This window comes from Orrella daihaiensis (genome assembly GCF_022811525.1).
In the GTDB taxonomy this organism is placed as follows: domain Bacteria; phylum Pseudomonadota; class Gammaproteobacteria; order Burkholderiales; family Burkholderiaceae_B; genus Algicoccus; species Algicoccus daihaiensis.
Map to the genome: position 1 here is coordinate 1,953,548 of NZ_CP063982.1, position 57,671 is coordinate 2,011,218.

Annotated in this window: 52 protein-coding genes (2 of these 52 running past the window's edge); 20 read left to right on the forward strand and 32 right to left on the reverse strand. The window is 52.3% G+C overall.

Features of this window, described 5'->3' with window-relative positions; genetic code table 11:
• Positions 1–838, reverse strand: the 5' portion of a protein-coding gene (locus tag DHf2319_RS09060) for an ATP-binding protein (protein WP_243477893.1). 329 nt of this gene lie to the left of the window's left edge; the window shows 838 of its 1,167 coding nt (coding positions 1–838); it begins with the start codon at positions 836–838; the stop codon falls past the left edge of the window.
• 117 nt (positions 839–955) lie between these two features.
• Positions 956–1,990, reverse strand: a complete 1,035-nt coding sequence (locus DHf2319_RS09065; RefSeq protein ID WP_243477894.1) for a YeiH family protein — start codon at positions 1,988–1,990, stop codon at positions 956–958.
• A gap of 140 nt (positions 1,991–2,130) precedes the next feature.
• Between DHf2319_RS09065 and DHf2319_RS09070 the strand changes: the two genes are divergently transcribed.
• The 4 genes from DHf2319_RS09070 (at position 2,131) to efp (ending at position 5,985) form a co-directional block, all read left to right on the forward strand.
• The gene (locus tag DHf2319_RS09070) at positions 2,131–3,006 is read left to right on the forward strand and encodes a LysR family transcriptional regulator (protein ID WP_243477895.1); all 876 of its coding nucleotides are present in this window, start codon (positions 2,131–2,133) and stop codon (positions 3,004–3,006) included.
• Between the two features lie 31 nt (positions 3,007–3,037).
• Entirely contained in the window at positions 3,038–4,222 is a 1,185-nt protein-coding gene (locus DHf2319_RS09075) for a DUF2863 family protein (RefSeq protein ID WP_243477896.1), read from the forward strand.
• A gap of 35 nt (positions 4,223–4,257) precedes the next feature.
• Entirely contained in the window at positions 4,258–5,358 is a 1,101-nt protein-coding gene (gene earP / locus DHf2319_RS09080) for an elongation factor P maturation arginine rhamnosyltransferase EarP (RefSeq protein WP_256462177.1), read from the forward strand.
• 66 nt (positions 5,359–5,424) lie between these two features.
• Positions 5,425–5,985, forward strand: a complete 561-nt coding sequence (gene efp, locus DHf2319_RS09085) for an elongation factor P (RefSeq protein WP_243477897.1) — start codon at positions 5,425–5,427, stop codon at positions 5,983–5,985.
• Positions 5,986–6,065: 80 nt separating this feature from the next.
• Here efp and DHf2319_RS09090 read toward each other — a convergent pair whose 3' ends face one another.
• The 6 genes from DHf2319_RS09090 to DHf2319_RS09115 form a co-directional block, all read right to left on the reverse strand.
• A complete protein-coding gene (locus tag DHf2319_RS09090; protein ID WP_243477898.1) occupies positions 6,066–6,554 on the reverse strand; it encodes a DUF1178 family protein in 489 nt (162 codons plus the stop codon).
• A 93-nt stretch (positions 6,555–6,647) separates the two neighbouring features.
• The gene (locus DHf2319_RS09095; RefSeq protein ID WP_243477899.1) at positions 6,648–8,327 is read right to left on the reverse strand and encodes an ABC transporter ATP-binding protein; all 1,680 of its coding nucleotides are present in this window, start codon (positions 8,325–8,327) and stop codon (positions 6,648–6,650) included.
• Positions 8,327–9,814, reverse strand: coding sequence for an ABC transporter permease (locus DHf2319_RS09100; RefSeq protein WP_243480077.1), 1,488 nt, complete (start codon positions 9,812–9,814; stop codon positions 8,327–8,329). The genes DHf2319_RS09095 and DHf2319_RS09100 overlap by 1 nt, the downstream gene beginning before the upstream one ends.
• On the reverse strand, positions 9,814–10,791 hold the full coding sequence (locus DHf2319_RS09105; RefSeq protein WP_243477900.1) for an ABC transporter permease: 978 nt from the start codon (positions 10,789–10,791) through the stop codon (positions 9,814–9,816). Before DHf2319_RS09105 ends, DHf2319_RS09100 begins: the two co-directional genes overlap by 1 nt.
• Entirely contained in the window at positions 10,788–13,028 is a 2,241-nt protein-coding gene (locus DHf2319_RS09110; RefSeq protein ID WP_243477901.1) for an ABC transporter substrate-binding protein, read from the reverse strand. The genes DHf2319_RS09105 and DHf2319_RS09110 overlap by 4 nt, the downstream gene beginning before the upstream one ends.
• Positions 13,025–13,597, reverse strand: a complete 573-nt coding sequence (locus tag DHf2319_RS09115) for a thermonuclease family protein (protein WP_243477902.1) — start codon at positions 13,595–13,597, stop codon at positions 13,025–13,027. Before DHf2319_RS09115 ends, DHf2319_RS09110 begins: the two co-directional genes overlap by 4 nt.
• 167 nt (positions 13,598–13,764) lie before the next feature.
• Here DHf2319_RS09115 and DHf2319_RS09120 point away from each other — a divergent pair, with 167 nt between their 5' ends.
• The gene (locus tag DHf2319_RS09120; RefSeq protein WP_243477903.1) at positions 13,765–14,835 is read left to right on the forward strand and encodes a D-2-hydroxyacid dehydrogenase; all 1,071 of its coding nucleotides are present in this window, start codon (positions 13,765–13,767) and stop codon (positions 14,833–14,835) included.
• Positions 14,836–14,968: 133 nt separating this feature from the next.
• Positions 14,969–15,532, forward strand: coding sequence for a TlpA disulfide reductase family protein (locus DHf2319_RS09125; RefSeq protein ID WP_243477904.1), 564 nt, complete (start codon positions 14,969–14,971; stop codon positions 15,530–15,532).
• A gap of 7 nt (positions 15,533–15,539) precedes the next feature.
• Here DHf2319_RS09125 and DHf2319_RS09130 read toward each other — a convergent pair whose 3' ends face one another.
• The 9 genes from DHf2319_RS09130 to soxC form a co-directional block, all read right to left on the reverse strand.
• The gene (locus DHf2319_RS09130; RefSeq protein WP_243477905.1) at positions 15,540–16,469 is read right to left on the reverse strand and encodes an MBL fold metallo-hydrolase; all 930 of its coding nucleotides are present in this window, start codon (positions 16,467–16,469) and stop codon (positions 15,540–15,542) included.
• A 93-nt stretch (positions 16,470–16,562) separates the two neighbouring features.
• On the reverse strand, positions 16,563–17,003 hold the full coding sequence (locus DHf2319_RS09135; protein WP_243477906.1) for a DsrE family protein: 441 nt from the start codon (positions 17,001–17,003) through the stop codon (positions 16,563–16,565).
• A 125-nt stretch (positions 17,004–17,128) separates the two neighbouring features.
• Complete coding sequence (soxB, locus tag DHf2319_RS09140; RefSeq protein ID WP_243477907.1) at positions 17,129–18,856, reverse strand: thiosulfohydrolase SoxB; 1,728 nt, start codon at positions 18,854–18,856, stop codon at positions 17,129–17,131.
• Between the two features lie 65 nt (positions 18,857–18,921).
• Positions 18,922–19,539: a sulfur oxidation c-type cytochrome SoxX gene (gene soxX / locus DHf2319_RS09145; protein ID WP_243477908.1), complete on the reverse strand. Its 618-nt coding sequence runs from the start codon at positions 19,537–19,539 to the stop codon at positions 18,922–18,924.
• A gap of 20 nt (positions 19,540–19,559) precedes the next feature.
• On the reverse strand, positions 19,560–20,369 hold the full coding sequence (gene soxA / locus DHf2319_RS09150; protein WP_243477909.1) for a sulfur oxidation c-type cytochrome SoxA: 810 nt from the start codon (positions 20,367–20,369) through the stop codon (positions 19,560–19,562).
• Between the two features lie 26 nt (positions 20,370–20,395).
• Entirely contained in the window at positions 20,396–20,710 is a 315-nt protein-coding gene (gene soxZ / locus DHf2319_RS09155; RefSeq protein ID WP_243477910.1) for a thiosulfate oxidation carrier complex protein SoxZ, read from the reverse strand.
• Positions 20,711–20,779: 69 nt separating this feature from the next.
• Positions 20,780–21,235, reverse strand: coding sequence for a thiosulfate oxidation carrier protein SoxY (soxY, locus tag DHf2319_RS09160; protein WP_243477911.1), 456 nt, complete (start codon positions 21,233–21,235; stop codon positions 20,780–20,782).
• A gap of 57 nt (positions 21,236–21,292) precedes the next feature.
• On the reverse strand, positions 21,293–22,372 hold the full coding sequence (locus DHf2319_RS09165) for a c-type cytochrome (RefSeq protein ID WP_243477912.1): 1,080 nt from the start codon (positions 22,370–22,372) through the stop codon (positions 21,293–21,295).
• Positions 22,356–23,723 carry a sulfite dehydrogenase gene (gene soxC / locus DHf2319_RS09170; protein ID WP_243477913.1) on the reverse strand — a complete coding sequence of 456 codons (1,368 nt, stop codon included), beginning with the start codon at positions 23,721–23,723 and terminating at the stop codon, positions 22,356–22,358. The genes DHf2319_RS09165 and soxC overlap by 17 nt, the downstream gene beginning before the upstream one ends.
• 204 nt (positions 23,724–23,927) lie before the next feature.
• On the opposite strand from soxC, the gene DHf2319_RS09175 reads away from it, so the two are divergent.
• The 3 genes from DHf2319_RS09175 to DHf2319_RS09185 all read left to right on the forward strand — a co-directional run bounded on the left by DHf2319_RS09175 (position 23,928) and on the right by DHf2319_RS09185 (position 26,685).
• Positions 23,928–24,869: a dienelactone hydrolase family protein gene (locus DHf2319_RS09175; protein ID WP_243477914.1), complete on the forward strand. Its 942-nt coding sequence runs from the start codon at positions 23,928–23,930 to the stop codon at positions 24,867–24,869.
• A gap of 186 nt (positions 24,870–25,055) precedes the next feature.
• Positions 25,056–25,388, forward strand: coding sequence for a c-type cytochrome (locus DHf2319_RS09180; protein ID WP_243477915.1), 333 nt, complete (start codon positions 25,056–25,058; stop codon positions 25,386–25,388).
• A gap of 19 nt (positions 25,389–25,407) precedes the next feature.
• Positions 25,408–26,685, forward strand: coding sequence for an NAD(P)/FAD-dependent oxidoreductase (locus tag DHf2319_RS09185; protein ID WP_243477916.1), 1,278 nt, complete (start codon positions 25,408–25,410; stop codon positions 26,683–26,685).
• Positions 26,686–26,894: 209 nt separating this feature from the next.
• Here DHf2319_RS09185 and DHf2319_RS09190 read toward each other — a convergent pair whose 3' ends face one another.
• Genes DHf2319_RS09190 through DHf2319_RS09200 form a run of 3 tightly spaced genes read right to left on the reverse strand, consistent with a single transcriptional unit; the run spans position 26,895 to position 29,386 of the window.
• The gene (locus tag DHf2319_RS09190; protein ID WP_243477917.1) at positions 26,895–27,461 is read right to left on the reverse strand and encodes a hypothetical protein; all 567 of its coding nucleotides are present in this window, start codon (positions 27,459–27,461) and stop codon (positions 26,895–26,897) included.
• Positions 27,462–27,474: 13 nt separating this feature from the next.
• A complete protein-coding gene (locus DHf2319_RS09195) occupies positions 27,475–27,831 on the reverse strand; it encodes a winged helix DNA-binding protein (RefSeq protein WP_243477918.1) in 357 nt (118 codons plus the stop codon).
• Positions 27,832–27,883: 52 nt separating this feature from the next.
• Positions 27,884–29,386, reverse strand: a complete 1,503-nt coding sequence (locus DHf2319_RS09200; RefSeq protein WP_243477919.1) for an ABC transporter ATP-binding protein — start codon at positions 29,384–29,386, stop codon at positions 27,884–27,886.
• Between the two features lie 142 nt (positions 29,387–29,528).
• Between DHf2319_RS09200 and DHf2319_RS09205 the strand changes: the two genes are divergently transcribed.
• The 6 genes from DHf2319_RS09205 to DHf2319_RS09230 all read left to right on the forward strand — a co-directional run bounded on the left by DHf2319_RS09205 (position 29,529) and on the right by DHf2319_RS09230 (position 39,744).
• On the forward strand, positions 29,529–31,067 hold the full coding sequence (locus tag DHf2319_RS09205; RefSeq protein ID WP_243477920.1) for a bifunctional aminoglycoside phosphotransferase/ATP-binding protein: 1,539 nt from the start codon (positions 29,529–29,531) through the stop codon (positions 31,065–31,067).
• 124 nt (positions 31,068–31,191) lie between these two features.
• Positions 31,192–32,598: a cytochrome ubiquinol oxidase subunit I gene (locus tag DHf2319_RS09210; RefSeq protein WP_243477921.1), complete on the forward strand. Its 1,407-nt coding sequence runs from the start codon at positions 31,192–31,194 to the stop codon at positions 32,596–32,598.
• 13 nt (positions 32,599–32,611) lie between these two features.
• Positions 32,612–33,613 (forward strand): cytochrome d ubiquinol oxidase subunit II, encoded by a 1,002-nt coding sequence (cydB, locus tag DHf2319_RS09215; protein ID WP_369810249.1) that lies wholly within the window; start codon positions 32,612–32,614, stop codon positions 33,611–33,613.
• Positions 33,594–35,330 (forward strand): thiol reductant ABC exporter subunit CydD, encoded by a 1,737-nt coding sequence (gene cydD, locus DHf2319_RS09220; RefSeq protein WP_243477923.1) that lies wholly within the window; start codon positions 33,594–33,596, stop codon positions 35,328–35,330. The genes cydB and cydD overlap by 20 nt, the downstream gene beginning before the upstream one ends.
• Entirely contained in the window at positions 35,327–36,964 is a 1,638-nt protein-coding gene (locus DHf2319_RS09225) for an amino acid ABC transporter ATP-binding/permease protein (RefSeq protein WP_243477924.1), read from the forward strand. Before cydD ends, DHf2319_RS09225 begins: the two co-directional genes overlap by 4 nt.
• 389 nt (positions 36,965–37,353) lie before the next feature.
• The gene (locus DHf2319_RS09230) at positions 37,354–39,744 is read left to right on the forward strand and encodes an adenosylcobalamin-dependent ribonucleoside-diphosphate reductase (RefSeq protein ID WP_243477925.1); all 2,391 of its coding nucleotides are present in this window, start codon (positions 37,354–37,356) and stop codon (positions 39,742–39,744) included.
• A 19-nt stretch (positions 39,745–39,763) separates the two neighbouring features.
• On the opposite strand, the gene DHf2319_RS09235 is transcribed toward DHf2319_RS09230, so the two are convergent.
• From DHf2319_RS09235 to DHf2319_RS09260, 6 genes are all read right to left on the reverse strand, one after another.
• On the reverse strand, positions 39,764–42,001 hold the full coding sequence (locus tag DHf2319_RS09235; protein WP_243477926.1) for a TRAP transporter permease: 2,238 nt from the start codon (positions 41,999–42,001) through the stop codon (positions 39,764–39,766).
• Positions 42,002–42,149: 148 nt separating this feature from the next.
• The gene (locus DHf2319_RS09240; RefSeq protein WP_243477927.1) at positions 42,150–43,142 is read right to left on the reverse strand and encodes a TAXI family TRAP transporter solute-binding subunit; all 993 of its coding nucleotides are present in this window, start codon (positions 43,140–43,142) and stop codon (positions 42,150–42,152) included.
• A 197-nt stretch (positions 43,143–43,339) separates the two neighbouring features.
• The gene (locus DHf2319_RS09245) at positions 43,340–44,263 is read right to left on the reverse strand and encodes an ornithine cyclodeaminase family protein (protein ID WP_243477928.1); all 924 of its coding nucleotides are present in this window, start codon (positions 44,261–44,263) and stop codon (positions 43,340–43,342) included.
• Positions 44,264–44,278: 15 nt separating this feature from the next.
• Positions 44,279–44,887, reverse strand: coding sequence for a PqiC family protein (locus tag DHf2319_RS09250; RefSeq protein WP_243477929.1), 609 nt, complete (start codon positions 44,885–44,887; stop codon positions 44,279–44,281).
• Positions 44,887–46,533 carry a PqiB family protein gene (locus tag DHf2319_RS09255; RefSeq protein WP_243477930.1) on the reverse strand — a complete coding sequence of 549 codons (1,647 nt, stop codon included), beginning with the start codon at positions 46,531–46,533 and terminating at the stop codon, positions 44,887–44,889. Before DHf2319_RS09255 ends, DHf2319_RS09250 begins: the two co-directional genes overlap by 1 nt.
• 49 nt (positions 46,534–46,582) lie before the next feature.
• Positions 46,583–47,758 (reverse strand): paraquat-inducible protein A, encoded by a 1,176-nt coding sequence (locus DHf2319_RS09260; RefSeq protein WP_243477931.1) that lies wholly within the window; start codon positions 47,756–47,758, stop codon positions 46,583–46,585.
• Positions 47,759–47,962: 204 nt separating this feature from the next.
• Between DHf2319_RS09260 and ppk2 the strand changes: the two genes are divergently transcribed.
• On the forward strand, positions 47,963–49,150 hold the full coding sequence (gene ppk2 / locus DHf2319_RS09265) for a polyphosphate kinase 2 (protein WP_243477932.1): 1,188 nt from the start codon (positions 47,963–47,965) through the stop codon (positions 49,148–49,150).
• A 55-nt stretch (positions 49,151–49,205) separates the two neighbouring features.
• On the opposite strand, the gene DHf2319_RS09270 is transcribed toward ppk2, so the two are convergent.
• From DHf2319_RS09270 to DHf2319_RS09295, 6 genes are all read right to left on the reverse strand, one after another.
• Positions 49,206–50,675, reverse strand: a complete 1,470-nt coding sequence (locus tag DHf2319_RS09270) for an inorganic phosphate transporter (protein WP_243477933.1) — start codon at positions 50,673–50,675, stop codon at positions 49,206–49,208.
• 224 nt (positions 50,676–50,899) lie between these two features.
• Positions 50,900–51,625 (reverse strand): LrgB family protein, encoded by a 726-nt coding sequence (locus DHf2319_RS09275; protein WP_243477934.1) that lies wholly within the window; start codon positions 51,623–51,625, stop codon positions 50,900–50,902.
• Positions 51,618–52,022 (reverse strand): CidA/LrgA family protein, encoded by a 405-nt coding sequence (locus DHf2319_RS09280; protein WP_243477935.1) that lies wholly within the window; start codon positions 52,020–52,022, stop codon positions 51,618–51,620. The genes DHf2319_RS09275 and DHf2319_RS09280 overlap by 8 nt, the downstream gene beginning before the upstream one ends.
• Positions 52,023–52,099: 77 nt before the next feature.
• Complete coding sequence (locus tag DHf2319_RS09285; protein ID WP_243477936.1) at positions 52,100–52,735, reverse strand: SOS response-associated peptidase; 636 nt, start codon at positions 52,733–52,735, stop codon at positions 52,100–52,102.
• A gap of 30 nt (positions 52,736–52,765) precedes the next feature.
• A complete protein-coding gene (locus DHf2319_RS09290) occupies positions 52,766–53,653 on the reverse strand; it encodes an NAD(P)-dependent oxidoreductase (protein ID WP_369810175.1) in 888 nt (295 codons plus the stop codon).
• An 86-nt stretch (positions 53,654–53,739) separates the two neighbouring features.
• Positions 53,740–54,345, reverse strand: coding sequence for a 2-hydroxychromene-2-carboxylate isomerase (locus DHf2319_RS09295; protein ID WP_243477938.1), 606 nt, complete (start codon positions 54,343–54,345; stop codon positions 53,740–53,742).
• Positions 54,346–54,629: 284 nt separating this feature from the next.
• Between DHf2319_RS09295 and DHf2319_RS09300 the strand changes: the two genes are divergently transcribed.
• The 4 genes from DHf2319_RS09300 to DHf2319_RS09315 all read left to right on the forward strand — a co-directional run.
• Entirely contained in the window at positions 54,630–55,415 is a 786-nt protein-coding gene (locus DHf2319_RS09300; protein ID WP_243477939.1) for an EF-hand domain-containing protein, read from the forward strand.
• 11 nt (positions 55,416–55,426) lie between these two features.
• Complete coding sequence (locus tag DHf2319_RS09305; protein WP_243477940.1) at positions 55,427–55,738, forward strand: hypothetical protein; 312 nt, start codon at positions 55,427–55,429, stop codon at positions 55,736–55,738.
• 103 nt (positions 55,739–55,841) lie between these two features.
• Positions 55,842–57,320: an aldehyde dehydrogenase gene (locus tag DHf2319_RS09310; RefSeq protein WP_243477941.1), complete on the forward strand. Its 1,479-nt coding sequence runs from the start codon at positions 55,842–55,844 to the stop codon at positions 57,318–57,320.
• 15 nt (positions 57,321–57,335) lie between these two features.
• Positions 57,336–57,671: the 5' portion of an ABCB family ABC transporter ATP-binding protein/permease gene (locus DHf2319_RS09315; RefSeq protein ID WP_243477942.1), read on the forward strand. 1,491 nt of this gene lie beyond the right edge of the window; the window shows 336 of its 1,827 coding nt (coding positions 1–336); its start codon is at positions 57,336–57,338; the stop codon falls past the right edge of the window.

Here is a 57,671-nt window from a genome sequence, read left to right on the forward strand (position 1 = left end):
CAGCATGGGTCATCAATGTTTGGGCATCCCGAATGCCTAATAGCCAACTGGCCAACCCAGCGTCCAGGAAATAGAGCTTGGGCGACTTGACCATGCGCTTGCCGAAGTTCTGGTGATGCGGCCGAAGCAGTGTGATGATGTAGCTAGCTTGTAGAACTGTTAGCCATTGCTTGGCTGCCGAGGCACTAATGCCACAGTCAGCGGCCAACGAGACAACGTTCAAAAGCTGACCCGTACGAGCCGCACACATTCTAACGAATGTCTGAAAACTGCCGAGGTCTCTTACTGCGATCAGCTGCCGAACATCACGTTCGACGTAAGTCGCGATGTAATTCGTAAACCAGTCTTCAGGTGAAATATCACGCACGTACAAAGCGGGATAGCCACCACGTAACAATAACTCACCAAGCGACGAGGGCAATTTATCTACCGCTCGAATTTCGCCCAAGCTTAACGGCAGCAACTCCACCCGGCCCACCCTACCTGCTAAAGACTGCGAAATCGATGCCACGAGTTCAAATTGCGCTGAGCCCGTAATCACGAAATCACCCATCAACTGTCGTTCATCGACCACACCCTGCAACCAGGACAATAGCTCCGGGCACCGCTGAATCTCATCGATCACAGCGCCTTGGACTCCAAACCGAGCCAAAAACCGTTTGGGATCTTGCGTTGCGAATTCCCGCTCATCGGGATTTTCAAGCGAGACATACGGTTTGTTTGAGAATACAGCGCGCGCTAATGTCGTCTTGCCGGACTGACGCGGGCCAGTCACCGCAACCACGGGAAACCCTCTGGCCAGACGCTCGACGGTGATTTGGGCTTGACGCGGAATCATTTATGAAAATCCACTTTTGAAAAACGAATTTGCACAAATTACCATAAATTCTTTAAAAATTAATAACTTGTGAGTGAAAATTCTTTCTAACAAACAACATATCAGTCGATGTAGGGCCTAACTCACCAACATCACCAAGCCACTGGTCAAACCAAACAGCACCACAAACAGCACCGCTGCCAATGCGAGAACACGAGGGCCTGCTGCCCTCATCTGAGCAAACCGGGTCTCAATGCCCAACGCTGTCATTGCCATGGTCAGCAAGAAAATATCAAATGCACGCAGCATTTCAAGAGTCGATTCAGGGATAACACCAAGGGAGTTAACGATCGCAAATATCAGAAACCAGATCGCAAACCACGGCACAGGCAGCTTTGCCTTGTTGCCTGTGAGGGAAGCATCGCGGCGTTGTAACCACAGGCCAATGACCAATAACAGTGGTACGAGTAGCGCTACGCGAGTCATTTTTACAATGGTGGCTACTTCGGTAGTGGCTGGATCGATGTTGCTGGCTGCCGCCACAACTTGCGCCACCTCATGAATGCTGCCACCTAGAAATATACCTAGCGCGGTGCCATCAAATGGTAACCAACCAACACCATAGAGCACGGGGTACAGGAACATAGAGATCGTGCCAAACAGTACCACTGTAGCCACCGCCACCGCGCTCTTGTGTGGCACTGAACGTAGCGTGGATTCAAATGCCAGCACCGCGGCGGCACCACAAATGGCGCTACCTGCCGCTGTCAGCATGGCTGTATCACGATCGAGTCGTAGCCAACGCGTGCCCAGCCAAGTCCCCAATCCCAGCACCCCAACGGCCACACCGATAGACACCACAACTCCCGGCGCTCCGACATCAATAATTTGCTGAATGCTGATGTTCAGGCCGTAGAGGGCAACAGCGATGCGCAACAGCCGTCTGGCCGCGAAATGAACACCAACCCCCCATTCAGCTGGCATGGTGCCACGCAGCAGATTGCCGTAAAGCATCCCGCAGACGATCCCAAGCACTAACGGGCTAATACTCAGCGCCTTAATCGGTGCAAGCTGCGCTAACTGAAACACGGCAAAAGCCATCAACCCGACAAACAGCAAACCATTTCCTCGGTCGCGCCAGATGGTCTCAGAAGTCGTTGCTACGGTGTTCACGTGAAGAGCCTTGAGTAAATAACTTTGAAACACGAAGTCTAATCAAGCGCATCACATCTGAAAATCTGTTAATTTCTATATAAAGTATCAGTTTTAATTATATTTATCTTTATTTTCAACAAACCAGCAGCCAGCCACTCATGACACCTGACCAACTGATTACATTTAGCGTGGTGGCTGAATACGGCAACATCAGCCGGGCAGCACGGGCGCTGCATCTATCTCAACCAGCGGTCTCCGGACAACTGCAAGCGCTGCAACAATCGTTTGGCGAGTCGCTTTATCGTCGCCATGGCCGCGGAATTGCCTTGACCTCAGCGGGTCAGCGATTGCTATTGCCAGCCAATCGCTTACGCGCAGCCATGGAAGAAGCCTTCGACGCTCGCAAAGCCAATCAGACACTGGCTGCCGGCACCTTGCGCATAGGTGCTAGCACTACCCCGGCAAGTTACCTTTTGCCGGAGATCGTCGCCCAGTTCAAACGTGCTTATCCTGGCATCAACGTTCAGATGATCACGGGTAATACAGGAGAAATCATCGCCAAGCTGACAGAACTCGATGTGGCAGTGCTCGAAGGTGAGTTAAGTCCGGATACGCTTAATCAATGCAACGTGCAACCATGGACCACCGACGAAGTGGTTGCAATCCTGCCACCGTCTCACCCACTGGCAAAACGCAAGTCATTAGATCTAAATGAATTGGCTACGCAATCACTGATCATGCGTGAGGACGGTTCAGGCGTGCGAAACCTGGTGATCAAAGCATTTGCCAGTCAGAATCTCGCCATCTCAGGCTATCTCGAACTTGCAGGTGTCGAAGGCATCAAACAAGCCGTCAGGGCTGGTCTCGGAGTAGGTTTTGTCTCCCAACTGTCGCTCGGACACGAAGACGGCACACTTGTAGGCATACCGGTCAATGAGGGACTCACACGTTCAATTCGGATTGTCTTGCCTATTAGGGGCAAACCGTCAAAAGTCACTCAAGCCTTTATGCTCGCCATGCAAAGACCAAGCTAAAATACTCGGCTAGTTATTTGAACTCTCGACCATGCCCAAAAAGTCCCCCAGATCGTCTCTGTCAATCGCCACTAGCCATTTGATCGCCACCGTACACGCTTCGATGTCGTCCACAAGTCGCTATGAGGATCGTTATTGGGAGTCCGAGATTGGTGCGCTAGTGCGCAAGCATCTAGCTGCCGCAGAGGATGACATCATTGAAACGGCCCTATATCAACTGACCAATAAAGATCCTGATGAGGCAGACGAGTTGTTCGAACATGTGCAAGCAGCATGCCAATACACAGAGTTCGATCTTGATGGGAAACCGTGGCAAGCTATTCTTCTGACGAGCGCATGCGCTATCTGGACGCGTTATCAACTACCTCAAGTCAAGATGACCGACGCCGTCCTGGCCCAATTTTTACAGGGCCTCAAGCTCACTGTGCTCACACCAGACGTAAAGATCGCCTCAGTACCGCAGTTATTGGGTATCGATGAAATGCCGCGCTCATTTAGCCAGACGTATGATTGGCTTAACAAACTTGCCAATCGAGCTGTGGGCAAACGCTCGGCATTACCGAAAACCATCACCGTTGAGCCTAACCCGGCCTTATTGGTCGATACCCGTCACCTGGTGCTCGCAGTGGCAGTTCCCAAAGGTCATGCGATATTTCGCTGGCAAGCTGATCCCACTATCAGCCATGAGGACTGCCTTTTAGCCTGGACCAAGCACATAACACCTGTCTTGACGAATTTGTTGCCAGGCTGTCAGTTTCATGCCCTACTGCCGCAGGCTTACCACAGCAGCATTGAGCTATCAGAGCAACACATGCGATTGATTGCCATCATTTCGGCAACCGAGTGGCTACAAAGTACGCTTAATCTCAAATCAGGAGAGCTGCGAGCAACGATAGCGGCAGTGGGGGAACATGGCGTGCAAGAATATCGCGTGGGCTATCATCGAGGCCGAGAGCGAGATGTTATTTACGGCACGATCTGGCCGCTGTTTGATAATCCCGAGTCGATAGAAAACGGGTCAATTGTTGACGCCGTGGATGAAATCGCCGCTATTCTCAAAGACTGTGGGGTTGATCATATCAAGCGCATTCCAGGTGTTTTACTGCCCGAGACATGCGAGGACTGTGGTGCCCCATTATTTCCGAATCCAGACGGAGAATTGGTGCATGTCGATCTGCCGCAGGAGGCATTTGACGCACCTCAGCGATTTCATTGAATACGGACAACCGTCAGCACAGCACACGACTCCCGATGGTATCGGCTGATTTGTTCTGCCGCGTTGTCGATAACCTTGGCGACATTGGCGTGATGTGGCGACTAGCGCGTCAATTAACCAAAGAAAAAAACTGGCACATACGATTATGGGTAGATCGGCTGGAGAGTTTTCAAGAAATCGAACCCGCCATAAACCCGAGCGTGCCCACTCAAATCTGCCAGGATATCCAAATATGTCTTTGGATGGACGACTGGCAACCAACGCCACCACGTCAGGTGGCAATCGCAGGATTTTCTTGTGAATTGCCAGATGATTACATCCGGCAATTAGCTACCACTGCCGAACCGATCTGGCTGCAACTAGAGTACCTAAGCGCGCAAGACTGGGTTAGCTCATTTCATGGGTTGCACTCCAAGCGCAACGATTCGCTTAGACCCGTATTTTTCTTTCCCGGATTTCATGACAACACCGGCGGCCTCATTCGCGAGCATGGGCTGATCGAGCAACGAAACCGGTGGGTCGCGACACAGGACAAACAAGCATGGCTGGCCAGCCTCGGGATTAGCATTCCAAACAACGCAAGGCTGATATCGTTTTTTGCGTACCCTCATGCCCCAATGCACAGTTTGATTGAGCAATTAAGACAGACTCGCCAACGATTTCATCTATTGGTGCCATCAAATCTACCCTCATTAAACAATTCATCACAAGGCAACTCACCTAACGAGCAGGTTTCCTGGCAAGCAATCAAGTTTATGCAACAAGAGAACTACGACAAACTGTTGTGGTCATGTGACTTGAATTTCGTGCGGGGCGAAGATTCGTTTGTACGTGCCATCTGGGCAGGCAAACCACTGTTCTGGCAGATCTACCCACAGAAAGACGGTGCGCATCATCCCAAGCTTGATGCGTGGTTAAAACTAGCAGGCCTCGCAGACCCGATTGGACAGGCCATGCACGAGTGGGCTGATGGCCTGCTCAAAACCGACCTGAGCGCCTCATTAGCTAACCAAGGTTGGCAAGACTGGGAGCATGCGAGCAAAAGATTAAGCGACAGTCTGGAAACACAAGCCGATTTAGCCACTCGACTCGATAACTGGGTGAGGACCCAAAGTGGCACAGCGAATCGGTTATGATCTAGGGTTTATCACTATCGTGCGCTGCAACATTCGAGCAGACGCGCGCAGATGGAGTCTCTAGTCATGAAAACAGCGCAGGAACTGCGTGTCGGCAACGTGGTCATCATCGATGGTCAAGCTCAGGTGGTGCAACGCGCCGAATACAACAAGTCGGGTCGTAACGCCGCAGTAGTCAAGCTCAAATTCAAGAACTTACTAACAGCATCCGGTAGTGAGGCCGTGTATAAGGCTGACGAGAAATTTGACGTCGTCGTTCTCGATCGTAAAGAGTGCACATATTCGTACTTTGCCGATCCCATGTATGTTTTTATGGACGAAGAGTACAACCAGTACGAAGTTGAAGCGGACAGCATGGGGGATGCTTTACATTACCTCGAGGAAGGTATGAGTGTCGAAGTAGTCTTCTACGAAGACCGCGCCATCTCGGTTGAAATGCCTACGTCTGTCGTGCGCGAAATCACCTACACCGAACCCGCTGTTCGTGGTGACACCTCGGGTAAGGTCATGAAACCCGCCAAAATCAACACGGGCTACGAACTGCCAGTGCCGCTTTTTTGCGATATCGGCGACAAGATTGAGATCGACACCCGCACCGGCGAGTATCGCAGCCGCGTGATGTCCTAAGGCCAATTGCCTTTCCAACAGAAAACGCCGCTTACAAGCGGCGTTTTCTGTTTCTATGAAGCCATTACCAATCTAAACGATCACTGCAACCGGTCATCAGACAAAAAATCTGGCAATGTCATGACTGCAATACCCTCTTCAGCGAGCTCCTGACGCTCCTCGGGTGTGGCGGTACCACGAATCGATCTGGCCTTCGATTCCCCCTCATGCATGGCCCTGGCCTCGCGGGCGAATGCCGCACCGACGTTTTCTGCGCTGTTGACAACCTCGCGCATCTTGGCAAGCACAGCAGCTTGTAACTTCGCAAGCTCAGCTGCGTGGGTTACGGGCATCGAGACCGATTCGGCGACAACACTCGAGTCCGGTGATTGAGCGTGCTCGCTAGACCCAAGCGTACGCGACGAGTTGATGCGTGGCGCAGAAGGCATCTTCTGGATCTGAGCGCTTTGACACATCGGACACGTGATTAACCCTCGCGCTTTTTGCGCGTCATAATCATCGTGAGAACCAAACCAGCCCTCAAACAAATGGCCGGTGTCACATTGCAGGTTAAAAACTTTTAAGGACATACTGATTAAGTGGGGCTAACACCCTTGATTTCAAGCTCTGCGGCTTCAGGGTTCCAGTATAACGGCCCGAACTTCCATCAAAGACCAAGTTCCCTACTTTCCAAATGAAAGGCGTGGCACAGCCTCTAGCAAGCGTTTGGTCACCGCATGCCGGGGACTATGCAAAACAGACTCAGCCGACCCTACCTCAACAAGTTTGCCCGCATCCATGATGGCAATGTCGTCAGCAAAATACTCCACCACCCCGAAGTTGTGCGTGATAAACAAATAGGCCATACCTGTTTCCCGCTGCAAATCGTTGAGCAAGTCCAAGATTTGGGCCTGAACCGACACATCAAGCGCCGAGGTTGGCTCATCCAATATCAATACCTTTGGCTCAACCGCTAAAGCGCGTGCTATCGCAATACGCTGGCGCTGACCGCCAGAGAACTCGTGCGGATAACGCGTCCAAGCGTCATTTGGCAGTCCGACGCGATCTAGCAATGAAATCACCCGGGCCTGTCTTTCGGTTTCAGAGACATCTGGCAGCAGCGCCGCCACCCCTTCCGCCAAAATCTCACCGACCCGCATACGGGGATCGAGTGATGCAAATGGATCCTGGAATACGATTTGTATCTGGGTGCGCAACCGTTTCAGGTCCGCACCACTGGCAGACAACAGGTTTTGACTGACGAGTCGAACATCACCGCTAAAAACTGCGGTGCCATCAAGAAGTCGCAACAAAGTTTTAGCCACCGTGGTCTTGCCGCAGCCAGAGCCTCCCAATAGCGCCAAAGTCTGACCCGAGCGCAATTCGAAGCTCACACCATCAACGATTTGAGCCATGCCAACAAGTCGGCGCAACCACCCTCGCCTGATCGGATATCCCACCTTTAAACCTTCAACCGACAGCACCACGGGTTGGTCCGACTCAACAGGCAGAGACTGACTACCTTGCCGCTGCTGACCAACTGCCGACAATGGTCGCCCGCGTTTTTCAAAGGTTGGAATTGCATCAAAGAGCTCACGCGCATAAGGGTGCTTAGGCGACTGAAAAAACTCAGTCGCTGGCGCGGTCTCCACAATCTTTCCGTGACGCATCAAGGCCACCGTATCAGCCACCTGATGCACGATTGCCAAATCGTGTGTAATCATGAGCACTGCCATGCCAAACTCTTTCTGAATGTCAGCTAATAACTCAAGGATCTGGGCTTGAACGGTGACATCAAGGGCTGTGGTCGGCTCATCAGCCACAAGCAGATCGGGCTCGGCTGCCAACGCCATGGCAATCATGATGCGCTGCTTTTGTCCGCCAGAAAACTGAAACGGGTAGTGATCAATCCTCGCCTCTGGTTCCGGGATGCCCACGCGGCTAAGCCAATGAATCGCCTTTTCACGAGCACGACTGCCACGAAGATCTGTGTGGACCTCAATCGTCTCAAGCAGTTGATCCCCAATTCTCATCACCGGGTTCAAGCTTGTACCGGGTTCCTGGAAAATCATGGCAATGCGACCGCCACGCACTTGCTGCATCGCCATCTCAGGCAAGGCATTGATATTCTGGCCATCTAGCAACACATCGCCCTGCACGACCTGCAGTGCCTCAGGTAAGAGTCGCATGAGTGCCAGCGCCGTCATGCTTTTGCCAGACCCTGACTCGCCCACCAGCGCAAAGGTTTCGCCACGATGCACGCTAATGGCCAGCTGCTCGACAGCAAACTTGAACTGCTCATCATGATCGATGGCAATCGACAAGTCTTTTACATCCAACACCAGATCTTTGCTTGCTGCCATCAGGTGCTCCCTTTGTTCAACATCGCCAACAGGCGGCTGCGGCGCGCCGGACGGAAACTCTGGCTGCGCGGATCAAAGGCATCACGAACCCCGTCAGCAAAGAGATTGGCAGACAACACCAACGCCAACATGAACACAAAAGCAGCCAAGAGATTCCACCAGATCATTGGATCGCGTGACATTTCCAAGCGAGAATTGTCAATCATGGTGCCAAACGAATTCATGGTGGGGTCCACACCAATGCCTAGGTATGAAAGCACCGCTTCGTATAGAACCAAAGAAGAGAACTCAAGCACCACGGTGATCAGCACGATATGCATCACATTGGGCAACAGATGACGCACCATCACGGCAAAGTGCGAGATGCCGAAAGCACGAGCTGCCTGCACGTATTCAAGCTCACGCAGCTTTAAGGCTTCGGCACGCAACAGGCGGCAAAGACCGGCCCAGCCAGTTAATCCCAGAATCATGCACAGCAAAAACAAGCGCAAGTCAGCACGCTCAGCCGAGGTTGGAAACAGATCCGGATGCGTGTCAATGTAGACCTGCATCATGAGCACGGCAGCGGCAATCAAAAGAACACCCGGAATCGCCGTTAGTGTGGTGTAGATGTACTGAATAACGTCATCCACCCAGCCTTTGAAGTAACCGGCTGCAATCCCGAAAAATAGCGCTGGTGGCAGCATTGCCACGGTCGTCAACGTACCAATGACCCAGGCTGTGCGAACGCTTTTTAGCGCCCGCCAAAGCACATCATTACCGGTTTGATCGGTACCCATGACGTGGTAGCCTGTGGCCAGCCCAAACACCACGCCTAGTACCAGACACATCGCCAAGGCAGTCATGAACATGGCTCGCCATGGAATATCAGTCTGACCACGACAGACATCCAGAGCGACCATCGACCACGAGGCGTGTATCTCACGTTTTCTGCGTGACCGGGCAATCAGTGCCACCACGACACTCATTAAAACCAGAGCCACACCCAAGCCGCCAGCAAGCCCAAGGCTTGCACGTTGGCTAACATCCGCCAACCATTGTGCTTCGGGGTCATCTAAATGCGCCCCGCCAAACCGTAACCGCGGGAAGTCACGGTAGGGCTCGCCGCCCTCTTGCAGCATGGTTTCCTTGGTGAACTGGCGGTAAGCCAAAGGAGATGAATAGGTCTTTTCTTGATGGGTTAGAGCCGTGTCATCCAGCAAAGTGTCCAATAAGGACACCACTTTCGGTGAATAAACCACTGGGGCATTGGGCGGCGCATCTGGCGCTGATGGCAAACGAGGCTGAAAATGTACCGAGTCAAGCAAACCCACCACCACAAAAAATAGCAACACCACGGCCGAGCTCATGGCTGGAGTACTACGAGCCACTCGCGCCCAAGTGGCGCGTGCAGTCTCTGATCGGCTCACACGCCACGCGTAAAAGATAACAGCGGCCACCATGGCAAACAGCGCAATATCAGTCCACAGAAACACGAAGTTCGGCATCATTCAAACCTCACGCGTGGATCAGCCAGGGTGTAAGAGATGTCGGCCAGAATCAGGCCGACAATGTAGAGCGACGCCCCCAGAAACACCATGGCTCTGACCACCGAGAAATCCTGTCCATTGATGGCGTCAATGGTGTAGCTCCCCAAACCTGGAATACCAAAGAACGATTCGGCAATCAGGCTGCCCATAAAAAGTAGTGGCAAAGCAGAAACCGTACCCGTCAAAATCGGCAACATGGCGTTTCGCAACACGTGTTTAAACAGAACTACCCGTTCACCGAGCCCTTTGGCACGTGCCGTGCGAACATAATCCTTGCTGATCTCTTCCAGAAACAGACTGCGATAAAAACGCGCTTCAGGCCCCAAGCGCGAAATGATCGCCACAAGCACCGGCAAGGCCAAAAACTTCACCATGTCTAGCCCACCGATGTAGCCCGAGTAAGGCACCAAGCGCAAAACCTTGGCAAACAGCCACTGCCCGGCGATGATGTAAAAAAGTCCCGAGATCGAGAGCATCAATACGCACAACACCACTCCCCAGAAATCGAGCGGCGTGGTTCTAAAAAACACCAACAAAAGCGCAAACGAGATGCTCGCCAATATCCCAAGCACAAAGCTCGGTATAGCTAACGCCAGACTTGGCCCCATGCGCTCACGAATTTCCCAGCCAATGTCACGACCACTGTCTGACAACCCAAAATCAAACGTCAAAAGCGGCACCGACCGCTCATAGAAAATCGTGTCAGTAAACTTCTCTGCGCCAGCGGCTTGAGCGTTAATCCAAAGCGGCTTGTCGTAGCCGCGTTCAGCTTTCCATTTCTCGATCGCATCAGCACTCACGCGCTGGCCACCGATAGCAAGCCTTGCCATATCGTCTGGCGTATTGACCGCAAAAAAGAGCACAAAAGTCAAAAGATTCACGCCAATCAGGATCATGACGCCATACATCAAGCGCCGCACGATATAGCCTGTCATCGCGAGCCTCCTTGGCCGTTGGCCTTCAGTGGCAAGGCGGTGCGCTGCTGCTGCAGCTTGACCATGCGCCAGGCCGGCCAGACCACGAGCACCAACACCACGGCCAAGACCACCAGTGGCCACCAAACTGGCCGATTCCATTGGGCGATCTTCTGAGTCCTTACTTCGCTGTCGATACGCAGGTATTGCAAACTGTTACGAACCATCTGTGAGGGCTTGGCGTTATGCACCCATTGCTGAAAAGCGCCAGCTGATTTAGGAAAAAACCCAAACATCCACGGTGCATCATGCTGCACGATCTTGATCATCTGATCGATAATGGCCGCCTTCTCGGGTCCGTCAGGCAGGTCTCGCATTTTTTCAAATAGGGCATCATATTCAGGATTGCTGTAGTTGGCCGCATTCTCGCCACCCTTGCCTGCCTTGACCTGTTTGCCATAGAGCAAGAACAGAAAGTTCTCGGCATCAGGATAGTCGGCGATCCAGCCCCACATGAACATCTGCGCCACGCCGCGCGACATTTTTTCCTGGAAGCGGTTGTAGTCGGTGGCGCGAATATCGAGCTGGATGCCTAGCTTGCCGACCTGCCGGCGCATCCAGTCAAGCGTGGGGCTTGATGCATTGGCACCAGCTGCTGAATCAAAATACAGCACCAGCGGCTGCCCGGTCACCTCATCTCGGCCGTTCGGATAGCCCGCTTGCGCCAGCAATTGCCGGGCGTAATCCAGTGACTTGCGCCGGGCCTTGCCATCGACGACGTCATAAATGCTTCGATTAATGCCCTCTGGTGCCTCCTGGTAGCCCAGAATGCCTGGTGGCACTGGCCCATAAGCTGGTTGTGCTTGACCTTGACGGAAGATAGCGATGAACTCTTCCCAGTTAAACGCAATGGTCAATGCCTGACGTAACTTGCGGTTTTTCTCCTGCTGTTCAGGCGTATCGCCTTTACCGACAACAGGATCAAGCCAATTAAAGCCCAGATAAAAGATAGAGGCTTCTACGGTGCTAGGCAGCTGTATGCCGCGCTCAGCGTAAAGCGCAGCTTTTTCAGAAGAGTCGCCAGCTGCCACCAGCATCGCAACGCCTATATCGCCCCGATTGGACTCGGGCAAATCGTAGTAGCCCTGCATGAACTTACCCTGCAACGGTATTGACTCTTTCTCGATACTAAAAACCATGCGATCCACAAACGGCGTCATCTTGCCACAGTCCTCAAGCAGTCCTGCCTCCCGATCGCCCGGCTCACCTTCGCAAGGGTAAGGTTCACCTCGGAAATTCGGATTGCGTGCGAGTACATGGCGCCGGTTTTGCAGGGACTCGACCATCATGAAAGGCCCGGTACCCACCGGCCAGGTATTGAGCGACAAGCTGTTGGTGGCCATGCCTGGCTGACTATAGAAGCGATCGGCCTCCCAAGGCACCGGGGCGGTAAAGGTCATCGACAGCCAATACTTGAACTGCGGGTAGCTACCTTTGACGCGAATACGCAAGGAGTGATCATCAACTGCTTGAACGCCATCAAACGCATATTCACGCAGGTCAAGCCATGGCAAATTGTTTCCATCGCCTGCCTCACGCAGTTTGGCATCCTCAGTCTTTAACTGCTCGCCATACTCGGCAAACCCCACCACATGCTGCGCCAGTGTTGAATAAATTGGCGAGGCCACACGCGGACTCGCCAAGCGTCTGAACGCATAGACATAATCGTGGGCAGTCAGCTCGCGGGTACCGGTTTGAGCAAAGTCGGTAATGGCATAACGATCTTCGAGCGCACCGGGAGCTAGCGGATAGTACGTGTACTGGCCATCAGGCTTTTTGGCGAATGCCGGATGCGGCTGAAACAAAATACCTGGACGCAACTTGATCTCATGAATACTCTCGTGCACCAAATCAGGCGCAACCGTATCAGGCAAGACATTGCCATTGGCGTCAAGCAATATTGGCTGGGCTACTTGCGCTGCCGCTCGTGCTATCAGCTCGTAAGGCCGTTTCAAATAGTGATAGCCATAGAGCGGCTCATAAATGTTGTAAGTGTAAGGCGTTTCATCACTGGAGTACGACTTGGCTGGGTCTAGGTAGCGTGGCGAGCGCTGGGTAAAGGCAGTGTATAGTGTGTTGTCTGCCTCAGCACCGGCCTGATAAGGACTGTTAATCGGATCAGTGACCAGATCGCAGCCAGCCAGCAGCAAGGCAAGCCCTGCCGCTAGCACGGATCGATACAAGCATCCCAACGTCATTTGCCGCACTGCCCTTGCCTCCAGCAGTCGTAGCGCCACACCCAGGGCGGCACAGGATTGGGCTCAACCCAAAGACCTCGCTTATTGGCTTTGGCATCGTCTTGCAACGTCAAAAGCCTGCGATCGCGCAGATATTTGTCTTTTCCTTGACGGTTGGCCCACGCAAGCCCCGCATAGACCAACAATTGATTCACTGTGATCTCGCCCATCAATACATCACAAATATGTCGACCATAACGGTCCTCTTCAAAACATTCCAGCTCCACTTGCTTACCGGCAACCTCGTTGGCTAGAAACCGCCGTGACGCTTCACCGTAGGGTTGGCCAGGCCGCTTGCTACCACTACCTGTTTCTGGTGCATCGATGCTCGCCAGGCGAATCCGATAGTTCTCTGAACCATCACGTACCGTGATCGTGTCACCGTCGGCGACTTTGACCACTTTGCCATTAATTTGGTAAGCCAATACCAGTTCAGGGGTGGCAAAAAACAACGCGGCCATGACAGACAACGCTAGCGTTCGCGCCACCCCATCAATTACCCCAATGACCTGACTGTGTTGAATTTTCATATGGTTCACAAACCCAACCAGCAGCTAGCAAACACCTTGCCGATTGGAGATGATTTTTGTTTGCTCCCAAGGTTACCGCAAACTGTCCGTCGTTGACCGTGATGCCACCGCACAGTACGGGAAAAGCCTAGGGAGCCTGTTTTTATCCCACACCATTTGAACAGCCTATGTCCACAAAGTTCACGCCAGAGATCGTGAATCGCACCCCAGACTGCCTTCACACATGCTTAAATCAGGGCTGTTTTATTCAAAACCGCGATCACAGACCCAACGCACCCGTCTCAACACCCATGAAACTCGTATTTCTTGACAGCGACACCCTGCCACACCCGATCAGCCGCCCAGACTGGATCACCGAGTGGATTAACTGCCCGGCAACCGAACAAACCACCGAGGCGGTGGTCAAAGCCTTGGGCGATGCCCAGATCTGCATCACCAACAAAATCCGCATCACCCCCGCCATTCTGGCGCGATGCCCCAAGCTTAAGTTTGTCTGCGTGGCAGCAACGGGCTATGACTGCGTGGACTTACAGGCCTGCCGCGAACATGGTGTAGTTGTCAGCAATGTGCCAGGCTACTCCAAGCAAAGCGTGGCCGAATGCGTCATCGCCAGTATCTTCGCATTAAGACGGAACTTGATGACCTACGCCCGCATCGGCCCCGAGTCCTGGCCGGATTCGGCGCACTTTTGTGTTCACGACAGACCGATTCTGGACATCGCCGGTGCCACGCTCGGCATCGTCGGTCAAGGTGCCATTGGCGGCGAAGTCGCCAGACTCGCCCAAGCACTTGGCATGCAGGTGCTTTTTGCCGAACATCGTGGCAAAACCGAAGTTCGCAGCGGGTACACCCGATTTGAAACGGTGATTGCCCAGTCTGATGTCATTACTTTGCACTGCCCGTTAACACCGGCTACGCAAGGGCTGATTGGCCAGGCTGAAATCGCCCACATGAAACCTGGCGCGCTGCTCGTGAATACCGCTCGTGGCCCCCTGGTCAACGAAGATGCAGTCATTGATGGCCTTGAAACTGGCCACTTAGGGGGTGCGGTACTTGATGTGCTCGTCAAAGAGCCACCAACCGGCAACGAGCCCTTGCTCAAACTCAAGCACCCCAACCTCATCATCACACCCCACATCGCCTGGGCAGCCACTGATGGCCAAAGCCGTCTGGTGCAGGGCCTAGAGCAAAATTTACAGGCATTTCATGCGGGCCAGCCAATCAACGTGGTGAATTGAAATCAGACTCGCGTCTACCCGAACAATCTGCGGAAAAACCGTCTTTGACGCAAAAAATTGTCGTATGCTTTGTGAATAAAATTTGACTTAACAGCAGCTGCAAATCAACAGGTCATCAGAGAGGATTCGGCGCATGCACACCATCAACATACAAGGATTGGCAGACTGGAAACAATCATTTGCTGGCCTTGGCGAGCGCTTGGCTTTAATTGGCAACGTCAGCAGAAAACTTCTGTCAGGCCTAACCCTAGGGTTCGCTTGCTTATCGGCCCACGCCATCGAAGTCGGCGACACACTCATCATCGACAACTTGAAAACCATAGACGGTCAAACCATCACGCGCGAGAGCCTGGCAGGCAAGCACGTCATCGTTCAAGTCTGGGCCACCTGGTGCCCGTTCTGTCACCGGCAAAACATCAATCTCATCGAACTCGCTAACAAAACCGAAGGCATGCCCATGCAGATCATTGCCTTGTCAATCGATCGCAAACCTGCCGATGTTCCACCTTACGTCGAAAAGCACGGGCTAAATTTCCCCGTGGCCATGATGACGCCAGAGCTTGATAAAGCAATCGGCAAGCGCCAAGGCATCCCCGAACTCTATGTCGTTGACCCTTCAGGCAAGGTCGTACAGAAAGACTATGGTGAGATGATCGACCTTGACGTCTGGGATCTGGCTGATTACGCCAAACGCTAGTAAATTTTTATTCAGATGTCTGAATAGACAGGAATACGTTGTAAGCGTTCATGCGGTTGGCAGCCCTAAAGAGCGGGTAGCCCTCATACGGTGACCAATCAGCATTTTTATACGCCTCATCAAAGTCATCCAGATTTAAAGCCGGCTCACGCATTTCGTCGCGCAAATACTGCAAGTAGTCGCGGGTGAACTTCAAGTCCTCTGCCGGATCAGTTGAATGTGGTCCATGGCCAGGCACCACCACTTTCGGGCTTAGCGTTAATAAGCGATCCAGTGACTTGATCCAGCCGGCACTGTCAGCATTGCCCACGAACGGAATGCGGCCCTGAAACATCAAGTCGCCGGCAAACAGCACGTTTTCTGCTGGCACATAGACTGACAAGTCATCTGGCGTATGTGCTGGCCCCACCTTGAGCAGATCAAACTGCCAGCCACTTAACATCAGTTGCTCATCGTTGATCACCCAGACATCAGCAGCCTCCAAGCGAGTGTTCTCATCGACCCAAGGCGCAAGCTCCTCGCGTGATACCTCCAACCGTAGCTTCGCAGTTTCTGAGGTCAGATAAAGCTTTCCCTTTTCCTGCGCAATGACCTTGGCACCGAGGTCTTTGAACACCTGCAGGCCGTAAACATGGTCAGCATGATAGTGAGTGATGATGACATATTGGATCGGCTTGTCAGTCACTTTACGGATTTCCACTACCAAACGCTCAGCCAGCGCCGGTGAACCCAAGGCATCAATGACCACCACTCCCTCAGGCGCAATTACCACGCCAGCATTGGAGATGAAGTTCTGGTTCAGCGGCGTGCCAAGCTCAAACAAACCCTCGACGTAATAGGCATGGTCACTCACTTGCTTAAGTTCAAGTTTGGGCGCTTCGCTCGCCACGACCCAAGGACTAAACATCAGAGCAACCATCGCCAACCACTTTCTCATCACCCAACTCCTCATTTCATTCGTTACCGCAAAAAACAAACCCCGAACCAAGCACGCTCAATCCGGGGCTGAACTGCCAAACCTCAGCTTACCTTACGGCTTGATGTAAGCCCGACCTTCTTTCAACTGAAGATCGGTCAGTGCCACAACCCCAGATGGCGTGAATTCGGTTTCAAGGATGAATTGATCTTTTTTCAGATTACGGCGCTGTAACGTGATTTCGCAAACTAGAAACTTCACGCCCTTGGAACGCAGGTCTGCAATCAATGGTCCGTAGGCGGTACCCGATTGACCATGGGTAGCGCCTTCGAACATCAGATCAACACCGCCTGAGTGCATCACCAACACGATATCGGTATCAGGGGCTGTGTTCAAGTGATTGCGCATGTTGCGCAAGGCTTTCAAACCATTACCAAAGGCATCATCGAGGTGATAAACCACCTTGGGCTTGGCATCCTGCGCCTGTGCATCAACCGGCATCAAGCCAACCAACCCAATCACCGCTGCCAATGCCAAAGCAAAAACTGTCTTCATTACTGTCTCCTTTTGTTAAAAACCTCTTCGGGTCATGCATTAAAAATTGTTGGTGTAAACACAAATGACACGGCGGGGACCCGCCCCGCCGTCGATGCCAACACTACCGGTGAGCGACCACCTTATCAACTAAGCGGTGCGTAACCCGGGTTATTTTCTGCTCCGATAATTTTGGGTTCGTTCAGCGCAACATCTTTGACGACTTTTTGATCACGCAAATAGTTGGCAACGACATCCCAAATTGGCTCACCACCAGCATCACGGGCTTCGGGTGATACAGGAGCCCAGCCTGCGACCTTGTAGGTTTTGCTGGCATCGATCGCCTGACCGTCAAGCATCATGTTGGAAATGCGGTTCCCAAAATCTGCTGTTGGGTCAATGGTGTACTCAAGACCACCGACACGCACCATATCACCACCTTGCTGATAGTACGGATCAGGATTAAAGAGATTGTCAGCGACGTCTTCCAGCACCACCTTGATCATTTCACCGGACATATTCGTGACCGTGGTCCAGGGATAAGTGATTGCCGTCTGGTCCAGAACGTGCTCCATCAAGATGTCTTGGCCAGGCAAGAGCGATGTGCCCCAACGGAAGCCTGGTGAGAAAGCAATCTGAGCATCCTTACCTTTCATCAGCGCGTCACAGATGACTTGGTCGAATGTACCGTTAAAGTTTCCTCGGCGGTACAACAAGCCTTCGGTGGTCGCGAGCACTTCATTCAACTTAGCCTCGTGGGGCTCACGAACGCGTTTGATCAATGCAGTCATCTCTGGGTCGGCAGGCAAAAGATCAGAGAACACCGGCATTAACTTATAGCGGAAATCAGAGACTTTGCCATCTTTAACATCAAAGTCCATCACGCCGAGGAACTTGCCATTCGAACCAGCATTGGTAACTAGCGTCACACCACCAGGATTTTTCACTTTGACTGGCTGTGGCACACCATCGTGCGTGTGACCACCAAATATTGCATCAATCCCGGTGACACGGCTTGCAAGCTTCAGGTCAACATCCATCCCGTTATGAGAAATGACAACCACAACCTGTGCACCTTGGGAACGCGCCTCATTGACGGTCTTCTGCATATTCTCTTCATCAATGCCAAATGACCAGTTCTCAACAAAATAACGCGGGTTGGCGATGGGCGTGTAGGGGAAGGCCTGGCCGATGACGGCGACTTTGACGCCGTTCATTTCGCGCATGGTGAATGCTTCGAATACAGGATCCTCAAAATCCGTGGTCTTGACGTTTTGTGCCAGGAATGCGACTTTGCCAGCGAAGTCTTTCTCCACGATTTCCATCACACGATCTTCACCGAGCGTCATTTCCCAGTGCGGCGTCATGATGTCAACGCCCAACTGCAGGCAAGCATCAACCATGTCTTGGCCGTTGGTCCACAAAGCCGTGCCAGACCCCTGCCAGGTATCGCCGCCATCGAGCAATAACGCTCCCGGGCGTGATGCCCTCATTTGCTTGACCAGCGTGGCCAAATGGGCGAAACCACCGACTTTGCCGTACTGTTGAGCAGCATCGGTAAAGTTCAGGTAAGTAAACGCATGCGCATCTGGGGTATTGGGTGCAATGCCGTAGTACTTCAACAGATACTCACCAACCAAATGAGGCGGACGATCGTACATCGTGCCAAAACCCAGATTCACATTAGGCTCGCGGAAATAGATCGGGTTTAACTGGGCATGACAGTCAGTGAAATGCAGAAAATGCACATTGCCAAACTTTGGCATGTCGTAAAACTTGTCAGCAGCCGCTTGTGCTTGGGCCATACCCGGCTTTAACACCATGCCCGCAGCTGAAGCCAGTGCCAACATCTGCATAAACTCACGACGATTCATACTCATAGTCAAACCCAACCTAGAAATAGAAAAAGGGTCCGAAGACCCTTTAGAAAAGGAACTGCTTATTGATTGACCGGTGAATTGGGGTCCAGCAACAAGGCCATCACGTCCTTGATCTGCTGTTCGGTCAAAATATTAAAGTGCGCAAAACGTGGCATGTTGCTGCACAGGTTGTACGCCTTGGAATTGTTGATACGGTTCCAGGTGTATTCGATGATTTCTTTGCTGTTACCACGCAGCTTGCCGTAACCCAGAAGTGATGGTCCGATCGTGCCATAAGAAATTTCTTCTTTTGTTACCTGGTGACAGTTGTAGCAGGAACCACCGTTTGGCTTGTCCAGACTATCACGCCAGGTCATGCCACGACCACTTTGAGCAACTTTCTCACCGGCTTTCCAGTCACCCAGATACTTACCATCTGATGGTGGCTTGATCGCTTTAAGCTGAGCCTCTTGCAAGGCGATTGCTTTCTTCTGCCCTTCAGGCGAGTTGAAATATGCCTGATCAGAGCAAAGCGCTTGCACCTCGTCCGGATAAATCCGATCTTTCTTGGCAATACCCTTTGCCTCGAAGCTTGAGTCAAGCATGGCCTTCAATGCCGGGTCCATCTGCTGGGCGGCAACCCCAAAACTGGAAGCCAACGCCAACGCACCCATGGCCAATGTCATTTTCTTAATCATCTCTGCTGTCTCCTAAACAATCAACGCTTCAAGCCCGGGGTGTTCATCTCACCAGCACCGCTTGCTTTGTTGGCCATGAACATGGACAACGCAATGGTGGCATCTGAGGCGAATATCGGGTGCGGAGCGCGCTGCTGGCGATAGCAGTCGTTCAAGCGGCGCTGCATGGTCCAGAAAGTGCCGTTGGAGACGCGGTACGCTGGCCAGTTGCCCCAACCCGCTGCTGCACCCTTGGGCTCTGTGAGGTTAGGCAGGTCCTGCATCCGGATACGTTGACCGTCGACCGCATGACAGGATGCGCAAGAGAAATCGAAAGGACCTCCTTCGAGGAAGAACAACTGCTCACCGAGTGCAACCATCTCTTTTTCTTTGGGGTGGTTGGCAGGCACATTGATGGGCACACCCTTGGACTGACCCACAACATAGGCAACGATCGCTTCCATCGGCTTACGTACGCCCTTGCCAAAGCCCTCTTTAATGACCTCGGCTGATGGGATCCCCTGGATAGTTTCCATGCAGGTCATCAAACGCGACTCGAGATCCTGGACCTTGTCGGTATCGGCAAAGTATTTGGGCAACTGGGCTGCGGCACCTTCGACAACCCCGGGTCCCAGCCCCAGATCACACGTTTCAAGTGTTGCGTTTTTGGGGCCCATGGGTTTGACCCAGAGCTCCTCGCCTTCCATTTCATAAAGCTCGGCGGGGTTACCATCTGCAAGCATCTGGCGATACTCGGCGAGTTGGTCTGAAGCCGTCTGCGCAAAAGCTGGCGCGCTAAACAAACCGGCAACTGCCACTGCGGCAGCGAACTTGCTTACCGTTGATTTCATGTGTCTCCTCCTTGAGATCAACCTATTTATTTCACCTGGGTGTCGTCGGTGCGTGACTCGCCCTTGTTGTCTTTCCAGGTAACGGCGATCGTGTCGCCTTTCTTGGCTGAACCCTTTAACTTGAAATTCAGGAACGGATCCTTCGATACGGCCGGGCCAAACAAAGCAGTGAATACAACTTTGTCACCCACTTTGGCTTCGACGGTCTCGATGTACCAAGCGGGAATTGCCTTGCCATCCGAACCTTTACGAAGGCCGGTTTCCATGGCGTGGCGCATCAAAACCTTGACGTCTACCACACCATCCTGTTCTGTTGCTCGAATACGCATTGGACTTGCCATTTTGTGCCTCTCTTTATCTCATGTTTCGCTTAGCGCGAATTCAAAACCGATTACGTTGACTGTCAGCGATTAACCGCCGCAACCACCCAAGGTGACTTTCACTTCCTTGGAAGCCATCAGCCACTTGCCGTCGGACTTCACCAATGCGTAAACATTGGAAGTTTGACCCATTTTCACGCGAGTGGTCGCAAACGACTCCGCGCCTTCAGGCAAAATAAACATGGCAGCCATGGCGTTGGGGTTTTTCTCAACCAGAATGGCCATCTCAGTTGCCTTCAGTGAGCTTTCCACGCCAACCGGCACCACAGCACCGTTTTCAGCGATGTCAGGTGCGCGCACCGACACTTTGTCAGACACTTGTGGCATACCTGAAGAACCTAGCACCTTGGCTACGTCTTCAACAGACTTGGCTTTAAAAGCAGCCTCGTTCCAGGCAGCGGCTTCAGCTTTAGTCATCAGGCCGGCGCTGGCCATCAAACCGACCAATGCGGTCATTTGCATCAGCGTACGTCGTTGTTGATTCATTTGTAGACTCCTCTCGAATATAAAAACTACTTCATTAAACCCGCTAGCACACCAGCCTTACTGGCCACCAGACACCATCCACTGAACCATCAAATTGATGTTCTCTTCAGACACCTGCGGATGCGGCGGCATCGGGATTTGCCCCCAAGTGCCCACAGCCCCATTTTTAACCTTGCCAGCCAACATTGCCAAGGTCTCAGGCTTGTCGTCGTACTTTTCTGCCACTTGCTTAATCGATGGGCCTACCATCTTCATGTCAGCAGCGTGACAAGCAGCGCAGTTGTTTGCCTTAAACAAAGCAGCGACATCAACGGTCTCACCACCCGAGCTCGCAGGAGCTGCTGTGGTCATGGCAACGGTCTGAAAGTTTGCGCCAGGCAACTCCGCAACAGGTGGCTTGGTCGTATCAGCACCTCTGAACGGTCCAAAAATACGGTTTTGCTCTGCGATGTTGTAGTGCGCATTACGGGCATAATCCGGCAATGTCGACGTGATTTCAACAGCCGTCACGCAGTTAGTCATGCAGTCACTACCGTTGACGTCAGGCTTGCCATCACGCTGCCACATACCATGCTCGAGCGTCATGCCGTTTCGATTGGGCATACGTTCTTGCACTTCTTTGATGGTCTGTTCGTTCAGCACAAACTCGTCATCAACGATCTCACCCAAATAAAGAATGTAAGCCAGCACGGCATAGGTGTCATCAACCGATAGCGTACGCGGGTTGGTCCAAGGCATTGCACGATGGATATAGTCCCAAAGGGTTGAGACGGTGGGAACCTTCATCAACGTGCTACGCTGAGGCTGGTTAGGGTCTGTGAGTGAAGCAACCCGACCTGTTTCCTGATCCTTGGCTGTGGTGCCACCAATAATCGGTGTAAACACCTCGTTGGACTCACCAAAAGTGCCATGACAGCTAGCGCATTGAGTGTCCCATATACCCATGCCATCTTCAACAGTACCCGAACCCTTGGGCAAGCCGACAAAGTCGGGACGCACATCAATATCCCAAGCTGCAACTTCGTTTGGGGTAGCCAAACGACCAATACCCTCATAGGTTTTTACATCCTGCGCAAATACCACACCAGCCATGCCAGCCAGCGCAACAGATCCGACAAGCTTAGCCAACTTGAACATTGCTAACCTCTCCATTGGTATCAACCTTCCAGGACTGGATGGCGTTGTTGTGATAGATCGAGCGAGTGCCACGCACCTCGCGCAAAGCATTGATCATGGGTTGTATATGACCGGTACTGTCCACCGCACGCGATTGCAAGATAGCTGGTTTGCCATCCCAGACCCAATCAATATTAAAGCGCGTCAAGCACTTATCCATGATGGGAGACTCCAGCCTGGCTTGGCTCCAATTCCTGCCGCCATCCACAGACACATCAACGCGCTGGATCTTGCCGCGACCGGACCAGGCCAAACCACTGATGTTGTAGAACCCGGTGGTCAACAACTGCTGACCACCCGATGGCGTGGTGATCACCGACTTAACTTCCTGCACCGTGGTGTACTGACGGTGCGTACCATCAGGCATGAGGTCAATATAGTGAACCGCTTCATCCTTGGTGCCATAAGGCTTGTCACCCACTTCGATACGGCGCAGCCACTTGACCCAGCTCACGCCCTGAACGCCTGGCACAACCAGACGCAATGGATAGCCATTTTCTGGGCGCAACATTTCGCCGTTCATGGCCCAAGCAACCATCACATCATCCAATGCGATTTCCATCGGAATAGTACGTGTCATGCCAGAGCCATCGTTGCCCTCGGCCAATACATACTTGCCTTTTTTCAGGTCAGCCCCCGCCATTTCCAGCAGCAACGACAAAGGCACGCCGGTGAATTCACAACAGGACAACATGCCGTGCGTGTACTGCACGGTTGGTACCGCTACGTTGCCCCATTCCATACCGGTGTTAGCGCCGCATTCGATGAAATGAAACTTCGAGGTACTCGGCAGACGCATGAGATCGTCCATCGTGAAGACCAATTCTTTCTTCACCATGCCATTGATCATCAGACGATGCTTATTCGGATCAATGTCGTACCAGCCTTGGTGGTGACGTTCAAAATGCAAGCCGTTGGGCGTGATGATCCCGAAGAAGCCCTGCAACGGCGCGAATGAGACCGAGGCAGCATCAACTGCTGTCAAACCTGGGGACTGCCGGCGCTGCAAGTATTTCTCGTAGATCGAGGGCTCACCATAGGGCTTAACTGCTACGGGTTGCCCCAACGTGGTTTGCCAGATCTGCTTTTCAATGATCGCTGGGTCGTCCGGACCAGCCTGAGCCATAGCCTTCGCACCCATCCCTGTGGCCAAGCCCGCTCCGAGGGCACCCAAAAAACTCTTACGCAGAAAACCTCTACGCTCCTCATTCATCCCGTTGGCCGACACGTCGGCAACGAAATCGGCGGGCAAGAAACTCTCGGGTGCTCGACGCACCTGCCCGGGTGTTTCAAAAAGCTTTGACTTGCTCAAGACTCTCTCCAAGGATTGACCCTAGCTGCGATACGGACTAATTGATGTGGTTATTTAATAATTCGATAAAGTAATAAAAAATTCACATTTAATCAAGATCAATAGAAACCCTAATATCGCGCTTTACGTGCTTGATGCACTGTTGTAAGGCTCACTAAAACCAACACCACACAAAACAATGCTTAGCCGTAGGAGATACACAAGATGACAGACAAAACTGACGAACTAAAGCAGCAAACCAACGGATCGGTTGACCTATACCTTGACGGGCAAGCGCTAGGTGGGCGCTCTGACACCTCGCGCAGGGCATTCTTACGCAATACCACCGCTGCTGGCCTTATCGGCGGATTTGCGGTGGCAGCTCGCCCGATACAGGCACAACAAGTGATCAGCACAGGCTTCGATGGTCTCGAGACGGATGAGGCTTTTATTGAAGAGAATGGCATCGAGCTCTACGCTTATTACGCCAAGCCCAAGGACGCCAAGGGCCCCCTACCAACCGTTATCGTGTGCAGCGAGATTTTTGGGGTGCACGAACACATCGCTGACATCGCTCGTCGCTTTGCAAAGCAAGGCTATTTGGCGATTGCGCCGGAATTTTTTACCCGGGCCGGTGATCCGGTTTCGTTAGGCACGATCGCAGAGATTTTGAAGGAAATCGTCGGCAAAACCCCAGACGCGCAAGTCATGGATGATATTCGGGCCAGTCTCGCATGGGCTGCCAAGAATGGTGGCGATCCCGAGCGCGTGGGCATTACAGGCTTTTGCTGGGGAGGCCGCATCACTTGGCTCGCCTGCGCCAACATCCCACAAATGAAAGCTGGTGTTGCCTGGTACGGACGTCTGGTTGGTGAAAAAAGCGAGAACTTCCCAGCGCACCCTGTCGATCTTGCGAAAGAACTCAAAGCGCCAGTGCTAGGCCTTTATGGCGAGAAAGATGACGGTATCCCTTTGTCTACCGTTGACCAAATGAAATCAGCTCTTGCAGCAGCAACTGGCAATGCAGCGGCTCAAGGATCGAAGTTCGAAATCTATCCGGATGCCCCTCATGCATTTCATGCTGACTACCGCGCGAGCTACCGGGAAGCTGCGGCCAAGGATGGCTGGGAAAAGTGTTTGGCCTGGTTTGCTCAGCACGGTGTGTGAGCTAAACGGTTATCCGGGAAATCTGGATTGCACTTGGCGAGGACAAGCTTTGTTTGCCCGGTGTTCACAGCTACGCAAGGCAGTTATAAGCAATTAAGCACAAAAAACTATCGCAAAACAGAATATATTGATATAAATCAACCATCGTTTAAAAGCCTATGTTGGCGATACAAAAGGAGACTGACGATGAAACTAGCTCGAACGGCTGTTGGGCTTGCGGTGACTAGCACTGGCCTGCTTCTAGGAGCAGCTGGCACAGCTTCAGCAAACGACCTCTCTGCTGAGCGTATCTATCACCTGAGCTTGGCTGCAACCTGTGCAAACTGCCACGGCACGGGCGGTGTCAGTGTTGCGGGCAACGACATGCCCAAGATTAACGAACTGACGCACAGCCAAATTGCAGAAATACTACGTCAGTACAAATCCGGTGAGAAAACCGGCACGATCATGCCGCAAATTGCCAAGGGCTACACCGAAGAGCAAATCGATATCATCGCCAAAGTACTTGGTCACGATTAAACGGAAACAGGAGACAACCATGAATCGTCGTTTATTCCTTGGCCAAAGTGCCGCACTGTTTGGCACCACCGTCGGCATCAATAAACTTGCGCTTGCGAGCGCACCGAGTAAAGCCCAAGTGGTGGTGGTCGGTGCTGGCTATGGTGGCGCAACCGCTGCCAAATACATCCGCATGTTGTCGAATAACTCGATTAGCGTCACGCTGATTGAACCAAATGACAACTTCATCTCTTGCCCGCTCTCAAACTTGGTCGTAGGTGGTGAAGAAAAAATCAGCGCGCTAACAACCTCGTACAAAGGACTGACAGACAAGCATGGCATCACCATGGTCAAAGACATGGTGACCAAGGTGGACCCCCAGAAAAAAACTGTCACCACCAAAGGCGGTAACACCATCGCTTACGACAAACTCGTACTAGCACCCGGCATCACCATGAACATGGCGAGCGTTGAGGGCTTGGCTCAAGCAAATGCGGCTGGAGTAACACTGCAAGCATGGAAGGCTGGTCCAGAGACCGTCGCTTTGCACAAGCAAATTGCTGACATGCCAGATGGTGGTGTGGTCGCGCTGACCATTCCATTGGCACCCTACCGCTGCCCTCCCGGACCATACGAGCGGACCTGCCAGATCGCAAACTACCTGAAGAACAACAAGCCGAAGTCAAAAATTGTTGTGTTTGACGCCAACCCTGATGTCACATCCAAGGGTAAGCTTTTTAAGGCAGCGTGGGCGAGCATGTACGATGGCTACATTGACTACCGTCCTGCTCACAAGGTCGTCGGGGTAGACGCCAAGACCAAAACTTTGAAATTTGAACTCGAAGACGATTTCAAGGCAGACGTACTGAACGTGATACCTGTCATGGGCGCTGGTTCTCTGGTCGTCGAAACCGGCCTTGCAAATATGAATAACCGCTGGGCAGAAGTCAATTTCTTGAACTTCGAGTCAACGCAGGCCAAGGACATTCACATTGTGGGTGACTCAATTCAGGTAGCCCCACGCATGCCTAAGTCGGGTCACATGGCAAACCAACAAGCTAAGGTTGCGGCTGCTGCGATTGTTTCGGAATTGAATAACTTCCCTGTTAATCCATCGCCTGTAGTTACCAACACATGTTACAGCTTTGTCAATGAGCGTGATGTCGTGCACGTGGCCAGCGTTCACCAATACGATGCAGCTGAAAAAACCTTCTTACCTGTTAAAGGTGCTGGTGGCTTGTCACCAGAGCCAAACCGAATGGAAGGCATTTATGCTTGGGGCTGGGCCAAGAACATCTGGGGCGACACGGTCGGTTAATCCGTTGTATTGACTTCAAGTTCTTGAGAACAAAACCGCCACTCGATTGAGTGGCGGTTTTGTTTAGGCGTTATAGGTACAACGTCTTTGGGTTCCACATTCTTGTACGTTGTGTTTTTAGTTTGATGATTACCTTGTGAACGTCGCTGCTTGCAGTAATAGCAGGTCGAGGCATACTTGTGCGGGTACCTCGAACAAAATAACCACCATCAGGCAACGGGAGACTTTCTCGTCAAAAGAATACCCATCAAATACTTGGCAGCGTACAACATCGCGAATGTACCGATCAGATCACCGACAAACATGGTCACAAATGTGTGCCCGAAAGCATGCGAGATACCAATTGCTGAAAAATGCAGGTTATGCAGAATCGATCCCACCAACGCAGCAGCCACGCTCAGGATCACAAGCTGCACCGCACTTAGGCCTTGCAGGTCAGTACGCAGACCAAACAGCCGCGCACAAGCCACATATGCCACCATAGGTGCCAACGCTGAGAGCCCGGCCAGCACGATCACCATCCCAGGGTCTGTGAAGTTGTGGGTATATAGGGCCGTAATGAAGCTACCAATAAATAGGCCCAGCACTCCGGTCCAGCCGCACAATAAAACCGCAAGCATACGTAATGCCGCAGGCAAAAACACCCACGAAGCGTATTGGGAGACCGCGACGTTATCAAATAGCCAATCGTTCAGGATATACAGAAAAACCCAACATCCAGCGATCACAGCCAGCTGTGCAAACACCGAGGGCGGTGTGCGCAAACTCGAATCCATATCGCAGGGGACCTTACGCTTGACCTGCTTCGTTCAGACAGCGACCTAATGTACTGAAGTAATCAGTAGCACGATCGGTAGGCACCACGTACTTGATGCGAGTATCTGCAGCGTCTGTCTCTAATGCTAATAAGCCCTTGGCACGCAGCGACTTGAGCCGACGGTGAAGTGTCGTGGGCGACACATCAACCGGCAACGCCATCGCTTCAAGTACCGTCACCTTGCCACCACCGTGCCAGATTGCGGCCAAAGCGTTTAGCAAACGCTCCTCGACCGGGTCGACATGAGGAAATGTCGGCAACTCCCGGATAGCCTGCATGAGGTTGAGGAAACGAAGATAGATATTGGAGTAGTTTGTTTTTTCGCTCATAGCCTGATATTAGAACAAATTTTGCAGGGCGCTATCTCAATTAAAAGAAGACTTAGGCAGCCTTTTGCCAAAGCCCACTCATCCATAGACCGATTTGCTCGCGGTTGGTTCTGCTAATCGGCTCGATGGGTGACAGTTTGCCATTAAACATGACGCCAATACGGTCAGAAACATCAAATAATTCATCAAGTTCTTCCGAAATCACCAAAACCGCACATCCCGAGCGCGCCAAGTCAATCAAAGACTGCCGGATCTGTGCGGCCGCACCAACATCGACACCCCAAGTCGGCTGCGCACAAATCAGCACTGTCGGGGATTGCTCTAGCTCGCGCGCCATGATGAATTTCTGGAGGTTGCCACCTGAAAGAGACCTCGCGGCAGCCCGCGCGCCCACGGTTTTAACCTGAAACGATTTGATGCAGCGATCTGCGAACGCACGAGCTTTTTCCAGCTTTAAAAAACCAGCGCTGACCAGGCCAGCCCGGTCAGCGGCAGTCAAAATCGAATTTTCAGTCAAACTCATGTCGGCCAGAGCCCCTGTACCCAACCGATCTTCGGGCACGTAGCAAAGTCCTCTCTGGCGTCGACGCGTCGAGCCTTCGCCAACCAATGATTGCCCGAACCAGTGAATGTCTCCAGCGTCAGGCATGACCTCACCGGCCAACAAAGAGCACAGTTCTCTCTGGCCATTACCCGAAATACCGGCGATGCCAACAATCTCACCCACCTTAAGGCTAAAGCTCAGTTCAGAAAGGCTCACGCCGTGCGCATCAACAGCCTTCAACGACAAATTGTTGACAGACAGCGCCACCTCACCAGCCGTCGGCTCGGGCTTAAAGGGATGCTCAAAATCATGCCCAATCATCATGCGTGCCAATGAAGCAGGCGTTTGATCCTCAGTCACGCACTCTCCGGTGACTCGACCATCTCGCAGTACAGTGACTCGATCGCATAAGGCCAATATCTCATCAAGCTTGTGGCTGATGTAGACAATGGCACAGCCCTCGGCACGTATTTGCCGTAATGTTTCAAACAAGCGGTCAACCGCTGCTGGCGTTAGCACCGATGTGGGTTCATCCATGATTAAAAGCTTGGGCTTTTGAATCAGGCAGCGGATAATCTCGACACGCTGACGCTCGCCAACAGACAAGTCGAAAACATGTCGATTGGGATCGATCGGCAAGCCGTAGTGCTCTGAAACTTCACGGATCTTGATAGACAAAGCATCAAGCGACTGTCCGGGTGGCAAGAATAGTGCCGTGTTTTCTGCCACCGTCAATGTTTCAAACAAAGAAAAGTGCTGGAACACCATGCCAATGCCCAATGCTCGTGCCTGCGCTGGGCTCGTGATATCGACTGGCTGGTCCTCCCAATAAATCGTTCCACTTGTGGGGGCCGTCACGCCATAAATCATTTTCATGAGTGTTGACTTACCCGCACCGTTCTCGCCGAGCACCGCGTGAATTTCTCCTGCGCCAACACTTAAATTGACCTGGTCATTGGCCAAAACAGAGGGATAGGCTTTCGTCAGAGATTGAACTCGCAAACGTGGCATGGCAGGCTATCAACAAAATTAACGGGGGTGTCAATGATCAAAAGTTTTGTAGCAAGCTTGCATTATCGGCTACTTTTGGCAGAAGCTGTTGCCCTAACCCTCATTGGATTGCAGACAGAAGAATTGACACCGAGATCACGCCATGACGCTTGACCCACTAGAGCACGATAAGCTTGTCAAAAACCTAGCCGCTCACTTGTGTAAAAAAACAGGTAAACCTGCTCGGATATATCGAACACATATCTCGAGTGTGATTACTTGTGGCAAGTATGCCTATAAGCTCAAGCGACCGGTCAAGCTGTCCTTTGTGGACTTTTCTACGCCTGCCCTGCGCCATGCAGACTGCCAGCGCGAACTACGTCTGAATCAACGCACAGCCCCTGCACTTTATCTGGACACCGTGCGAATAACTGGCACCATCCAAAAACCTCGAATTTCCGGCTCAGGTCCAATACTTGATTGGGCAGTGAAGATGCGACGCTTTAAACAGTCTGATCTTTTGAGCCATCTGATCCGCGCCGGTAACATCACAACCCAGATGGCTCAAGATTTAGGTGAGCATCTCGCCAAATTCACCAACGCATTGCCCAGCTTAAAACTCCAAACAGTTCAAGCGCATCGCCCAACGATTGATTGGCTGCTTCAAAGTCTTGAAGAAATATCCACGATCTTTCCCTCAGAACGCCGAGTCGCCGATGTAATCGCGAAGTGGGCAAAGGACCAAGCCCGAAACCACCAACGGCTGATCAAGCAACGACTGCAACAAGGCTTCTACCGCAACTGCCATGGCGACACGCATTTGGGCAATCTGGTGAAACTGGGTAAAGATGTGGTCGCGTTTGATGCGCTTGAGTTCAATCGGGAGCTCAGCCAGATCGATGTTATCAATGACATCGCGTTTGCTTTCATGGATATTATCGCCCATGACCGGGCCGATCTTGCCTGGTCTCTGGTGAATCAATGGTGTGAACATACGGGCGACTACGGCGGTTTGCCGTTGCTACGCTATTACACTGTTTACCGAGCAATTGTCAGAGCTAAGGTTGCTGCGCTCGCCTGTAGGCAGACCCACACCAAAACTTTCGATCGCTACTGGGGTCTGGCAAACCGCCTGGTTGCACCGGCCAATCCACCCCATCTGCTGCTGGTTGGCGGGTTAAGCGGTAGCGGCAAGTCCACAGTCTCCAAAGAACTCGTCAGCGTCCTATCTGGGATTCAGTTACGAGCCGATGTCATTCGCAAGCAACTGTTTGCCAGCCATCTCAATAATCCAAAAGTTCTCTATTCCCGACAAGCCAGTCAAAAAACCTATGCCAAACTGGCAAACATTACCGATACCTTGCTCTTGCAAAGCATGACTGTCATTATCGATGCCACGTTTTTGTCTCAACCACACATTGATCTTTTCAATAAACTGGCTGGCAAGCACCGAATCAAATTAGCCACAGTCTGGTGCGAAGCACCGGTAGCTGTTTTGAGGCGGCGCATTCAGAAACGCTCCAGACAAGGGTTTGACCCTTCTGATGCCACGATCAAAGTTCTTGCGCAACAGATAGAACGATTAAAAACCGAACCGCTTACCTGGCCTAATCAACCCTACCGACTTAGCACTGATGGGCCGCGCCGCTATGTGACGTGTCAAATTCACCGCATCTGGACCACCTTGATCAAAAAACAATGACCTTGATTTTGAAATTGACTTAAATCAATCTAATTGCCATCTTCGAGTACTATAAACGCAATGCAACATCTATCCTGGTGTTGCCGCACGAGGATGCCGCGCATCCGTCCATGTGGAGCTGACCATGGAACTCGACCCCCTCTTCATATCGCGACTCCAATTTGCTTTTGTTGTTTCCTTTCACGCCATCTTCCCGGTTTTCACCATTGGTTTGGCTAGCTATATCGCCGTACTGGAAACGTTAGCGCTACGCACCAAGAACCCGCATTGGGAAAAACTCGCCACTTTCTGGACCAAGATCTTTGCCGTGGTATTTGGCATGGGCGTTGTCTCAGGCTTGGTAATGGCCTTTCAGTTCGGCACCAACTGGAGCAACTTTTCTTATACCGCCTCAAACTTTCTGGGACCAATCCTGGCTTATGAAGTTGTCACAGCCTTCTTCCTGGAAGCAGCCTTTCTGGGCGTATTGCTGTTTGGGCGCACCAAAGTACCACCAGGCCTGCATCTGTTGTCGGCTTACATGGTGGCCATCGGCACATTCATCTCTTCTTTCTGGATCCTGTCGGCCAATTCCTGGATGCAAACGCCTGCTGGCGTCGAAATGCGCGATGGCATGATCCATGTCACAAGCTGGCTGCAAGCGATTTTTAACCCGTCATTCCCCTACCGCTTTGCCCACATGGCGCTGGCTTCTTTCTTGACTGGCGGATTTGTCGTGGCTGGGGTTTCGGCACTCTACATTCTTAGAGGCCACGCAGTTGAAACCGCGAGCAAGGCCTTAAAGATGACCGTTGCCTTGCTGGCCGTGATCGCACCGTTGCAACTCTTCGTAGGCGACGCCCACGGTTTGAACACGCTTGAACATCAGCCCGCCAAAGTCGCTGCCATGGAAGGCGCTTGGGATACAGAGTCTGGCTTGCCGCTACTGTTGTTTGCTATTCCTGACCAAGAGGCACAAGAAAACCACTTCGAGATTGGGATCCCGAAGCTTGCCAGTCTGATTCTGACACATGATCTTGACGGCACGGTTCAAGGCCTGAAGTCATTTCCAGTTGCCGAACAGCCTCCAGTATTCCCCGTGTTCTGGAGTTTTAGGGTGATGGTTGGCATTGGGATTCTCATGATTGTGGCCAGTCTCTGGGGTGCTTGGTTGACGTGGCGTGGCAAACTGCTGCAATCACGTGGGTACCTGCGCCTGTTGACCTTCATGATCCCAGCACCATTCATTGCGGTGCTGGCCGGTTGGTTTGTCACCGAGATTGGTCGCCAGCCCTATCTCATCTACGGCATGATGACTGCTAGCGAGGCTATCACCCCGAGCCTGCAAGGCTGGATGGCGCTGGTCACACTGATTGGCTATATCGCGGTGTATGCCGTGGTATTTACCGCTGGCATCCATTTTCTGCGCAAGCTGATCAACCATGGCATCACCGAGCAGATACAGGTTGTGTCGGATACCGGACGCCCCAAGCGTCCATTATCTGCCGCCGACCCTCAGCCCGGCAGCGCGCCCTCATTCTTTAACGCTTAACGTAAAGGAGACGATCATGTATGACTTTACGTACCTGTGGGTTGCCATCATTGGTTTTGGTGTGTTGATGTACGTGCTGGCTGACGGTTTTGATTTGGGTGTTGGCATGCTGTTTCCATTTGCCAAGGATGAGTCTGAACGCGACATCATGATGAATTCTGTTGCACCAGTTTGGGATGGCAATGAAACTTGGTTGATTCTCGGTGGTGCTGGGCTTTTGGCTGCCTTTCCACTGGTCTACACCGTGTTTTTACCCGCACTTTATATCGGGGTATTTCTGCTCTTGGCAGGCCTTATATTTCGGGGAGTTGCGTTTGAGTTTCGATTCAAAGCTTCGGCTAAAAACAAACACCTCTGGAATCTCTCGTTTAGCCTCGGCTCATTTGTCGCCTCGTTTGCGCAAGGTGCCGTGGTGGGCACTTACATCCAGGGCTTTGAAACCGAGAACTTCCGTTATGTAGGCGGCGCGTTTGACTGGCTCACACCCTTTACCGTCATGACTGGACTTGGTGTGGTCGTTGGTTATTCACTGCTTGGCGCCACTTGGCTAGTGCTTAAGACCGAGGGCCAACTGCAAGACCGAGTTCGTCAGTGGGCACGCAAGCTTCTGATTGCGATGATGGCGTTTTTTGCGATTGTTAGCCTGTGGACACCCATGATCGATAGCTACGTCAATGATCGCTGGTTTGGCAACATCACCTGGATCTGGATCTTGCCGGCACTTACCGCCTTTCTCGCACTGATGGTGTGGCGCTGGATCAACAAGCGATATGATGCCTTACCCTTTATCGGCACCATCGGTTTGTTCGCCCTGTTTTATGGTGGCCTGCTCTTTAGCAAGTGGCCCTATGTTGTGCCGCCAAACTACACTTTCCACGATGCGGCCTCAGCGCCAGAGAGCCAGTTATTCCTGCTTGTAGGGGTTCTATTTGTGGTGCCGTTTGTCTTGATGTATACAGCATGGACGTATTACGTCTTTAGAGGCAAAGTCACCAGTGCAAGCGGATACCACTGATTCCGACACATTGTCCGTTGACTCGAGGCCGGCGTCCAAATCAGCGTCGGCCTCTTTTCTGGGACATATCAAGAAAGAGGCTAAGCCCTCGTTAAGGCTTTTTAGCTTGGCTGCTGCCATGGCGACTATCGGCACGGTGGCCTTTAGTGCTGCGGTTGCGCTGATCGTCGATGCCGCCATGCACGAGCAAACGCCGCCTGCCTGGCTATGGCTGCTGGGGATAGCTGGCATCGGCACGCGTCTTTTAGCCAACCTCTGGCGCGACCGCATTGCCCAGACACTCTCGGTCGCCGTGCGCACTCGTCTCAGAGACGAGCTTACCGCTCAAACCACGCAAAGCGGTCCTCATCTGCTGGCCCGTCAAGGCAACACCGCTTGGTGGGCACACCAGTGTCTCGAGCAAATTGATGCGCTGCATGGGTATCTGGCGCGCTACTTGCCAGCCAAGCAGGCAACGGCCATCATTCCCGTGATCATCATCGCGGTGACACTGGCCACAGACTGGATAGCCGGCTTGTTGATTCTGTTGGCCACACCCATCATCCCGATTTTTATGATCTTGATTGGTTGGGGCACAGAGAGCGTTCATCGGGCGCAGCAAGATCAACAAGCATCACTGGCGGCCCACTTGATGGACCGTCTACAAGCATTGCCCTGGCTGCGACGCATGGGTGCGATTAAACAAACCGAGCTTGGCGTTGAACAAGCTGCGCAGGACTATCGCAAGATTTCCATGCGGGTGCTGCGCGTGGCCTTTCTATCTTCAGCCACACTCGAGTTCTTTAGCGCTGTCTCCATTGGTCTGATGGCCATCTACATCGGTTTTGCGCTCATTGGGTTAGTCAGTTTTGGACCGGCTGACCAGATCACGCTGGCCACTGGTCTATTTATGTTGATGTTGGCACCAGAGTGCTTCATGCCGCTCAGACAACTAGCGCAGGCTCACCACGACATGAATGCGGCCAAAGCCAGTGCTGAGGTGTTGCAGCCATTGTTCTCTGATCTAGCCGGTCAAACTGCGCATACCCAAAACATGCCCCAAACCACATCCGAATCCCATCTATGGGCTGATACAGGCCAACCCGTTGCCGCACGCGTGGATAAGGTCACCGTGACTTGGCCTGACGCTCATACGCCAGTACTCGCTGACATCGATTTGATTGTTCCTCAAGGGGAGATCCTTGGCATTGCAGGTGACAGCGGTCAAGGCAAATCCACACTTATCCAGTTGTTGACAGGCTTTATTACGCCGGTCTCTGGCAGAGTCACCCGTGACAGACACTGGGCTGGGCTCGCTCAGCGTCCACACTTGTTTCACGCAACTTTGAGAGACAACTTACTGCTTGGCAGTCAAACGACGTTAACGGATGTAGAGCTGGAATCTGCGCTTTGCAAGGTAGGGCTACCGATACCCAATCCGCTGCTGCCAAAAGGGCTAGACACACAGATCGGCGAAACCAACCTGGGTGTCTCTGGCGGCCAAGCGCAACGCATCGCCCTGTGCCGGGCCATGATCAGTGGTGCAAAGCTTTGGCTACTCGATGAGCCCACCGCAGCCTTGGATGCTGACACCCGCGATAACTTGCTTGATGCCATGCTGCTGCACGCCAAAACACATCAAATCACACTCATCATCGCCAGCCATGACAGCGAAGTGTTAGCGCGCTGCGATCGGGTAGTCACCATCGCACACGGCCGGCTTGAGGTGCGTACATGACGATCTGGCGCTACCTGTTAAAGCTATACCAGCCTCGTGCAGGCTGGTTACTCATTGCATTTCTCAGTCTTACCGTGACCTGGTTATCGGCAGCCGCACTGCTGGCTGTCTCTGGCTGGTTCATCACCGCTTGCGCCATGGCGGGTCTTGGACTTATTGTGAACCTGAATATATTCACACCATCAGCGGCCATTCGAGGTCTAGCCATCTTGCGCACCGCGGGTCGCTACGCCGAACGAGTCATCGGACACGAGGCTATTTTGCGAACGCTAGCCGATTTACGTATTCGGGCTTTTGTGGCGATGGCAGTACGTCCAGCAAAAGACATCGATGACCGTCGCTATGCCGATCTGGTCAATCGATTAACCGCTGATGTTGACACCTTGGATGGCGTGCCACTTCGAGTAATAGGCCCTCTGTTGGCGGCTTTTCTAACATGGATAGCAGTTGTTGTCATTGGCGCTATCTGGGGTGGCACTGTAATCGCTAGCGTGATTGGACTAGGCGGGCTCGTAACATTTGCCCTGTCGGCTTGGCTTGCGCGGACGGGTCACGCTAAGGGCCGCGCTGTGATTCAAGCACGTGTCGAGCAGCGGATAGCCATAAGCGATCACTTTGGCGGGTTGGGTGACCTTCTTGCCTATGGAAAAGCAGATGCCTCCCAGCAACGGTTGCAAATACTTGAGCAAGCCCAGAGCGCCAGACTCATGGATCAGGAGCGTTATGCAAGCTGGTCTGAACACGGCGTGCAGGCCTTGACAGCATTGATGACACTCGTTGTGTTGGCACTGGGTTGGCCTGCACTTGACCCGGCTGTGGTGACATTGCTGGCACTCATGACGCTGGGCATGAACGAAGCGCTTGGAACGTTACCAGGTGCTTTCTGGCGTGTGGGTGAATCAACCGAAGCCGGTCAAAGGCTGATGGATCTTGAATCCATCTCTACTGAAAGCAAGACCCCGCCAAACAACACCAGCACAATCGTCGGGAACCCTTCAGTTAGCGCCATCGACATCCAGCAACTGTCTTGTCAGCGCCAGCCCGACACCCGTCAGTTCCTGACAGCGCGGTTAGAGCCAGGCAAACCATTGATCATTCATGGCCAAAGCGGCACTGGCAAATCCAGTCTGTTGGCGACACTGGCTGGTGAGCTTGCGCCTGTAGCCGGAGGCGTCATGTTCGGCAACATCGACCTATTGGCACTGGAGGATGACCAGCGTTACGGCTTTGTCGGGTTCCTCAGTCAAAACGATCAATTACTGGACCTGACGATTCGGGAGTTTTTAAGCCTAGGTCTTGATGACGTCAGTGATGACAATCTGCGTCAAGTACTCTACGCCGTCGATCTACTGGCTACATTGGACAACACTCAAGATGGCTTTGACTACCGCCTCGGTGTTGGTGGCAGTCGGATTTCTGGCGGTCAAGGCAGACGACTGCAATTGGCTGCATTGCTCTTGCGAGATCCCGCATTAGTGCTGCTTGACGAGCCATTTCGCGGGCTGCAAAACGATCTGATTCAGACCATAATCGAGCGAATTAGACCTTGGCTATCTGGCCGTTGCTGTGTGATTGTTACTCACGACCCATCAGCCGTGCCCAAAAACTGGCCACGCATTCAATGGCCAGTGTAAACAAAACCTTACCAAGCCACGGCTACTAATTAAAGCCCTCTTAAACCACCGTTATCGCCCTAAATACCCAGTTAGACTTTCTTCGCATAGAAGAATAAACGGGGCTGAAACGCTTAAGCAAACAGATTGATCTGGCACAACCTCTTGTTGGTTTATAAGCCTAGACTCAACACATAATAGTTAACATAGTCCAGTAAGAATAATTTTTCACCTCGTTTTGTATTTCGTAGTGAGCAAGGGATCTTATTGGCAAATCTTTTTTCGCTTGTTAATACACCGATCAGAATATCAATGATAGGTTTGTAACCGACTCAACCGACCAAGAATAAAGTAAGACGACGATAACGGCAGGAGCGGCTTTCTTCTGCTGCCAACGGAGCAGTCATAATATGACCATCCTACAAAACATTACCAACATGCAACCCATCAGCCTCGACGTGTTGGCTGAGAAGTATTTAAAACCAGGCGAACACTCGGCCGACGACATCTATCGTCGGGTAGCCCGCGCATTGGCAAGCGTTGAGCCCAAAGACCGGGATCTATGGCAAGACAGGTTTCTAAAGAACTTAAAACGTGGCGCTATTGGGGCAGGTCGTATTATGAGTGCCGCCGGCACCGACATTGAGGCGACACTCATCAATTGCTTTGTTCAGCCTGTCGGTGACTGTATTCAAGGCAAAGACAAGGACGGCTATCCCGGCATCTATGAGGCGTTACGCGAAGCAGCCGAAACCATGCGGCGAGGCGGCGGCGTTGGCTACGACTTCTCGCGCATTCGCCCCAAGGGTGCGCGTGTCAAGGGTACAGCCTCGATTGCCTCTGGCCCCTGTAGCTATATCAATGTCTTTGATCAGTCATGCTCGACCGTTGAAAGTGCCGGTGCGCGCCGCGGCGCGCAAATGGGCGTATTGCGTATTGATCACCCTGATGTGCAGGAGTTCATCACGGCCAAACGCACTCCCGGACGCTGGAATAACTTCAATGTATCGATCGGGGTCACCGACGCATTCATGCGGGCTGTTGAACAAGATGCGCAATGGGAACTAACTCACACGGCTGAGCCAAGTGAGACGCTTAAGCAAGAAGGAGCCCACCTGCTTGCCGATGGCCGGTGGGTCTACCGCACGGTACGCGCCCGCGACCTGTGGAACACTGTCATGCAGTCAGCCTACGATTTTGCTGAGCCGGGAATTTTGTTTTTGGACAACATCAACCGGGACAATAACTTACGCTATTGCGAACGCATCGACGCAACCAATCCATGCGGCGAACAACCACTACCCTCCTATGGCTGCTGCGATTTAGGTCCCATTATCCTGACGCGATTTGTAAACCATCCATTTAGCCGTGACGGCGAAGCGTCATTTGACTTCGAGGGGTTTCGCGAAGTGGTCGCCGTGCAAGTCCGGGCATTGGATAACGTTCTGGATGCCACCTTTTGGCCATTGAAAGAACAGCATGAACAAGCCATGGCCAAACGCCGTATCGGCGTAGGTTTCACGGGCCTGGGTGACACACTGGTCATGCTTGGCTTACGATACGACCACCACGATGGTCGCGAGATGGCTACGCGCATCGCACGTACCATGCGTGATGTGGCCTACCGGGCTTCTGTTGAGCTGGCCAAAGAAAAAGGTGCCTTCCCCGAGTTTAATGCGGCGAAATATCTGGAAGCTGGCACGTTTGCTAGCCGCCTGCCTGAGGACATCAAAGCCGACATTGCCACACATGGCATCCGCAACAGCCACCTGATCTCGATTGCTCCGACCGGCACAGTGAGCCTGGCATTTGCCGACAATGCGTCAAACGGTATTGAGCCCGCATTCTCATGGCGCTACCAACGTAAAAAACGTGAAGCCGATGGCACGACTCAAGAGTATGCAGTCGAAGACCACGCTTGGCGCTTATATCGCGAGCTCGGTGGCAATGTAGACAACCTGCCAAACTATTTCATCTCTGCGCTTGAGCTATCAGCTGACGACCACATCGCCATGATGGAAGCAGTTCAACCCTATGTAGATACTGCCATTTCCAAGACCGTCAATATCCCGGCAGACTACCCCTATGAGGACTTCAAACAGCTTTATGTTCAAGCCTGGAAGGCCGATCTCAAAGGTCTTGCTACCTATCGGCCCAACAACATTTTGGGATCAGTGCTTTCAACTGCGCCAGAGCCTGCCAAGGCCGGGGTATCTGCCGTGGATCCAATGCGTACAGTCATCGAAAAGCGTCCCAAAGGTGGCTTGCCAGCGGTGGCAGAGAAGATCGAATACGTTACCCAGGAGGGACAAAAGACGCTCTATATCGTTGTGTCATTCATCCCGGTTTCCGACCCTGACACGGGACAGAGCATCGAGCGCGCAATTGAATTCTTTATGCCGGTAGGTCAAAGCGACCAGTCGCAACAATGGATTACCGCTAGTATGCGCCTGTTGTCACTCGCTGCTCGTGGCGGCTTTCTCGAACGTGCCTTAAGTGACATGCGTAAAGTCGTTTGGGACCGAGGTCCGGTTCGCTTGGGCACAGCCCTGAAATCTGACGGCACGCAGATACCACGTTGGCACGATTCAGAAGTGGCAGCGATCGCCTACGCTGTGCAACGGATCATTGACCAGCGCCGGGGTCTCGTCGCCGAAGGCTCTCAAGCAGATGAGCCCGACAGCGGCAAGCACCCAACCATGACCGGGCGCAAATGCCCCGAGTGCGGTGCATACGCCATGATCCGCAAAGACGGATGCGATTACTGCACGGCATGCGGCAGTATTGGCAGCTGCGGCTAAGCGGCTGCCTCCTTCAGTTTCAATCCATTCCGGTGGCGCGCAGCGTGGCACCGGGCTTAGGCTTGATGACTCGCTGAATAAACACCACAACGACAGCCACTCCAATGCCGATCAAGTCAGTGGTCCATCCACCCTCGATCATGGCAAGTGCCGCAAAGGCTAGCGCGATGCGCAGGAACCATACCGCTGCCCTGCCCATAAACCAGCCCTGCACCGCCGAGGACAAGAGAAATACGCCAACCACCGCGGTTGCGCCGGCGCGCAGGATTTCAAGCCATGTGCCTTCCATCAAAAGTGCCGAGTTATAGAAGAACATGAAGGGCACGATAAATGCTGCAATGCCGATTTTGAACGATGCCGTGGAAGTCTCCATCGGATTTGCACCCGAGATCCCGGCAGCTGCGTATGAGGCAAGAGCCACGGGCGGTGTAATCGCTGATACCACCGCAAAATAAAACACAAAGAAGTGCGCAGTTAGCAATGGGATACCTAGGCTTACCAAACCCGGTGCGACTACTGAGGCAGCCACTGCATAGGCTGCAGTGGTGGGCATCCCCATTCCCAATAAGATTGAGATACACATGGCAAAGAACATGGCTAGCAGCTGTGACTGATCTGCAATCTCAAGTAACAGATTAGAGAAGCGTGCACCGACACCAGTCAAAGAAATCACGCCCACGATGATACCGGCGCACGCACAGACAGCAATAATCTGGATCGACATCTGGCCGGCATTTTCAAATGACTTGAAGATGGACTTGATACCCATTGGGTAAGGCGTTAACCAGCTCACAACAGCCGCACAAGCGGTCGCTAGAGTGCCCGCACGAATCACCGAATAACCCATAAAAAGCGCCACAATCAGGATGATGATGGGCAGAAACAGAAACACGCGCTTTAGCATCTCTGCCACGCGAGGCAACTCATCATCACGCATGCCACGCATGGCACGCTTGGCAGCCTCAAGGTCAACCATAAAATAGATCGACACGAAGTAAAGAATGGCTGGAATGATTGCCGCAATCGCAATCTCGGCGTACGGTATCCCCGTGATCTCGGCCATGATGAAGGCACCCGCCCCCATAATCGGCGGCATGATCTGCCCACCTGTTGAAGCACCCGCCTCAATCGCACCAGCGGTTTTTTTGTCGTAGCCAACTTTTTTCATGAGCGGAATCGTCAGCGAACCCGTAGCCACCACGTTGCCAGCCGATGTGCCGTTGATCATGCCCATCAAGCCTGATGCAAAAATCGCAACCTTGGCTGGACCACCCCGAGCGCGGCCCGCCAATGCAAAGGCGAAGTTCACGAAGTAGTCACCCACTTTGGAGGACTGCAAAAATGCTGCAAAGATAATGAACAAAATAATGTACGTCGACGACACAGCCGTTGTCGGACCCAAGATACCCGTGTCGGTATAGACCTGGCTAAAGAAACGCTCCCAGGTGATTTGAGGTGAATTCAAAAATCCCGGCAACAAATGCCCCACGAACACATACCCCAGAAAGACCAGAGAAATAATCACTAACGCCAAGCCCGCCACGCGTCGGGTTAACTCCATGATCAACAGAGTGCCAGCGACTGCTGCAATCGAAATGCCGATTGGCGCAAACGGTGTACCTGTTGCGTTACGCATCAATGTGCCGTAGATCACAATCAAATAAACCGCGACCGACACACCACAGACCGCAAGCACGATATCAGGCATGGTCAAACTAGCGCGATCGCGCTTGTTAAACCAGGACAGCACAATGGAAGCTACTGTTGCGACCATCAGCGGAACCCCATAAAGCCATGTTTCCTTGAACTTGATCTCCTTGCTGATCCCGTTCCATTTCACCCCTGCCGCGATATCAACAGCAAACCAGATGGCCACGCCCAACGAGAATAAAGCCGCCAGCAATAGCACTGCTGAGACCACATCGATCCAACGTTGGCTACGCGACATATCGGTTGGATATCCGCAGCCGGCAAACCACAAAAATCCCAAGCCCAACGCACCTGCGACGTGCACAATCCGGAAGTTCCACGTCTCCATCGGAAAGTCTGGCAAGAAGGACAAATTGACCAAGCCACCCGTCATCGCGAAGATCGACAGACCATTTAATGCAGCCATATGAAAAAACGCATATATCCCTGCAGCGATAGCAATGAAGGCCAGCCGTCCACCAGTGAAGATACGTCGATTGTGTTCGACTGGCTCTTGGTCAACGCCTTCGGCAAGAATCGGTCCGGTCTCTGGATTGGCTTGGGTCATAAATCAATTCACTTTAAACAATGCCAACACCTGCGCTGGCGAATAATACTCAGACATAAAGGATGAGCGGATCATAAATCGACCCTACTCACAAAAACGGGCCACAGCCTACAAAGGCTTGCGGCCCGTCAATCAAACGGAATACAGATTACTTCTTAAAGATCATATCCTGACCAATTGAAGCACCGTTTTCATTGAACCACTTAGCCGCGCCCGGATGCCACTTGAGCACACCGTTCTTGTCCCAGTTAGCTGGCACAGTCGAACGGGCTGCCTTGTGGATTTTCATCATACGATCATGGTCACCCATCACAACCTTAACCGCCTCATACACAAAAGACTCTGGCAGTTCGCAATTGGCAATCGCGAAATTCCACATCGATACAGAGCGTGCTGGCGCAGTCAACGACGTATAGGCACCGGCAGGAATCTCATGCGCCGAGACAGGGAAAGTGTCGATTATTTTCTTTTGCTCTTCAGGCGTGAACTCAATAATATTGATTTTGGTCTGCACCTCGAGCTGGCTAACCGCGGGTACCGGCACACCAGCAGCAAAGGCGATCACATCCAGCAGTCCATCTTGCAACTGACCAGCCAAATCCGACCAACCGCCATTGCGCCGTTCAAACTTCACACCAAGTTCTTCAAGCATCTTGGGGAAATAAGTGTCAGAAGTGGAACCAGCAGGGCCAAAACCAATCTTGGCACCCGCCGGAATATCCTTGATGCTCTTGATGCCGGATGAGGTCAACACTGTCACTGAGAAGGGCGTGGTGTACATCGGGAACATGGCGCAAGCGTTGTCAAGCTTCACGCCCGGAGCGATTGGATTATTACCCTCAATCGACTCGCGCGCAGGACCCATGGTCGTCATGCCAAACTGGGCATCACCCATGCTGACCAGTGCCATATTTTGCATCGGTCCACCCGTTACCTCGGCACCTCCGGTCACACCAAGCTCTTTAGAAACCAAGTTCGCCCAGCCTGAACCGTAGGTAAAGTAGGTGCCGCCCTGCGATGCGGTACCGACCGTAAAGCTCTTTGGCCAGTCGCTGCGGTCTTGAGCAACTGCGGGCATGGCTGCTAACAATGATGTCGCTGAAGCAACCGCCACCGAGCCCAGAATGTGCTTGAACTTCATAAATATCCTCCAGTTGAAACGGGCAAGTGATTGGAGTGACCGTATTGGCACTCGAGCACCCAAACTAAGCGATAGACAGTAGTTTTCTTAGTTACTACCTATCGAAGATCGCAGGATATAGGCACCGGACCATTCAGTCATTAGGGTAAGTACTGATCTACCACGTAAGTCGTTGACCTACGGCAATTTGATACCGATTATTTTTCTTGAAGACGTTGATAGCAAGCCAAAATGTACCTAGCAGTCATCAGGTCAAGGTGGGCACCACCCCCATTTTTAAACACGGTAATCTCAGCCTCAGATTGGCGACCGAACTTTCCCGTATCCAAATCATAGAAATCAGCAATAACGTCCCCGATTTCAATCACGCCTGCATCGATAGGAATCTTCAACTCACCAATATGATGAATCGTCGTGTCTCGACTATCGACGAATAATCGACCTCGGTTTAACACCTCATCATCGGCCTCACGCATATCGGCGCGATATGCACCAATCAAATCGAGGTGTTGACCAGGCTTTAGCCACTGACCTTTAATCAGAGGCACTTTGGATAACGTGGCGCAGCTGATCAAATCAGCCTCACGAACAGCGGCTCCCAGATCGTCGGCGAGCCGAACGTTGGGCATACGTTCAGCCACAGCCAGTGCTGTTTCACGCCGGTGATTCCAAATCGTGAACACAGCATCAGGAAACAAAGTCTGATAGGCTGTTAAAGCGGTCAATGCGATACGCCCGACTCCCACAATCAATACTTGTTGGCAGTCAGACCGAGCAAGCCTGCGTGTAGCCAGGAAACTATCACCGACCGTCTTAAATCTGGTGACCAAATCAAAATCAACCATTGCTTGCAAGCCACCCGTCTGATCGTCATACAGACAGACACTGCCCTGAACCGATGGCAACTGGTGTCGCGTATTTTCCGGAAAAATGGTGGCAACCTTAACAGCCATACCAAGCCCATCGATCCAAGACGAGCGCAACAGTAATGTCTCATCACCGCGGGTCAAAAAGCTGTCGCTGATTTTTGCTCGGGGCAGCTGGTGACCCGCTTCAATTGCATGTGACAGTTCAACCCAACTCAGTTGCGACTCAACATCAAGCGCATGGACAACTTGCATCCGGTGAGACCTCGTTTACTGACATTGGGTGCCAGCATATGGCTGGCCAGTTTGCAAGCTCAGACTGATGGCTTTAGCCAGCTTTTGGATATTCATCTGCTGCGCTTGAACCAAGGGTGCGACGCCAGGTTCCACTGATTGGCGCACTACCGTGTAACAGATGAGATTGGGCGAGCCGGTTTTGATCGATCCGACAGAGACTTGCCAAACAGCAGCTAGCTCAGCAAATTGACCCGGAAGCAAATCAAACCTTTGCACATCAACTGAAATATTGGTCACCTTCGCATCTAGTGCTGCCTGTGTTGTGGAGATTGGCGGCATGCCTAATTCGTCGGTCAACGCCACTGCCAGCGCATTACCAAACTGCTTACCTAACGGTGCGGTCCAGCGATCATGCGCCAACTTCATCAAACGGTCGTCTGACTGTCGCACGATGATTAATGTGTCATCGACTGGTGCCGGGACAGAAACTGAAACAATCGAATACAGACCAGTTGGCACGACAGCGGTCGACTTGAGCTGCTGGTTGGCTGCTGGTGCCGTCAATGTGTAGTAAACACTAGGCTGACTCGCACAACCTACCAATGCAAGAATAAACACACTCGTCAGAGAAAATTTCATCATCACTTATCAGCCCCTAGCGTTTCGCGCGAATAAGACGTGCTTGGCTCACCAAACAGGAGTGAGTTGGGTCGTTCGCGTAACTCATCAACAAATTGACGAGCCGAACGCAGCACCTCATCCAGATCCCGGATTGACTGTTTCGCCTGCGCAGGCAGTTCTTCACCAGATTCAAGCAAGCGGTTCACGTCAGTCAGGGTACTTTGAAGCTTCTCGAGTGTTTGGCGTAACTCAGGTGTTAACGTCTGATTAACACTACGCCCAAATTCAGACAGTTGTTTCAAAGACGCATCCAATTCCTTACCAATTCGCTCAAATGGGATTTTGTCAATATGAGTGATGATATCGCTGATCTGCTTTTGCAAGTCATCGAGCGTTTGCGAGGCAACTGTGGGAATCGACACAGGTAACGTACCGTTAAATTTCTCGCCTGCCGGCGTACCGGCCCGATTGACCAATTCAATATAAAGCCCACCGGTTAAAAGACTAGCCTCCCGTAGCTGCGCTCGCATACCGAGATCGATCGCCTGCTGCACGAGCTTGGCAAGCGTTTGTGGATCACGCTCTTTAACTTCAATATGCTCATAAGCCGCACCAAGCATGGCTGGATACAAGGTGGCCTTCACCTCAGTAAAAAAACTCTTGTCACGCTGATCAAGATTGAGTTCAACTGATCTGACCACACCGATGTGCAAGCCATGGAAATCGATCGGCGCATTAACCGCTAGTCCACGTGTGGACTGATCAAAGCGCATCACAATTGGCACAGATGGGCCTTCGGGTAACGATTTAGCGGCCTGATGGTTATCGAACAATTTGAATATGAAACTATCTGGCACTGGTCGCTCAACCCCGAACGAGCCAAATGAAATGCCACTCGATAGTAAAGAGGCTAAGGATCCCACCTGTACATTTAATCCGTTAGGTCCCACACCTACCTGTACACCACTCTCATTCCAGAACCGGGTATTGATATTCACGTATTTGTCGTACGGTTCATCAATAAAAATATCAATGTCAACATGCTTGCCATCCTTGTCAAGCAAGTAGTCAGTCACCACGCCAACTGGAATTCTCAAGAAATAGATTGGGGTGCCGGGCTGGATAGAGCCTAAAGTTGAGGCTCGCAACCGAAACTTAGTACCGGGCTGATCGCTGGTAATCGGTGGTGGTGTCTCAAGACCAACAAATGAGAACTTATTAGGCTTGATATTACCTTCGGCTTTGGTATCTGCTTCAATATAAGCACCAGAGAAAAGTGTCGCCAGGCCTGATACACCCGTCACACCGATGGTTGGCTTGACCACCCAGAACTGGGACTGGTCGCTCGCAAGTGCCTCTGCGTCTTTATCAAGTTGAGCGGTGATGAGAACATTTTCTCGGTTTTTGCTTAGTTGAATGTCAGTTACTAACCCGACGACGACATCACGATATTTGATTTGGGTTTTACCCTCTTCAATACCAGATGCAGAAGTAAAAGAAATTTCAATAACAGGACCCCTGGTGGACCACTCGCGCCAGACAATCGATGCTGCGGTTAGAGCAGCAACTGCCGGAATCAACCATACCCAGGCCAGATTACGTTTGGAACGTTGTCCAACTTTCGGTTTCGGCGGAGTGACAGGCTCGTTTGACGTCGAATCATTCATTGGCGAAGTGTTTCACTTAAATAACAAAAGACCTTGCAACCCAAGAACCTCAAGTGACAGGTAATGCTGCTACATCGGGCTTAACAACTTGACGGCGATACCCTGCCCAACGCCACGCCAGTCGAGAATCAAAGGTCATGGCGCAAAGCATCGTTAACACAACAACAGCGCCAAAAGCCACGGCACCGGCCCCAGGTTCAATATCTAGCAATCGCCCAAACTGTCCAAGCGACACCAAGAGTATCACGACAAAAACATCAAGCATTGACCATTGCCCAATGGCCTCCACGAGTCGATACAGCCGCGTACGACGCTTCAATCCCCGAGCCGAGCGCTGTTGAGTGAGCCACAGCAGCGTTCCTAGAAGGAGGATCTTAAAAATGGGAACAAAGACGCTAGCAATAAACACCACTGCCGCAATATCCCAAGAACCCATCTGAGCAAGCTCAATCACTCCCCCCAAAATCGTGTGTCCCGAACTACCGCTGATCGCGGTGATCGTCATAACCGGCAGCGCATTAGCCGGGATGTACAAAATCGCAGCAGCCAAAAGCAAGGCCCATGCCTTGGGCAGACAAGATGGACTTGGTGCGGGTTCAGGCTGAGGAGACATAACTACCAGATCAGCATCCAAGACTAGATAACGGATTTTGGACGGCGTCAAACGTGATAAAGCCGTAAAAAAAACAGCGCTGGCAGCCGTTGCGTACAGCCCAAGGCCTACGGTCAACTGAGCCAAATCGACAAGCTTGACAATAGCAACCAATGAGCCAAGTAAAAATACCGGCACCATGCACCAGGGTCGAACCCATCCAAGTAGCCGCAAAACTATCTCAAAATAGAATGGCACTCGCTGGCAAGCGATTGGAATAAACAATAGAGCTAAAAGGACGAGCTTAAACAGCGGCAGTCCAAACCCCACCAGACCCGTCAAAAGCGCTACTTCCCAATACCCAGCATCTAGTGTGGCTTGCACTGCACCAAGAAAGGTAGTGGCTTGCCCCGAACCTTGAAATTCGAGCGTTGCAACCGGAAATACGTTAGCCACCCCAAACGTCACGATCGCAGCCAACACAACTGCAAGCCATGCTTGTGCATTAAACAGGCCGCCGTTCTCCAGGACCTCATCACAACGCACGCAACGCGCCCATTGCCCCGGCTCCAGCGCGGGCCGATCATACAATGCACCACAGTGGTGACAGCTAAGTATCAATGCGCTACGCATAACCGGTATCTAGTGATGAATCGCCCGAGTGTAAATGATGTATCGGTAATGAGGATGTGATTAACGATCTCGAGCGTCACAGTATGTCATGATTGTTGCGAATTTGACTTAAGTCAAATGGTTCAAAATAACAATCGGACTTCATCAAACCATCGGCGTGAAAATAAAGGTGTACATACACCAGTTCATTAGGAGATCAGGCGGATGGCAATTTCTGGCCCAAAAAAATCGACCCAGTCCGCAACGCCCGCTAAAGCTGCAGCGCGCAAGCGCAGCTCGACAATCAAGCCCAAGCGGGTTCAATCCGGTGATGTGATAGCAGGCAACAGTGCACGAACCGCGGCGCGCAACACCTCGGCTGAGGCAATTGCATCGGCTGTCACCTCACAAGAGGTGGCGGTGCGGGACATTATTCATGGACTGATGCCAGAAAAAACTCATGAGCTCGCCCAAGCGCTTGAGACGATCATGCAAGGTGCATCCCCAGATGATGCACTCGTCTTAAAGCGTGCCCTGCTCACCCCGATGAGTCGTAGCAATCGCGGGAGCAGCAAAAAAATACTCATTGCCGATGAGGAACTCTCTGCAAACTGGCGTGATGGCGGTTACCCCTACCGCAATTTAATGTCGCGCAAGTCATACGAGAAAGCCAAATATCAACTGCAAGTTGAACTGCTCAAGCTCCAAGCCTGGATTAAGGAAAGCGGTCAAAAAGTGGTCATCTTGTTCGAGGGCCGAGATGCCGCGGGCAAAGGCGGTGCCATCAAACGATTCATGGAGCATCTAAACCCACGCGGCTCACGCGTGGTGGCCTTGGAGAAACCGACTGATATTGAGAAGGGTCAGTGGTATTTCCAGCGTTACATTGAACACCTACCTACGAGCGGCGAAATCGTTATGTTTGATCGATCCTGGTACAACCGTGCTGGTGTAGAACGTGTCATGGGATTTTGCACCGATGCCGAATACGACGAATTCATGCGCCAGGCACCTGAATTTGAACGTAACCTGGTCAGAAGCGGTATACATCTGGTGAAGTTCTGGTTTTCTGTTAGCCGTGACGAACAGCGACGCCGATTTAGAGAGCGCCGAATCCATCCATTAAAGCAATGGAAGCTGTCGCCAATCGATTTGGCATCGCTAGACAAATGGGATGAATACACGGCCGCGAAAGAATCGATGTTCTATCACACCGACACTGCCGAAGCACCTTGGACCGTGATCAAGTCAGACTGCAAAAAACGAGCGCGCTTAAACGCCATGCGTTACGTATTGCATAAGCTCGCATACGACAACAAGGACATCAATAACATCGGCTCAGTTGACCCTCTTCTGGTCGGGCGAGCTCATGTCGTGTATGAACATGGCGAGCGTCCCATGGCTCTACTCTAGCTTTCAGCGTTCAGACCTGTCGTTCGATTTGTGGCTTGGATAAACCCGTTTACAGTTAGCGTGCCACAGAGACAATCGTCAGGTAAATCGTTGCCGCCATCAAAGCGGATGCTGGTACGGTCACAATCCAGGCTCCGATGATCTTAAATACGATTGAACGTTTTACAAGTTCTCCGCGATAAACCTTCTTGATTTTCTTGTATTCCTTTTTGGATAAAGACACTTGCGCGGCCTTCGCTTTGAGCTCCTGTAGCATGAGCTTTTTAGTTTTCATGGGCGCTTTGGTGAATCGGTCCAGATAGGCCTCAACAATCTCCTTGTCCTCACCTAAGTGATGCAGACGAATTTCCTCCACCATGGAAGAGAAATTTGACTTCAGACGCTCGCGTAGAAAACCAACCCCAAAAACGCCACCAATCGCAATGTGAGTTGAACTGACAGGTAGACCCAATTGCGATGCCACAATCACAGTCAATGCTGCTGCCATTGCAATACAGAATGCGCGCATCTGATCCAGGTCAGTGATCTCGCCTCCCACCGTACGAATCAATTTGGGCCCATACAAAGCCAAGCCGATTGCAATGCCGATGGCACCGACCAGTAGGACCCATACAGGCACAGCCGCCTTATCTGACACGCCACCGGACAACACCGCATCGACAATAGCAGCTAGCGGACCAATCGCATTGGCCACATCATTGGCACCATGTGCAAAGCTAAGCAAGGCTGCTGCCAAAATCAATGGGATCGTAAACAGACCATTGATCGTCTCTTTCGTATTACTCAACGTTTGAGCCCGCTTGGCAATCGCTGCCCGCAACCACAACCAAACCAGCGAGCCAATTATCAAACCAACCAGTACGGCCGTGCCGAACGAGACGGGAATCAACTTCTTTAATCCTTTGAGCATCAAATAGGTACCGAACGATGCTGCCATGATGCCAATCAGGATAGGCACGGTTCGTTTTGCTGCCTGCACCATGTCAGGTTGATAGGTGATCGCCCGCTTAATCCAAAACAGGAATCCAGCCGCAATTAATCCACCGAGTACTGGAGAAATCACCCAACTCGCTGCAATCCGTCCGACCACTGGCCAGTTAGCCGCGTCCATCCCACCTGCTGCGACGCCAGCTCCCAGTACTGCGCCAACGATTGAATGCGTGGTCGACACAGGTGCGCCAACTGCCGTAGCAAAATTCAACCACAAAGCGCCTGCTAGCAAAGCGGCTGTCATTAGCCAGATAAAGTGATCTGTGCTCGGGACGGAGGACATATCGACGATTCCGCCGCGAATCGTAGAGACCACATCGCCCCCAGCAATCAAAGCGCCGAGCATTTCAAAAATTGCTGCAATGACAATCGCACCCACCATCGTGATGGATTTGGAGCCAACGGCTGGTCCAACATTGTTGGCAACGTCATTGGCGCCGATGTTCATGGCCATGTAGCCACCGATCATGGATGCCACCACCAACATAATGCCCTGGGGACTTGACAGTCCAATGCTCAAAGTGGTGTAGATCATGATCGACACCACGAAGAACAAGCCAATACCAAATCGAAGAAACTCCCGCTGACTACGTTTTGTTACTTTTTTAAAATCAGAGAAATCTTCGAATTGCATGGGAATCAACTTTGTGGTGGTTAAGAGCGCATCGCTTTGGGCCGAACAGATTGCCGTTAAGCTAGGTCGCCGCATCAAATATGACAGTTATTTTACTTTTAATGAATCGTCATATTCAGAAAGGGTCACCACCAGCTTAGTAACAGAGGAATCCAGATAGAGGCCAAAACGACTTGGGCAGCCAATGCCAATCCGGCGTAGGCACCAGCCTGGTGGCTTACCTGGATGGCGCGGGCCGCGCCGATACCATGCGAGACGGTCCCCAAGGCGAAGCCTCGGCGCATCCACGCAACTTTGGAAACCCCTTCGCCCATGACACTAAACACCGATCGGGCTAACAAGGCGCCTATCAAACCACTTAACACCGCAAAGATTGCTGCCAACTCAGCGATGCCACCAATACTGTCTGCCAGACCCATCGCGACAGGCGCAGTCACCGACTTGGGAATCAAGGACAAGGCAACCTCCTGCGGCACATCTAGCCACCAAGCCAGTCCGAATGCGCTTAATGCACTTGCGATGCCACCGCCAAGCGCAGCGACTATCAAGGCCAATGCGTGACACTTGAGCTCGCTGCGACGTTGCCACAACGGCAACGCCAAGGAGACCACCGCCGGACCGAGTAAGAAATGAATGAACTGCGCACCAGCGAAATAACGCTGATAAGGGATCTCTAGCCACCAAAGTGCACTGCCCAAGGCGACAATGCTCCATAGCACGGGATTGAGCCAAGGCGTTTGATCATAGTGCTGATAAATCGCCAAACCAAGCACGTACACCAATAATGTCGCTGTTAAGCCAAACAATGGGGTAGCAGACAGATATGTCCAAAGCTCCACAAAATCAGCCACGACCGCTCTCCTGATCAAATGCTTTGGCATCTTCTTGCCCGGCAGCGGGCGCGTCGACAGATTCGCGTATCAAAACCCGTAGTAACACCACGGTCGTGATTAACCCGAGAATGGTTGATGCAAGCAGAGCCACAGCGATTTGCCACCAAATCGTCGATAGCAGCTCAAGGTGAAGAATGACACCCACCCCCACGGGAATAAACAGCAGTGACAGATTGGATAACAAAAAACCAGCGACCGCCGCCACTCGCTCGCGAATCCACTGAACCCACAGGGATGGCCATAAAAGCATCAGCCCAAGAACCGGTCCAGGCAAATCTAGACCGAACAATCGAGCGATGACTTCACCCGCCACCTGATAAAGCAACAACAAGGTAAAACCGACTAACGCTGCCATGAAACCATCCCGAGCAAATCGTTTAAGAAGTCTAGACTAAATTCGGCAGGCTGAAGATCGATACGCTTAGCGATAATCTAAGTAGCGTGAGCATCCGCAGCTGCTGTCAGGGGCGGCATCTTACCGAGCTGCAGATAGTCACTAGCTGTATCTGGCTCACAAGCCAACCATTGGTTAAACGACTCTGGCGCAAGCACTACCGGTGTACGCTTTTCATCTTCAGGCTTATGCATGCAACTCATCACTGCATGCTTATCGGCATTGATCGTGAGCATGGTGAAAGACGCTAGAACCTGCGAACTCACTGGGTCGCGCCAGCGCTGCCATAAGCCCGCGATCCCCATGGGCTCACCGTTAGCCCGTGCGATTCGCCAACGTACAGCCTTGCCAGTCTCATAACAGGGTTCATAAAAACAATCTGCCAGCACAATTGCCCAGTGAGCACGGCGCCAAGCATCGCGGAAACTTGGCTTATCAGCCACTGTCTCACACCTTGCGTTATAGGTATGGCGTGAGATTTTTGTGTCTTTGGCCCAAGGCGGCACCAATCCGAATTGAGCCATGCCGATAGCGACTCGGCCATCACGGTGGCTGCGCACCACGATCGGCCCTTGATGCCCGGGGTAGATCTGCGAAGCAGCAGGCGGCAAATCCAAGCCAAAAGTAGCTTTAACCCAGTCTTGGTGTGTGGTTGGGGTATAGACCGCGCACATCGCTAAACACACAACACCAAGGCGTTGTGATCAGCCCTTAACGCCATTCATGGCCCGATAGGTTTGGATAACCTGACTGTCGTCAGCCTTGCCATCGCCTCTACCTGAAGCCGCCAGATACATCTGGTGAGCAGCCGCAGCAATCGGCAAACCGGCTCGCATGTCATGGCCAGTTTGCAACACAATCGAAAGGTCCTTAACGAAGATATCCACTGCACTCTTGACCTCAGGGTCATCGTCGAGCATGCGTGGCCCACGATTCTGAAGCATCCAACTCGACGCTGCCGATCCACCCATGATTTCCAACAGCAACGCCAGATCCAGACCCGCCTTATCCGCAAGCGCGAAAGCCTCTGCCGCCACGGCGATGTGCACACCGCACAGCAATTGATTAATGGTCTTGACCATTGCACCTTGACCAGGGGTCTGACCCACATGGAACACCCGTTCACCGAGCACCTGCAAAAGCGGCGACACCATCTGGTAGGTTGGTGTTTCACAAGCGACCATCATTGTCAGCGTGCCGCTTTGGGCGCCCACCACACCACCGGAGACGGGCGCATCGACAAATCGGTGCCCCTTCTCAGCAACCCGCTGGGCCAGGTTTTGAACGGCAGCCTGCGCGCAAGTGGCCATAAGCACGACGACCGAACCAGGATTCAAAGCATCCAAAGCAGCATCGGTAAACAACACTTGCTCAGCCTGAGCAGCGTTGACCACCATCAACATCAGCACTTGGGCACCTGTCGCAGCCTGCTTGGCTGAGGCAGCTGTTGCGCCCCCGGACTTCTCGAGTTCAGCCAACGCCTCACGATTCAAATCAAAACCTCGAACTTCATGGCCAGCTTTCACCAGGTTTTGTGCCATTGGTAATCCCATGGCGCCAAGTCCTACAAATGCGATGGTTGTCACTGTCATTTCCCTTAAAACTAAAAAAATCTGACAGACATGATACCGTCAGGAAACACCAAATACCTCAAACTGAGCCATCGAGTTGAAAAAAATTACGCCCGTTTAAGCAAAGCCTGCTCTAAAAACATTAACCGGTCCTGCCCCCAGAACAATTCGCCATCGAGCACATAAGTTGGCGCACCAAACACACCAAGTTCAATGGCGGAATCGGTATATGCGTCGTAAGCTGCCTGCACATCGACCGACTCCGTCTGCGTCAGGTATTTTGCGGGCAAACTAGACTCGGCAAGAATTTGCGTCAAAGTCTGCGGATTCGCGATATCACGCTCCTGTGCCCAGACCGCAGCCATCAATGCACCCGCAAGCTTTAATGCGATCGCGTCACCTTCAGACAACTGCACTGCAGTGATCAGCCTGGAAGCCAAAGTGGGCACTACTGGAAAGTATTGGGGCTGCAGATTTAGTGGTAGTCCCAAATAATCCCTAAACCTCGCGAGCTCGACCAACCGGTAAGCCTGACGCTGTTTAGGCCGGTCCTTCAGTTGTACACCGCCCGACACAGGGAACACGCGTCCCAAATCTATCGGTCGAACGCGAATACTGGCGCCGGCTGCCTTTGCCATATTGGTCAAACGCTCATGCCCTAAATAAGTCCAAGGACTCTGGGGCGCAAAGTAGTAATCAATTGTGGTGGTCATGACACAAGTCCAAATGTTTAAACAATCCGATCAAATTAAACGATAGGTTCACTTTTGTGTATCGGGTTTGTACCGTTCGGGCGACTGCCACCGCGTGGCGCGACAGGACTGACCCAGGCAAACCAGCCTTGCCTAAGGGAGATTGAGATCGTGGCTCGCTTTAGCCTTGGTCGCTGATTGACCACCCTGCCCGCTCAAACTAGACTAAAGATGTCCAATTCGCCGAGACCGCCGTGAAACACTGCCTCGCTATCTGCTTACTTTGTCTGACCCCTGCGGTGTCTATGTCTGCTGACGTTCCCGAGACACTGACTGGTGTTTGGGCGACACCTAATTGCGCCTCCGCGCAAGATACGCTGGTGATCTATAAAAGCTTTTATCTCTGGTTAGGTGAGGAAGAAACGTCGTTGACTGGTCTGACCCTATCGGCTACCCAACCGAACGGGTGGACGCGACTTGAAGAGTCAGACGGATATCCCAATTTTTTTACTGTACTTGCTGACGGTAGGCTACGAGAGGCTTTTTTACCCGATAATGCCGAGCTCGGGTCGGTACCGAGTGAGGACTGGCAAACAACCGATTACGAGAGCTGCGGCAATTCGCTGCCCCGCAGTCAGGTTCTGTTACACGGGGAATCCGTCGCCCTGCTGCAAGTGGTCAGTGATACCCAAAAAATATGCCAGACTGATCGTAACGCTTGCGCTAATGCTCTCTTTGCAGGCGTTGATGTTTCTGGTGATGGCAACCTGAGCACTGCCGAGATCGCACGCCTTGTTAGAGTCGCTGGCTATCTAGCGGCAGTCAGTGAAGAGACCCCCGCAAACAATGATGATCTGGCTGGTGTATTGGCTGCCGGACTGCCCTTGGGCCCTCTAATGGCATCGGCAATCATCAACTCATTCGACTATGATGACAGCGGCGGGGTCTCTTTAGCTGAACTCAGCCAGGATCGAGACACTTTGATTGATCAACTCAAACCCGAGGCCGGTGGTGAACTCAATTCACGCCTTAACCAAATGAAAGAGGCCCTCAAGCCCTTGGGACGCATGCTGGAGAATTTTGGGCAGTAGGTGGATTTGTCATGGCATTGAATTGTCGCGTCGGAGACTTGGCTATTACAGTCAAATGCGAAATCCCGGAAAACCTCGGGCGTATTGTGCGCGTTGTTGCCTCTAACGGTATTGAACACTGGTCTGACTATGGACCGATGCATACCTGGGAAGTGGAAACGCTGTCTCAGTCAGACACCCTGACATACGTCATCAAAGGCAAACTGTGCTTTAAAAGCAAAGGCCCCGTGCCAGATGCTTTCCTGCGTCCATTACGGCCGCCCGCAGACGAACCAGTCGAACTGCAAGCAGAGCCTGCACCAACCGAACCAAGCCTAGCCTAACCGCGCCATACAGGCACGCCGAACCCACGCAAAATGGGTGTCTTCTCTCCCCCAAGGACTTCTTGGCAGTATCATGCTGGCAGCATTGATTTAGGGGGAACGCATGAAACAGTACCAAGCATATATCGATGGGCAATGGGTAGATCCAGCCAGTGGTCAGTGGTTTGAAACCGAAAATCCCTTTACGGGACAGCCCTGGGCAAAAATACCGCGCTGCAATACAGAAGACGCTGAACGTGCGATCAAAGCCGCATGGCAAGCATTTGACAAAGGCCCCTGGTCTAAATTCACGGCTAGCCAACGAGGTGCCATGCTGCGAAAGCTCGGTGACCTGATTGCAGAAAAAGCCGAACACTTAGCCGATATTGAGGTGCGAGATAACGGCAAGCTGAAAGCTGAGATGTACGCTCAAACCCAATACATGCCTCAGTGGTTTTATTACTTCGGTGGTCTGGCTGACAAAATCGAAGGTGCAGTCATACCTGTTGATAAGCCTGGCTTTTTTAATTTCACCCGCCATGAACCCTACGGCGTGGTAACCATCATTACCCCTTGGAACTCACCCCTGCTGCTGGTCGCCTGGAAGCTTGCACCGGCGTTAGCAGCAGGCAATACCGTGATTATCAAACCATCTGAATTCACCTCGGCATCAGCGTTAGAGATGATGGACTTGGTTGAACAAGCCGGATTTCCCAAGGGTGTTGTTAATGTAGTCACTGGGTTTGGTCATGAAGTCGGCAGCGCTTTGGTCGAACATCCCAAAGTCGCACGGGTAGCCTTTACTGGTGGCGAAATAGGTGGCATCAAGGTGGCTGAGGCCGCTGCTCGAGGACTCAAACCTGTATCGCTTGAGCTTGGCGGCAAATCACCAAACATCATTTTTGAGGATGCCAACATCGACAATGCCGTCAGAGGTGCCGTCTCTGGAATTTTTGCAGCGACTGGCCAAACCTGCTTGGCTGGGTCACGTCTTTTGGTGCATGAAAGCGTGCACGATGAAGTAGTCGAGAAGTTGCTTGCTCTGGCCAAGACCGCCCAGATGGGTGATCCAATGCAAGCCACCACACAGGTGGGTCCGGTTACAACCAGACCTCAATACGAGAAAATCCTGTCCTACATCGATGTAGCCAAAGGTGAGGGTGCCAACTGTGTCTTGGGCGGGTCTGCAGCCTCACGTCCGGAATGTGGTGAGGGCTGGTTTGTAGAGCCCACAATCTTCACCGGTGTCACCAACCAGATGCGCATCGCTCAGGAAGAAGTGTTTGGCCCCGTCCTATCCATCATCAAGTTCAAAGACGACGATGAGGCAGTCGAATTAGCCAATGACGTGCTATATGGTCTGGCAGCTGGTGTTTGGACTCAGAGCATCAATCGTGCCATTGACATTTCAGCACGTATCCGTGCAGGCACAGTATGGGTCAATGCCTACCGTGTGGTCAGTTACATGTCGCCATTTGGTGGCTACAAGCGCTCTGGCCTAGGTCGGGAGAATGGGCAGGCCATGATTTATGAATACCTGCAAACCAAAAGTGTCTGGATCAACACCAATAAGGAGATAGCCAATCCGTTTGTGATGGGCTAGACAGTAGGCAACGACTTGAGACAGTTTGGAACTGACAGCCACGAGGCACCAAACAAGAATCACCGCGCCGACTGGCAAGTGATTCGGGATTTGTTGCCTTACCTACTCGCATACAAGTGGCGTGTCGCATTTGCGCTAGCGTGCATGGTGTTAGCTAAATTCGCCAACCTCGGTGTGCCGATCGTGCTTAAAGACCTGGTCAATGCGCTCGACGTCAATACCGTAGCTGGCACTTTGCTGGTGGTACCAATCAGCCTCATATTAGGCTATGGCCTGCTTAGGCTCTCAACCTCTCTCTTCACTGAACTCAGAGAGGCACTGTTTGCGCGAGTTACTCAGCATGCAGTTCGC

Bases quoted from the DNA above. Each gene is read 5' to 3' on its own strand.
- DHf2319_RS09090 (WP_243477898.1), bottom strand. From the start codon at position 6,554: ATGTCCTTAAAAGTTTTTAACCTGCAATGTGACACCGGCCATTTGTTT.
- DHf2319_RS09260 (WP_243477931.1), bottom strand. From the start codon at position 47,758: ATGCGTAGCGCATTGATACTTAGCTGTCACCACTGTGGTGCATTGTAT.
- DHf2319_RS09205 (WP_243477920.1), top strand. From the start codon at position 29,529: ATGACGCTTGACCCACTAGAGCACGATAAGCTTGTCAAAAACCTAGCC.
- DHf2319_RS09255 (WP_243477930.1), bottom strand. From the start codon at position 46,533: ATGAATGATTCGACGTCAAACGAGCCTGTCACTCCGCCGAAACCGAAA.
- DHf2319_RS09095 (WP_243477899.1), bottom strand. From the start codon at position 8,327: ATGGCAGCAAGCAAAGATCTGGTGTTGGATGTAAAAGACTTGTCGATT.
- soxX (WP_243477908.1), bottom strand. From the start codon at position 19,539: ATGATTAAGAAAATGACATTGGCCATGGGTGCGTTGGCGTTGGCTTCC.
- DHf2319_RS09070 (WP_243477895.1), top strand. From the start codon at position 2,131: ATGACACCTGACCAACTGATTACATTTAGCGTGGTGGCTGAATACGGC.
- DHf2319_RS09295 (WP_243477938.1), bottom strand. From the start codon at position 54,345: ATGACCACCACAATTGATTACTACTTTGCGCCCCAGAGTCCTTGGACT.
- DHf2319_RS09180 (WP_243477915.1), top strand. From the start codon at position 25,056: ATGAAACTAGCTCGAACGGCTGTTGGGCTTGCGGTGACTAGCACTGGC.
- DHf2319_RS09240 (WP_243477927.1), bottom strand. From the start codon at position 43,142: ATGAAGTTCAAGCACATTCTGGGCTCGGTGGCGGTTGCTTCAGCGACA.
- DHf2319_RS09270 (WP_243477933.1), bottom strand. From the start codon at position 50,675: ATGATCTACACCACTTTGAGCATTGGACTGTCAAGTCCCCAGGGCATT.
- earP (WP_256462177.1), top strand. From the start codon at position 4,258: ATGGTATCGGCTGATTTGTTCTGCCGCGTTGTCGATAACCTTGGCGAC.
- DHf2319_RS09225 (WP_243477924.1), top strand. From the start codon at position 35,327: ATGACGATCTGGCGCTACCTGTTAAAGCTATACCAGCCTCGTGCAGGC.
- DHf2319_RS09175 (WP_243477914.1), top strand. From the start codon at position 23,928: ATGACAGACAAAACTGACGAACTAAAGCAGCAAACCAACGGATCGGTT.
- DHf2319_RS09285 (WP_243477936.1), bottom strand. From the start codon at position 52,735: ATGTGCGCGGTCTATACCCCAACCACACACCAAGACTGGGTTAAAGCT.
- DHf2319_RS09075 (WP_243477896.1), top strand. From the start codon at position 3,038: ATGCCCAAAAAGTCCCCCAGATCGTCTCTGTCAATCGCCACTAGCCAT.
- DHf2319_RS09165 (WP_243477912.1), bottom strand. From the start codon at position 22,372: ATGTTCAAGTTGGCTAAGCTTGTCGGATCTGTTGCGCTGGCTGGCATG.
- DHf2319_RS09280 (WP_243477935.1), bottom strand. From the start codon at position 52,022: ATGGCAGCGTTAGTCGGTTTTACCTTGTTGTTGCTTTATCAGGTGGCG.
- DHf2319_RS09235 (WP_243477926.1), bottom strand. From the start codon at position 42,001: ATGACCCAAGCCAATCCAGAGACCGGACCGATTCTTGCCGAAGGCGTT.
- DHf2319_RS09135 (WP_243477906.1), bottom strand. From the start codon at position 17,003: ATGAAGACAGTTTTTGCTTTGGCATTGGCAGCGGTGATTGGGTTGGTT.
- DHf2319_RS09210 (WP_243477921.1), top strand. From the start codon at position 31,192: ATGGAACTCGACCCCCTCTTCATATCGCGACTCCAATTTGCTTTTGTT.
- DHf2319_RS09200 (WP_243477919.1), bottom strand. From the start codon at position 29,386: ATGCCACGTTTGCGAGTTCAATCTCTGACGAAAGCCTATCCCTCTGTT.
- DHf2319_RS09190 (WP_243477917.1), bottom strand. From the start codon at position 27,461: ATGGATTCGAGTTTGCGCACACCGCCCTCGGTGTTTGCACAGCTGGCT.
- ppk2 (WP_243477932.1), top strand. From the start codon at position 47,963: ATGGCAATTTCTGGCCCAAAAAAATCGACCCAGTCCGCAACGCCCGCT.
- DHf2319_RS09310 (WP_243477941.1), top strand. From the start codon at position 55,842: ATGAAACAGTACCAAGCATATATCGATGGGCAATGGGTAGATCCAGCC.
- DHf2319_RS09230 (WP_243477925.1), top strand. From the start codon at position 37,354: ATGACCATCCTACAAAACATTACCAACATGCAACCCATCAGCCTCGAC.
- DHf2319_RS09115 (WP_243477902.1), bottom strand. From the start codon at position 13,597: ATGAAAATTCAACACAGTCAGGTCATTGGGGTAATTGATGGGGTGGCG.
- DHf2319_RS09245 (WP_243477928.1), bottom strand. From the start codon at position 44,263: ATGCAAGTTGTCCATGCGCTTGATGTTGAGTCGCAACTGAGTTGGGTT.
- DHf2319_RS09105 (WP_243477900.1), bottom strand. From the start codon at position 10,791: ATGACAGGCTATATCGTGCGGCGCTTGATGTATGGCGTCATGATCCTG.
- DHf2319_RS09290 (WP_369810175.1), bottom strand. From the start codon at position 53,653: ATGACAGTGACAACCATCGCATTTGTAGGACTTGGCGCCATGGGATTA.
- DHf2319_RS09130 (WP_243477905.1), bottom strand. From the start codon at position 16,469: ATGAGAAAGTGGTTGGCGATGGTTGCTCTGATGTTTAGTCCTTGGGTC.
- efp (WP_243477897.1), top strand. From the start codon at position 5,425: ATGAAAACAGCGCAGGAACTGCGTGTCGGCAACGTGGTCATCATCGAT.
- DHf2319_RS09125 (WP_243477904.1), top strand. From the start codon at position 14,969: ATGCACACCATCAACATACAAGGATTGGCAGACTGGAAACAATCATTT.
- DHf2319_RS09250 (WP_243477929.1), bottom strand. From the start codon at position 44,887: ATGATGAAATTTTCTCTGACGAGTGTGTTTATTCTTGCATTGGTAGGT.
- DHf2319_RS09110 (WP_243477901.1), bottom strand. From the start codon at position 13,028: ATGACGTTGGGATGCTTGTATCGATCCGTGCTAGCGGCAGGGCTTGCC.
- DHf2319_RS09185 (WP_243477916.1), top strand. From the start codon at position 25,408: ATGAATCGTCGTTTATTCCTTGGCCAAAGTGCCGCACTGTTTGGCACC.
- DHf2319_RS09195 (WP_243477918.1), bottom strand. From the start codon at position 27,831: ATGAGCGAAAAAACAAACTACTCCAATATCTATCTTCGTTTCCTCAAC.
- DHf2319_RS09120 (WP_243477903.1), top strand. From the start codon at position 13,765: ATGTCCACAAAGTTCACGCCAGAGATCGTGAATCGCACCCCAGACTGC.
- DHf2319_RS09100 (WP_243480077.1), bottom strand. From the start codon at position 9,814: ATGCCGAACTTCGTGTTTCTGTGGACTGATATTGCGCTGTTTGCCATG.
- DHf2319_RS09300 (WP_243477939.1), top strand. From the start codon at position 54,630: ATGTCTGCTGACGTTCCCGAGACACTGACTGGTGTTTGGGCGACACCT.
- soxB (WP_243477907.1), bottom strand. From the start codon at position 18,856: ATGAATCGTCGTGAGTTTATGCAGATGTTGGCACTGGCTTCAGCTGCG.
- soxY (WP_243477911.1), bottom strand. From the start codon at position 21,235: ATGAATCAACAACGACGTACGCTGATGCAAATGACCGCATTGGTCGGT.
- soxA (WP_243477909.1), bottom strand. From the start codon at position 20,369: ATGAAATCAACGGTAAGCAAGTTCGCTGCCGCAGTGGCAGTTGCCGGT.
- DHf2319_RS09305 (WP_243477940.1), top strand. From the start codon at position 55,427: ATGGCATTGAATTGTCGCGTCGGAGACTTGGCTATTACAGTCAAATGC.
- soxZ (WP_243477910.1), bottom strand. From the start codon at position 20,710: ATGGCAAGTCCAATGCGTATTCGAGCAACAGAACAGGATGGTGTGGTA.